Here is a 57,671-nt window from a genome sequence, read left to right on the forward strand (position 1 = left end):
CTGTAGAAAGACCTACCTTGAATTTCTTAGCTGTTGGAGTTGTTGGACTTGGTGTTGTTGGATTAGCTTTACATCCAGCAAACAATGTTGCAACAACAGCAAAAGTTGCAACTAAAGAAATAATTCTTTTTTTGTTCATTTAAAGTTCCCTCCCATAATAAATAAATGAGTGTAGTTTATACTTTAAATTATTCTATAAAATAATTTAAAATCCTTCTAAATATTAACAAAATTTAAAAAAATATTAACATATTCTTTAAAATAAATTAAATTATATTCAATAAAATTATATTGTAAGTCTTTACATATTATACTCTTAAACTTTGTCAATGTATCTAATTTTTTTATAGGGCGTATTTTTAAGTATAATGCAATCATTTACAAAAATCAATAGATAATTAAAATTATTAGACTAGCTCAAAAATTCTGCAGTCCTTAATATCTCTCGTGCTTTTCCCAAATCTTCTGGATTTACAAGTATAATTGGTCCTGTGCATCCCATTCCACTTTCAGAATAAACTCCTGCTTTCCATAGAACCTTGCATGCATTTTCAAGTTCTAAAATGTCAATTCCAGTAATATCTGCTGTTACTACTTTTCTTGGGGGCATTTTTATCTCATCAATTGCTTCATTAGTTTTATCTTTAGTATTTTTTGCTATTATCTCCTTTAAACCGGCTTTATTAGCCTTTTTAAATTCATCTGCTGCTATATCTAAAACTTTATTTTTTGCACATTCTGCACAAAACTTTAAAGCTTCACAAATTAGTGGCGCTCCTGAAGCTCTAGAAACTATATTTATCAATTTGTTATAATTTTCGCCTACTCCTGGTCCATAACCTGCTCCGACAGTTTCGTAATCTCCACCTGTTGTAAAGGAAGAGAAGAGTTTTATAAGTAAGTTTCCCGTTAAAGAATCACAAACCATAACATCTGGTGTACCTGCTAATAGATCATTGCCTCGCATTACAGCGCCACCATCAGCCCTTAAGGAATCAGCAAATTCAATATTATAACCCTTATCTTTTACTTCTTTTAATATCCTTTCTACTTTTCTTGCTCCATCTAAGTTTAATATTCCAACTGTAGGTTTTTCTATGCCCATAGCTTTGGCTACAGCTACTCCTAAAACTGTATTTATAACCATTCCTTCTACCCTATTTACAGAGGATGTTCCAGTAGTGGTTGCAATAAGCATTTCTCTACCTCTACCTGGAGTTGTAACTTTGCCAACAGTTGAAACTCCAACTGGAAAATCAAAATGCTGGGTAACACATCCATGTAAAAGTCCTTTATCAAGCATATCCACCATGAGCTTATGGCCTTCTTCAGCTGTTTGTACCTCAACTGTTTCTAGGTTAGAACTATTTTTTGTACCTATTAGTACTACTTGAAAATCAGGATATTTTTTATTAGCCATTTCGGCTGCCTTTATCATTTCGTTAGTTCCATGCTCTGAACCAAGAATAGTTAATCCTATTCTAATCTTTTTACCAAAGCTGCCGGATTTTATTCCTTCAGATATTTCATTAAATACTTCTGCTATGATTTTATTCGCCTCTATTTTATCCATCACATCACCTCATTATTATAGAAAGCTTATGCTATTTACTCATTAAGAAGGCAGCAAAATCCTTCATTGCATCTGCAACCATAGATTTTATTTCTTCCTTAGAAACCCCACTTGCTTCTTCTTTCACACCTTTATTTTTCTCAACTACTATGGATACACCATCAAATAGGTTTGTCATCCTTCCAAGGAATAAGCTTCCTTTACCAATAATCATGAAATTGTCCATTTCACCCTTAAGCATATGCTCTCTTCCATGACCTATTATTGGAACACCAGATGGAATGTGTCCTTGGGTAGGAGCAAATCCAGGGTATCCATGTTCTATTACAAATCCAGGTAATTCCTTTCTATCCAGCTGTCCTTTCTTAACAGCAAGTGCTCCAATCATTTTATAGTTTTGAGTAGGAACATCTCCTGCTCCAGCAGGTTCTGTAATATCTGGAGTCTGCATTTCCGGTGCATATTTGTTAATGTCAGTAATCCTTAAGCCAGCTTTATCAAGAGGTTCAAGTACTAACGCTTCTAGTACTGATTGAGGTGAAGCTCCATGTCCAATTGTATGCCTTCCAATAATATCAGTTCTTAGAATTGGATTTACACCATCATCTTCAGTTATCAAAATAGCAAATCCTCCCAAGCAATCTTCTAAAACAGGAAGATTTTTCTTTACATGGTCTTTGCCATTCATACCAAGTTTAGCAGTTGCTCCACCTGCTACAATAGCTACATTCTTGTAAATTCCTGATTTAACTAGCGCTGAAGCAGTAATTATAGCATGACTAGGTCCTGCACAGAAACCTCTCATATCAGCTCCAGTAGCTCCTTTTAATCCCGCTATTTCTCCGATGGATTTTGCTATATTTCCTCCACCTCTTTGGTTCATATCTCCAATAGCTTCTTCGGAACACTCTATGACATATTCTATTTCATTTACATCCATATCTAAATCTTTAACAAGGTGCATTAATGCCAGCACTCCTGAAGCCTTAACTGATAAATTTTCAAGCATTATATGTGATGTAAGATTTTTATCAAATTCATGGGCACGTCTTATTGCACCAACTAATTTTCCACCTAAATAAAGTCCATCTGCAATATGTGTGTCAACAAGTTTTTGTATTTCTTCTTTTTCTTCACCAATTCCAAGTGCATCTGCCTTATTACTTAAAACCGGATGCTTAACAAACTTTTCTTTAACTTCAGCTGTGAAGTCTTTTTCTAATTTGACTAAGTCAAAAACATCTGATAATTTTATTAACCCATAAAACTCATCCTCCGGCATGATTTCTCCAAATTTGCCATATCTATCAGCATTATTAAGCTTATCGTTATGCCATGGTCTAGGCATTACAGCTAATTCTTCTGGAGTTAAATTGCCAATATAAGTCTGATTAGGAGCATATGCTACTACCTCTTCAAAACTTCTTAAATGCCCTTTTATTTGCTGTAAATATTCTGAATTAGGATTTGTTTCTCTTTCTAAGGTTTGGGTAGTTCCATTATGAATAACCATGTCTGGAGTATTAACTAATATATAGGATGCTTTTTTAATTACTGGAAAGCTCATTTTTATTCCTCCTTTTAGTCGGAAGCACTGAGCAATTAAGCTCTCTCGCTTCCGCTCAAAAATTGCTCGTAAATGTCCATTTAGGACATTTACCTCATTTTAGTCGGAACACGGGGTAGTTTAACCTCGTTCGCTCCGCTCAAAAATTACCCGTCAAAGTCCATTTAGAACTTTAACCTCCTTGTATTCCTTAATAAAAAAGGAGAAGCTGGAGAATGTTTTTTCATTTCTCCACTTCTCCTTTCTTGAATCTATAAATGTATTTTAGTCTTCAAAAACTTTTTGTCCATCCACTGGAGTTTGTAGAGCTACTAGTGCTTTCTCTACTAATCTCTTTCTTAATTCATACTCATCCTTTTTATCTAGATTTGGATTTCCTAGAGGGTGAGGTATAGCTATAGTAGGAACTATTCTATTAGCTCCAACAGTAATAGATATTGGAACAACTGTACACATATGAACTACAGGAAGACCTGCTCTTTCAATTTCTTTAACAAGCGTTGCACCGCAACGAGTACAGGTTCCTCAGGTGGAGGTTAATATAACAGCCTGAACTCCATCTGCTATTAATTCTTTTGCAATTTGTTCACCAAATTTCTTTGAGGAAGCAACTGCAGTTCCATTACCAACTGTACTATAGAAATATCTATGAAGAGAGCCAATTTTGCCTTCTTTCTCAAATTCTCTTAGTACATCTACAGGAATTACTCTGTCATTATCTGCATTTGCATAAGTAGGATCATATCCGCCATGAGCAGTTTCATAGGTTTCAGCTGTTAAATCATACACACCTTCAATATCATACTTCCCGAATTTAGAAGCACTGGAGGATTCAATATGATCTGGATTTCCCTTTGGTACAGTACCTCCAGAAGTTACTATTGCAATTTTTGCTTTAGTAATATCAGCTACAGGAGGATTAGGTTCTACTCTGTCAAACACAGGCATTTTAAATTCTGTAGTAAAGGCTTCATTGCTTAATTTTTTTATAAGCATATCTACCGCTCTTTTTGAGCCTCTTTCTTTTGCAAAGAAATTTTTTCTAATTCCTCTTTCAATGTATCCTTCTTCTGCTGGAGCTCCTATTTCTTCCTTATTAGCTAGTTTTAAAGCTAAGTTAGCAATCTTAGGAAGTGCTTCTCTCATTCCAACAGCACTATTTTTTGTTTCAACGATATAAATATGTTTTTTATACATATCTGCGCCAGGGTTTTCAATATACATTGCACTTAAAGCAGGGATATTTAAGTTTTCTTCTACAGCTGCAGCTATATTTCCACAAGCAACTCCATATCTGCCAGCATTAAAAGCTGGTCCTGCTATAAATATATCAGGGCTAAATTTCTTAATCATCTCAATGATTTCAGTCTTTGCTGCTTCCACATTTTCATTAAAATATGAATCCCCGCAAATTACTGTAGCAACTATTTCAGCACCCTTTGCTTTTAATAGGCCATTAAGTCCCATACCTGGTCCTATAAAGCCCTCTCTAACCTCAGGTTTTATATCAGCTTTTTCTTCTCCGCCTATACCAGCGTAAAATTGATTAATATAGTGGACAACACGTATCAAGTGTGCTCCCCCCTTTCGGAGTATTTTTATTTATTTGTATTGAGAAAATTGATCTCTAACATTCTTAACTTCACTTACTATAGCGTCTACGTCAAGAACCATTTCCATCATACCGCATTGTTCATCATAAACAGCAGCATCACATTCATCTTTTATTTCTGGTTCTACAACATGATAAACTGCAAGTCCTAAAGCTATACCAGCTAGTGGTCCTGCGTAAGTAGGATCTCCTGCAGCAACAGTTTCAGCTGATAATCCAGATGCTTCAGCTTCTGCACCTCCGATAACAACTACTACATTTTCTGCACCATGCTTTTCAGTTAAATCTTTAACTCTTTGTTGGATCTCCAGATCCATTGCACCTGCGGCTGTTCAAACAAAGCATTCTGTTGATGCAAATATAACCTCTGCTCCTGCAGATTTAACACATTCTTCTATAGCTGGTCCTGGAATTCCGTCTCTATCGCCAATAGCAATAACCTTTTTGCCTTTTAACATAATATCCTTCCTTTCAATCAATAAAATTTTTATCTATAATTAATATCCTTTAGCGGTAAGGTAATTGAATCCTACTTCACTAGTAGCTCCTGTAATAACCTGAATTTCAGCATTAATTGAGCCATCTTCTCTTAAACTTCCTACGTATCCCCCAGCAATAATATTAGCTGCTTCAGGGTGTCCAATAACCTTTTTCATTGGGGGAAGTGTTATTACTTCATTTGCATTACCACCTGTTACAACTGCATCACCTTTAGGAGTAGAATCTGCAAGTGATTGTGAACTTCCATCTCTTCCTGCATATTCATCAGTTACTAGAACTGTCTTAATACCTTTTTCTGTTATCTTGTTGCAGTTCATTACAAGGTCAGCATCTGGATTACCAAAACCCTCTTCAGATATAATAACAGCATCAGCTCCTAAAAATTCAACTAATTTTGCCGTCATATCAGAGGATCTTTGCTTATCAGCTAGATAAACATTTTCGTTGGTAATTATGCAGCCAAGGAAATTATAATCTTTACCATGTCTTTCATATAGATCTTCTATGATAGGATGATTTAAGTGTACATAAGTTGGATTTTTATCGCAGGCAGAAACACAGTTACCACTTACAATAGCTCCATCAAATACTTCTGTTGGATAGATAAATGTAGGAATAATTTTCTTTGCATCAACCCCATATACATAAGTATCATGTAATAAGCCTTGAGTTTGAAGCATGTATACATATACTACCTTTGGAAGTTCAGGATACTTCTTTACTTGTTCAAGAATAGGTAAAGTTTCATATACCTTTACTTCATCAGGTTCAATATTTTTCCCGGCTTTTCCTAGGTATGTTGCAGCTTTAAAGCCAATAATTCTAATTGCTTCTTCATGTTCATGCTGGAGGACTCCCTCTTTAGGCTCGCAAATTACAACCAAGTTATTAGTTTTTGAAAATGGTGTATACTTTGCACCTTCACCACTCATGTCGATTATGCCTTCTTGAAAACCTACTATTTTACCAGTAGTAACAACAGCAGCACCTTTTAGTACATGAGTTCTTCCTGAGCCAACAGTGTCAACCTTATTTATGAAGCCAGGAAATATTCCACCCTTTCCTTCTGTCTTAACTCTAGGTTCTATAACATCTTTTACAGGTATAATTCTGGTTTCCTCACCAGGCTTTGCAATATCAAAGTTAATAGATTTAATTCTATCATCTCCACTAACTTCATTTAATAACTCTTCTTTATTTACATAAAGAACTCCGTTTTCAACCTTAGTTTCAGCTCCAAATTGAAGATCCTTTATATAAATTTTACCAAGTTCTAAACGCAAAGCTGTCACCTCCTTATTAAAATAAATTTATAATTAACAATTAATAATTAAAAATTAGTAATTGTAATTCATTATTGCATAAGTATAGAGATAGTTTGTTAATTGACAAATTATCTTTTATATATTTTGAACAATGAAAGTTAAATAGTTATGTTTTCATTGTTCATTTTTTATTAACTATAGTGTTTCATAAACACTTTTTATAAATTCTTCTACATCATCTAAGCTGCTTATTTTGTCAGGAGTAATTGAGCTGACCTTTTCGCCATTTTTGTAAATTATCATTGTTGGAAGACCTAATACCTTTTGACCAATTGCAAGCCTTCTAGCACTGCTTATATTAAGACTTGAAAATTTTATTTTATCACCATATTTATGTTCCAATTCATGTACTCCAGGCATAAGTTCCTTGCAGATCTCACATTTATCTCCCCAAAAGTCAACAAATACTGGCATCTCAGCGTAATTTAATACCTCAGTCTCAAAATTATCCTTGTTTAATTCTAACATTTTCTTTTCCTCCTTTTAGTCGGAACACTGAGTAGTTTAAGACTACTCGCTTCCGCTCGCAAACTACCCGTAAAAGTCCATTTAGGACTTTTACCTCCTAAATTTCACTAAATTCATTTTCCAAATAATGTTCTGCATTAGTTGCAGCTATTGCTCCATCTGCAGCAGCTGTAATAACCTGTCTTAAGGACTTTCTTCTAACGTCACCGGCAGCAAATACTCCAGGTACATTAGTTTTCATTTCTTCATCAGTAATTATATACCCAGTTTCATCTAAATTTATTTTGTCTGTGAAAAGTTCTGTAATTGGCAGATAGCCTACAAATACAAAACATCCATCAACCTTTAAATCACTAGCTTCTCCTGTCTTTACATTTTTAAGTACAAGCCCTTCTAATATCTCATCTCCGTTAGCTTTTTCAACTACGGAATCATAAATAATATTTATTTTAGGATTGTTAAAAACTTTATCTTGTATGGATTTTGCTCCTCTAAATTGATCTCTTCTATGAATGATTGTTACATTTTCTGCAAACTTGGTTAAATAAATAGATTCTGTAAGTGCAGAATCACCACCACCTACAACTGCAACATCCAAGTCTGTGAAGAAGTCAGCATCACAAGTTGCACAATAGGATACGCCCTTACCCCTAAGTTCTAACTCATTTTCGAAACCGGCAAGTCTAGGATACGCTCCTGTTGCTATTATTATTGTTTTAGCTTCATATGTTTCTTTCTTACCTATAAGCCTTTTGATTTTTCCAGAAAAATCAACTTCAGTTATTTCATCTTTAGCAAATTTAGTACCAAACTCTTCTGCTTGTTTTCTCATTCTTTCAATTAAAGATGGTCCAGTACAATCCTCTACAGAACCTGGATAATTCTCAAGTTCATCAGTTGTTGCTGTCTGTCCTCCAAATTTTGCTCTTTCAATAAGTAATGTGTCCATTTTTGATCTTGCAGCATAAAGACCTGCTGATAAGCCTCCAGGCCCGCCGCCAATTATTATTGTATCGTAAATATGTGCCATGTACTTACCTCCTATAAATATTAATTAATAGCATTATATATAATATCAAAGTCTATTAATTGGAAATCTTTCAATATGCTCTCATTCCAATTAGGAATGCCAAAATCCTTCATGAACTTATTAGTAGTGCTGATACTATTTTCTATTAGCTCTAAGGATTCCATATCTATATTATTTTCCTTTTGTTTAGATATTATAATCGTTCTAAAAGGCATTTCATTTGGTTTAATGCTGCTTATTAAGGGATGTGTTAGAAGTCTATGATTATTATGAACATAGTCTCTAGCCTTAATTAAAACATCAACAGCTTTTCCTTTAATGAAATTAACAGAAAACTTATTTCCTAAATTTTCTTGTACCAAGGTATTATTGGTTATAACAATAATTGATTCAATCATACATTATTCTCCAAGTTATGTATAGGTTTTCAAGAAAAATATAAAACATTTCTTGTATAATCAGAAAACAAAAAAGACAAAGTACAAAGCCTTAAGCCCTTGTACTCTGTCTTTTAACCTGAGAGATTTACTCCTTCGGTGATGAACTTCTAATTTAAATAGTTCAAGCTTTCCAGAGATATGTCCGCTTTCGATACTTTTGCCTGAGAGCTTCACAGGTTTTAGGCTTTCCTGCTTATTCCTTCGGCTATCATAAATGATTATCTCTCGAAAGTTTCATCCATCAATATTATATAGGTATTATTTCCTTAATGCTATTATATTATATATATAATAAAATTGCTATAGTTTTTTGAATTAATTTCTATCAAATTCTATGAATACTGAATATAATATTTCAGAATTAATAATTCTCAATAAAAAAAATACCACTGGCACCACTTCCTGAATGAGTACCAACTACACATCCTACCTCACATTCAACAAAGTCCCTGCTCTTAAATACCAAATTTTCCTTTAAAACCTCATAGACGTCCTTATTCTCAACTTGCAGTAAAAATGATGGTTCATGGTCCTTGATACCTTTTTGTTCAATAAAATCCACTATGGTCTTACTTGCTTTTTTGCTTCCTCTAACCTTGTCCATTACAGCTATTTCCCCATTTTTTATCTCTAGAATAAGTCTTAATCCTAATATGCTGCCAACCATTCCTGCAGTTTTTGAAAGTCTGCCTCCCTTAACTAGGTTTTCTAAGCTTTCAAAGGATAATGCACTTTTTACATGTGGAATAATTTCTATAAGCTTTTTATTTATTTCCTCAAAAGAGTAATTTAATTCCCTTAAAATACAAGCTTTATAAACTAAAAGGCCAAGGCCCGAAGTAACATTCAAACTATCTATAACAAAAATGTCTTCGCTTTGCAGCATATCTTTAGCTATACATGCTGACTGGTATGTCCCACTCATCTTAGATGAAATATGTATTGAAAGAATTTTATAGCCTTCTTCTAAATATTTTTTATAGCAGTCATAAAAGCTTTGAGGATTGATTTGTGATGTAGTGGGAAAAACATCGTAAGTTTTTATTTTATGTAAAAATTCAGGGAGTTTTATATCTACTCCATCTCTATAAGCTTCATTTCCAAAATGTACTGTAAGGGGGAGTACCTCTATATCATATTTATTTATAATATCTAATGGCAAATCAGAGGTACTATCTGTAACTATTTTAATCTTATTCATTTAATTTCTCCTCCTACTTCATGTTTGGAAAGTTCATTTGTCTTAATGCTTCATAAGCTAGTATCGCAGCCGTGTTGGATAGATTTAATGAGCGAGTACTTGTTTCGAGCATTGGAACTCTAATTAATTTATCTAAGTTGTCATTCCGTATGCAATCGGGCAACCCAGCAGTCTCTTTTCCAAATATAATAAAATCGCCCTCTTTATAACTAACTTCGGAATAAAACTTTTTGCCTCTTGTAGTAGAAAAATAGAAATTTCCTTTTGGATACTTTTTTCTAAAATCCTCATAAGATTCATGTACTTCCATATCCAAATATGGCCAGTAATCTAGTCCAGCTCTTTTTAAATGTTTCTCCTCAAGGCTAAAGCCAAGTGGTTTAATAAGATGTAATTTAGAATTAGTTAATACACAGGTTCTAGCAATATTTCCTGTGTTTTGTGGAATTTCAGGCTCAAACAAAACAATATTCAAATTCAAATTTATTTCCAACTCCTCAATAGTTTTTTAAATCTTTAATACTTATATTATCTTATTAATGAATTCTAGTAAAGTAAGCTATTAATTATGTAAAATTAGTTCATCAATAGCTTTTGCTACCCCGTCATCATCATTTGTGGAAGTAACGTAATCTGCAGCATCTTTTACGAATTCTTCAGCATTTCCCATTGCCACACCCGTCCCGGCATATTTAATCATAGATAGGTCATTTTCATTATCACCAATGCACATTATCTCTTCTTGTTTTAGATTATAAAAGCCCGCCAAAACTTCTACGGCTCTTCCCTTAGAAACCCCTTTATTCATTACCTCAAAATTATTCTTATTAGAACTTACAACTTCTAGTTCCCCATTACTTTTCAGCTCTTCTTTTGCCGCCTTAACTTTTTCTATATCTTCGTCAATACAAATACATTTCAATATTTCATCTTCATATTTATCAAATATCAAATGCCAATCATCAATAATTTGTATATCTATTTGCCTGTTCTTTGGCAGTGTTTTATTCATATAAGCATAGCTTTTTGATGAATATATTAATTTTTCTGTAAAAACAGTAGTTGGAGAATTAAAATGCGGATAAATTTTATATTTCCTAAGAATCTTTAAAACTTCTTCACATTTTCTCTTACCAAGTACAGCTTTATATATTATTTCATCTCTGTCCTTTTCACGAATGTAGGATCCATTTGTAGCAATGATTGGAACCTTTATCCCTATTAAATCAGCAAAGTATCTAGCAGAAGTGAATATTCTTCCTGTACAAATAGTAACCTTTACACCTTTGTCATGTGCTTTATTAATTGTATCTAAGTTTCTTTTACTAATCTCACCTTTGGTATTTAGAAGTGTACCATCCATATCCATACATAACAGCTTAATCATATTTAAATATCTGCCTCCTCCGTAAGTTCATATGTATTATATATTATATCAAAAATATTCTTTCAAAACAAAAACACGGGAATAACCCGTGTTAAATTAGTTATTATTTTTCTGAAAATATTTAATAACACCTTTGGCTATATTATCTCCAAAATTTTTAAGAACATTATCTTGAGTTAATTTATTTCTATCTTCAGTATTACTTATAAATCCACATTCTAAAAGTACACTAGGTATATTGCTATATCTTAATACAGCAAAGTTCTGTCTGAGAATCCCTACATTCTTCCAAGAATCACTTTTGACAAGTTCACTTTGCATAGTTCTTGCGAGTCTAATTCTTTCTTCAGTTTGAAACCCGTTAGGATCATAATAATAACTAGAAACACCACAGTATTTACTCTCTTTGTTCTCATTAACATGTACCGATACAAAAATATCAGCTGAAGATGAATTTGTAATATCTCCAATTTCTTTAAGTGCCAATAGTTTGTCTTCATCTCTTGTTAAAAGTACTTTAATGCCGCTGAATTCAAGCTGCTGAGCAGCATAATTTACAATCTTCAGATTAATATCCTTCTCATATATACTGCCGTAATTAGCGCCCTTATCAATGCCGCCGTGGCCTGGATCAATTACAATACTATGAGTGAAAGGCTTGTCCACTTTTGAAATAAGAACAATAATATTTTTCTTATTGTTCCTATCAATACTTACAAAGTTATTATGCTCCAGCATTTTTTTAATCTTTAATATATAACCATCATTTGTAGTGCTATAACCAAGATCCTGGTTTTGTATTTTCTTGTCTCCATTAAGATTTATACCTTTTGCCTCATCCTTTTTTAAATAGATGTTAATATAATCTTTATTGTCTTCTATGTTTAGTTCATCCATTTCTCTAGTGCAGCTAATAATGTACCTTTTAAAATAATTATTTTCTGTTATAGAAATGTTTCCCTGGCTGCCGGCAGCTAATACCATTTTAATAACTTGAGCATTGCTTGTACTATGTATACGGATGCTAATTGCATAAATCAAATTAATACTTATAGCTAAAAAAACAAAACATCTAAAAGCTAATTTTTTTATACTCTCTAGTTTATTACTCATATCCCACCTTCCAATTATGTTTATTTAAATTAATACCACCGATAAATACATATCAGTGGTAAATATATTTTAAATGGTGCAGAAGATGGGATTTGAACCCACACGTGGTTAAACACTGGCTTCTGAGACCAGCCTGTCTGCCAATTCCAGCACTTCTGCGTTATGCGCTAATATTATTAATTCTCTTATATAATATCATAATTTTGTTTCTAATTAAAGAGATTTTACCTATATAATAATATTTTTTTATGAAATAAATAAATTTATTTTGTCTTTTTACTAGGTAGCCTTCAATAAATTTGAAAAAGTCTTTCCTGTTAAATTCCTGCACACCTATGCCACCGAAATATTCGCCATAGGCTAACTTACATATTTCCTTTAACTTTAATGAAAGTACAGAATCTAATGAATTAATAAACTCCATATCTGTAACAGTTTCTGGCTTTTTAATACCTAAAGCTTCAACTCTTTCTAAAGAATATTTATATAGAGGAATTATACTAGGCATAGAAAGTAAAGCATGTTTCTTAATCTTAAAGAGAAAAATAAATAGTAAGTTTACTAATATAATTAGTAAAACCGCATAGATAATATACAATACATTTTGACTTATTCCTTTATATGATGTACTGGCACCAATATCCCCAGCCACTTCTTTTGCTCCTTTACTTGGAGTCTGTGGTTTGTTATTTGTATTACCATTTTGTATAAAAATACTGCCTTTATCTGCCTCTTCTTCCTTGTGAACGTAATCAACAGCATTTGGAACAGCATCAACAGTATACCAGAGCCCTGCAGTTGGTGTCTGCATGTAAAGAACCTCTGTCCATGCATGGGCATCTTCATTTTTAACCTCATAAAGGCCATTGCTGTCTTTATCATCTGCCATTTTAAAGCCTTCCACATATCTTGCTGGAATGCCTGCAATTCTACACATAATTGTTTCTGCTGTAGCGAAGTAAGTGCAGTACCCTTTTTTTTCTGTAAATAAAAAATAATCAAGAAATTCCTGCCCATCTGGTACATTTGAAACTTTTAGAGTATATTTGTAATTTAATTTTAAGTATTTATTTATTGCTTGAATCTTTTCATAATTATACTTTTTATCTTTTGTAAGCGAATAGACTAAATCATATATTCTTGAGCTTAGATTATCTGGCAGCTCTAGATATTTCTTATACCATTCATTATAATAAAGAGTTCCTACTTCAATTTTATCAGTACTAATCCCATAATCATGGATACTTAAACCGTAGTTATTTAATTTATAAAAACTAATTTGATATGGTTTTTTAACAACGCTGCTTGTTACAAAGGTTGGAATATCATCATAGAAGATATTACCTTTATCTACTACTGCATTATAAGAATATTCAGGCGTAAATAAAGTAGAACTGTTTAATCCTTCAGGATATATTGTTAAAGAATTACTTTCACTTGTAAAGTTTCTAGAAAAATTATTTTGAAACATAGAGATATTCTTATTACTCTGCAGATAATATTTAACATCACTATGGGACCAAGTAAATCCATTATAAAAGTCCTTCACATCACCTTTAAGATAATATTTAGCATCACTTTTAACCTTAAAAGCAAGGTTTTTATCAACTGTCACCGGCCCTCCAAGTTTGTTTGCGTTTTTGTTATAACCGGAAAAAGTTAAATCATATTTGAGTTTTACTGCCTTACCTGTATCTGCATCACCATTTTCTACATATTTATTTATGAATTTTCCTTTTATATCTGCACTGTACTTTCCTTTAAAGTCCTGGGGAAGAAAATCAGTAATACCAGCAATTATAACGCATAAAACGATGGTATATAGAAAAATTCTTTGACTTTTAATATTTACTTTTACACCTTTTTTATTTAATTTTCTAACATTTTTCTTAAAGGAATTAATACAATAAGTAATTAATGTAACCAAAATATAATAAAACAAAAATTTTTTAATTTCTTCAGTATATCCAAGATACCATAGTGTAGTTATTATGGCGAAATTAAAGATTAATATTGAGTTTAAGAGTCCTTTTGTAGTAAAAAAGATTATTAAAAAAATAATCGTGGGCAGTATTAAAATAAAAAGAGGTTTATAGGATATAAAGTTTGTAGGCATTGCCTGGCTAACCAAATCGTTAATATATATAATATTATTAATAATCTGTTCCTCAATTAGCTTTATTATATAGCCATTATTTAGAAAATAATATATTCCAGCTCCAAGTATTACAGCTAAAGTAAAAAGGAATTTGAAAATTTTTTTCTTAAGAACACTGTGACAAAACCAATATACTATAAAGCCTATTAGTATCAACATACATACGTATAAATAATTAAAATTTTCTATTTTGTAGCAGATTTTAATAAGAGTGAGTATAACTAACATATTTACATATATTAGAAGTATGAACATTTTATTTTCTTTAATAAAGCTCATATCTTCACCTTACTTTCCTGTTTATTCATTATGTCAAATAAACTAAGGCATTCAATCTGCGACTTTTTTAATATTTCATTATAAGTAATATCCTTTAAAGAAAAAGCAGAATAAAAAACAGTAATATTATAACCTTTATCTTTTAATAATAGTAAATTGTCCTTTAATTCCCTATTAACATTCGTAGTAATTATACCAATCCAGCTTAAAGCAGGTATTTTATTTATATTAGAATTTATAAACATTGAAAAATCATTTTCACCATCACTTTTTTGGGTTAGAAAAAACTCCAATAGCTCATTAAAGTCATTTCTGCTTTTTATTTCAAAAACTCTAGGTAATTTTGTGTTAATAAATAATTTTGTTTTTATACCTCTTAATTGCATATGACTTACTACTGATGCAGAAAGGTCTATTAACTGTTCTTCTTTTATCTCATCTTCTGAAATTAATATGTTTGATTTACTCATATCAAGGAAAATATTGCTTTCCTCTCCAGATACCAAATCTGGATTTTTCACATATAACTCTCCGTGCTTAGCACTTACTTTCCAATTAACCTTTTTTAAATTGTCACCTATGTTATATTTTCTTATTTCTTTTGTACTATATAAATCTTCAATATTGCTTATATTATTTATAGCATTCTTAAAAATATCACTTCCATTTGAGGTAAATTTTGAGATTCCATATACCTTAGGATAGACCTTAATAGGTATGTTTAAGTTAATATTTATCTTTTTCTCAAAAATTGAGAATAAATCACTTACCTTTACACTCATTTCTCCAAAATTATACAATCCTCTTTTGTTAAATTTCACTACGTTTCTAATCCACATACTATCAGCAGGGTTGAGTGAAACTGCATCACCATTGTATTTCACGTTAATTTGCTCAATTGCCTTGTTATTTAATAGAACATAAGGAGCAGGCAAAAAACCATAATTATTTATAATAGTGATAAATTCTTGTTCTTCTCCTGAACTGTATATTTTGTTATTGAACTTGACTTGAATTTTAATATCCTTTTGCTTTATTAAAATATAAATAAAGCCAATTAGAAAGGTTAAGAGAAGCCCATGAAAAATACGATAAGGTAAATTTCCACCTTGAACTAATGCAAAAATATAAGATATTATTAGTAACAAAATAAACTTAATACTTATCTTAAACATTTTACTTCACCTTTGGAAGAGAAACCGTTTTTATAATGTCCCTAATGACTTCCTCACTATCATAGTTATTTGCCCTAGCAAGAGAGGAGACACATACTCTATGGTTTAAAACTAGAAGTGCATTTTCCCTTATATCTTCTGGTATTACATAATCTCTCCCATTAATTAGAGCACTGGCTTGAGAAATTCTTAATAAGGCTATAGATGCTCTTGTGCTGCAGCCTAATGCAAGATATTTATTGTTTCTTGTAGCATCGGCAATATTAGCTATATATTCATTTATTTCATCTTTTACCTTTATATTTCTTGATAAATTCTGAAGTTCTATTATATCCTCAGGCTCTGTTACACTTTGAAGTTCTTCTAGTGGCTCACTATTTCTATAAATTTTTAAAATTTCAGCCTCATCTTTTTTTTCTGGATAACCTATGCTCACCTTAATCATAAACCTGTCTAATTGTGCTTCAGGTAAAACAAAGGTTCCTTCGCTTTCTATTGGATTTTGTGTTGCTAGAACGAAAAATGGCTTATCTAATAGATATGTATAGTTACCTTCTGAAATTTGTTTCTCTTCCATAACCTCTAATAATGCCGACTGAGTTTTAGGTGATGTTCTGTTTATTTCATCTGCTAAAACTATATTAGCAAATATAGGACCGCGTCTAAATTCAAATTCCATATTTCTTTGGTTATATATTGAAATGCCAGTTATATCAGAGGGTAAAAGATCAGGGGTAAATTGAATTCTGCTATAGGATAAATTAACTGATTTTGCTAAGGCCTTAACTAAATTAGTCTTTCCAACCCCTGGAACATCCTCTATTAATATATGGCCGTTTGCTATTATTCCTTTCATTATATTATAAATTTCATATCTTTTACCTATAATAACTTTTTCCATATTATATACAATGTTTTTAATAATTTTTTCACTATCCACTATATACTTTCCTCCTTAGTATAAAATTGTCATAATAATCAAATTATAACATAATAAAACTTGTTTTTACAATAAGTTTCCATTTAATCTACTCTATAAAAAATTATTATGAAAAAGAACTAGATTGTATTAACACTGATTATTAAAAAAAAGACATGTAATGCATGTCTTTTTTTAATAATATCCTTATTATCTCTTTTTTGTTCCTCTTCTAATAACTTCATCAACTTTCTTATAAGTTTCATTAGAAATAAGTTCTTGTCCCACTAATTTATTATTTTCATAAATCTTTTTATATACTCTTACCTTATACCCGATAGATGAAGGTTGATCAAGTACTGTTTCCCCTTCATATAAACTAGGATCATCAATATATTTTGTACTTGGCTGAATTATATCATAAGTTTCACTGACTAAATCATAGGTTCTATTTGTCAAACTTTTGTCTGAGTATATATTAAAAACTAATTTTGTTCCCTCTGCATAGCCTTCGATGTATATTGGGAAATTCAAGGTGTTCTTAAACTTATAGTCTATGTTTCCATAATCAACTGTGGCATCCATACCAAGACCTATATAATGAGATGGCAAAGTATGATGTGACCTTTCTGTGGCATTAATGTTTGCACGTATAACTGCATTATACATTGTGGTTGATACTTGACAAATTCCACCACCTAGTCCGGAATCAAGCTTATTTCCTACTATTACAGGTGCTTCTTTGTAGCCTTTTTGAGCAGTTCTCTCACCTACAACACCATTAAAGCTAAATGTATCTCCTGGCATTAGTACCTTACCATTAATACTTTTAGTAGCTAAAACAATATTTGAAGCTCTATTAGCTGAAGAACCAGAAAAATTAGTACTAAAGCTGGAGATTCTAGTATTTATTTTAGAAAGCTTATCTGCAGTTACTGAGGCTTGTACATCATCTATTTTTGCATTAATTTCAATATCACCAGTAATGTCACCATTTATTTTTTCTAAAATATCTTTTTCTAATTTCTGTGTATCTAATTTTAAACCACCCACATCCTTGGTAACGGAGAACTTCCCTCTGCTTACCATGGATATATTCGAATTGATTGGTGATTTATCAATTTTCTTTTGCATGTCTGCTATAAAGTCCTTAACAGGCTTAGCATCATAATTAAATTTAAGCTTGTACTGCTTAGGCTCATGATCTTTTATTATTTTATACTTTTGAAAAGTTTTTAAATCTTTACCATAGGAAAAAGCTTCATTAACAGCCTCTTCAATTTCATATCTTGCATTTAGCTTTGAATAATCAATAGTATATGTATTATTTTGAGCCTTAATATTAATTTTTTTCTTTAGAACAACATCTCCATATTTTTTCTGTAATATATCTACTGCTGCAGACTTGGTCATGCCGGATAGATCAATATCTTCTATTGACACATCTGGATATATTGAATTTGAATATTTATTTATTGTATTACTTATATTATAAGCTTGTACAGCTGCTGTAGAAGCACCTATTACTACAACTGCAGAAATTATTGTAATAATAATAGATTTTCTTTTCATGTCATCCCTTCTTTCTATGAATTATTATACTATAATTTTCAATTATTTAACAGTATAATTATTTTTTTTGTGTTATTTATAAAATTAAAGTAATGTGATATATTAATTGTGTATTAAAAATTTTATAATTTTAAAAAGATTAAAACAAAGCACTTTATTACTCAATTACCTATCACAAAATTTAAATACAAGGAGGATTTCAGATGTACAACGATGAAAATATTAAAAACTATATGAAAAGTATTTTAACAATTCCAAGCCCTACTGGTAACACAGAAAAAATAATGGACTATATTATAGACGAATTAAACTCGTTAAAAGTTACATATAAACAAACCGTAAAAGGTGCTGTTATCGCTACGATTAAAGGAATGGATGATAGCTATCAAAGAACCTTTTCTGCACATGTTGATACCTTAGGTGCAATGGTTAAATCTATTAAAGCTTCAGGCTCCCTTTCATTAGTTCCAATCGGTGGCTTTATGATGTCTGCTATTGATGGAGAAAATTGTTTAGTCGAAACTCTATCAGGAAATACCTATACTGGTACTATACATACTACAAAACCATCTGTTCATATTAGTGGGCAAGAAGCCTATGATTTAAAAAGAAGTCCTGAAAATATGGAAGTTATACTTGATGAAAAGGTTTTTACAAAAGAAGATGTTGAAAGCTTAGGAATTAATGTAGGTGATTTTATTAGTTTTGATGCTAGGACAACTATAACAGAAAAAGGATTTGTTAAGAGCAGACATTTAGATGACAAGGCAAGTGTAGCTGTACTTCTTTATGCAATAAAATACATAACTGAAAACAAGCTTCAATTACCATATACTACCAATTTTTTTATTAGTAATTATGAAGAAGTAGGTCATGGCGCTTCTGCTGCTATTCCAATAAACACTAAAGAGTTTATTTCAGTTGACATGGGAGCCCCAGGCCTTGATCAAAACTCTTCCGAATATGCTGTATGTATATGTGCCAAGGATTCTTCAGGCCCATACGATTATACAATTAGGAAGAAACTCATTGAAACCTGCAAAAATAATAACATTGATTATAAAATTGACTTATATCCCTATTATGGATCAGATGCCTCAGCAGTACTTAGAGCCGGCTGGGACACAAAAGCAGCTTTAATAGGACCAGGTGTATTCTCCTCTCATGCTTATGAGAGAACACATTTTGATGCTATTTTAAGCACTTTAGATTTGGTTATAAAATATTCATTAGAACAGTAATTAAGAAGCGGTGCAAAAAACTTGCGCCGCTTCTTTAATAAATAAGTAATAACTCATATAGATGCCATTATTAATTATTATTCACTTCTATATTTTCTAATATATCCATTGAAGTCCCAAGCACTTATAAACTTCTTTGCACTTTCATAGCCTGAAACAAAAAGCTTATTGCTCGTATCCTTATTTATACTAAATTGTGTTGCACCTACTCCTAAAGTTGGAATATTTATTATTCTAACTGAATCCTTATCCCTAATATAAACATCCTCGTTTTTATTTACCACAGTTTCTATTAAATCAGTAATATAATTTAAAAATCCAATTTCTATAGCTGAATTTTTCTTCATATCTACTAAATTAAAGCCGAAGGTCGGCCATCTTGGAATCTTGCTGACATCAAAAATCCATACTGGGAAATTACTTAAAAGGCCGCCATCTACTATAAAGCTATATTCTTTTTTATATTTAAGTTTTACAGGCTGAAAAAATAATGGAATACTTATGCTCATTCTAACAGCCTTCCATATTTCAAACTCCATGGGGTCAATATCATATTTTGTTAAGTCATCAGGTAAAATAACAATTTCTTTTTTACTTATATCTGAAGCAATTATTTTTAGTTTAGAATTCCCATTAACCATTACATCTTTGAATCTTGTTTTTTTCTTTGCTTCAAATAGAGAAGCTAGCCACCTACTTATATATTCCCCCTCATATATACCCTTATTTTTAAGTATTGAAATTTCACTTCCAATAAGCGGTATTCTATTATATCCTTTTTTATCCAAGAGCTTGCTGTAATCTAAATCTAGAATAATTCTTTTTAATTCTTCTCCAGTATAGCCTACTGCAAGGAGTGATGCGATAATTGAACCCGCAGAAGTCCCAGCAACTCTAGAAAAATTATATCCCCTCTCCTCTAGGCAGCACACAGCCCCTACGAAGGCAATGCCTTTCACTCCACCACCTTCAAAAACTCCATCAATATTCAATAAATTCCTCCCAAAGTAGTAATATAATAAATAATATTTGAACATAAATTTATTTATACCAAAACATTTTTTAATTATAGTTTATATTTACAACAATGCATTAATAATTATTTGTTATCAATAACAAGTATTATATAATATTATAATATAGCAAATGATTTAATTTTCCTGTTTCGGGAATGATAAATATAGAAAAATTAAAACATGCTGAATTTACTTTACTTGAAAGAAGGTAGTATATATGGATTTATCTTGTATTATGGTTATCTTTGGTGGTACAGGAGACCTAACTCATCGGAAATTATTACCGGCAATATATAACTTAATTCGTAGCAAAAAACTTCCAGATAACTTTGCTATTGTCTCCATTGGTCGTAGAGAAATTGAAAATGAAGTTTATATACAAGAAGCCTTAGCTTCTATTAAAAGATTCTCTAGATTTAAAAAAATTGATGAAAATCTGTGGAATAATATTGCAAAAAGATTGCATTATAAAAAGCTTGAATTCCATGATAGTAATGGATACGATGAATTAAACATTTTTTTAGAAGGCTTGGATAAGGCCTATAATACGAAAGGAAATAGAATTTTTTACTTAGCTGTTTCGCCTGAATACTTCCATGTAATAACAGAAGAGTTATATGTTCATCAATTAGTTACTAATAGTAATTCCTGGCAGAGATTAATAATTGAAAAACCTTTCGGCAGAGATTTAGCTTCAGCTAGACGTCTTAATCAAACTATTTCTAAGGTTTTTGGTGAAGGCAATACCTATAGAATAGATCATTATTTAGGAAAAGAAATGATTCAAAACCTCATGGTATTAAGATTTGCAAATTCAATATTTGAACCACTGTGGAATAACAGATATATTGATAACATACAGATTAATTCCTGCGAAACTGTTGGAGTAGAAAATCGAGGAGGCTATTATGATGAAGCTGGAGCACTAAAGGATATGGTTCAAAATCATATGCTTCAACTGCTAACACTCACAGCTATGGAGCCTCCAATGGATTTAACCTCTAATTCTATTAGGGATGAAAAGGTAAAAGTTTTACGTTCCCTAGAAGAAATGACACCCCATAAAATTAAAACTAATATTATTAGAGCGCAATACGGTGAAGGCTTTAATGGCAAAACTAGACTAAAAGCATATTTAACTGAAGATAAAGTTTCAAAAGTTTCACAAACCGAAACTTATGTTGCCTTAAAACTCCATGTAGAAAATTTTAGATGGGCAGGTGTGCCTTTCTATATAAGAACTGGAAAAAGACTTGCTGCCAAATCCACTGAAATAATAGTTCAGTTTAAATCTGTTCCAAAAATTTTATATTCAAAAGAACATGAAAACCTAAATTCAAATGTTTTAGTTATTAAAGTGCAGCCTACAGAAGGAATATATTTTAAATTCAATACAAAAATGCCAGGAACAGAAAATGCTATAATTCCAGTTCAAATGGATTTTTGTCAGAGCTGTCAATTTGAAAGCAACACTCCTGAAGCATATGAAAAATTGCTATTTGAAGTAATGAATGGCGATAATACACTCTTTACTAGCTGGGATGAGGTTGAATACTCATGGAAGTTTGTGGATACCATAGCTTCTATATGGAATACTGAAAATAATAAATTGCCAAATTATAATGCCGGAAGTTACGGTCCAATCGAGGCAAATGAACTTATAAAAAGGGATAATAAATATTGGATAAACCTTTAAAATTAATGTATTTATTAAAGCTGGGTATCCCCATATCTGGCTTTAATAGTTATAATATATATATAATAACTGCTGCTAAAAGAAGGTTATAAATTGACTAAAGGAAAATTAAAGCTTACAAAAGTAAAAAGAAAAAGATTAATTATTACATATTCAATACTCGTTTTATTATTTTATGGGACTTTTAGGAAGGCTTTTATACTAATATTCTTTCTTCAAAAAAATTAAAAACTATTGCAAATTAATAATGAACAAGTTATCTTAAAATAGACGCTAAACGTGGAAATATTTTAGATAGAAACAATCATGAATTAGAAGTAAGTGCAGATGTGTATAGAGTAGGCCTAAATTTAACCACCCTTCGTCATAAACTACTCAGTGTTGATCACTAAAAGGAGGAACTTTATTGAAAATAACCTTTTGTATCTACAATGAACAGAGAAACGATGTCATTCCATTATTAAAAAGTAAATATGCTAAATTAGAAATATCAACAGCTAAATGCATATATTGCTGTGGAGAATGCGCAGAAAAGCCTATAGCTAGAATCAAAGACCAGTTGTTTGTAGCTGACAATGCTGAGAAATTGATAGATGAAATAAATAAGTTTATTGAAAAGCAATAGAAATGGACACTCTCATAATTTAAATTATTATAAAAACTAACTCGATATAAATTTATTGAAATGAGCATGGTTGAGAACTATAACTTCTTTCAACCATGCTCATAAAGCCTCGTTTGTATATTTCAGAGATTTTTATAGTAAGTTCCTATTTAGCTAAATTTCTTTGTCTTTTTCAGTTAAAACCTCGTTCATGCTTCCTGTTCTATATCCCAGCATGTCCAATGTTACATATTTAAAACCCAATCTTTGAAGCTCTATACCTACCTTATCCATTATATTAAAATCAAAAAACTTTTCTCTTTCTGAAGACGCTACCTCAATTCTGGCAATATCCCCATGATGCCTTACTCGAAGCTGCTTAAAGCCCATATCCATTAACAGTTGTTCTGCTTTTTCAACCATACTTAATTTTTCCACTGTAATTTCATTACCATATGGAAACCTTGAAGATAGGCAAGCAAAGGAAGGCTTATTCCAGGTTGGTATCTCTAATATCTTTGAAAGTTCTCTTATATCATTTTTTGTAAGCTCTGCAGCTTTAAGCGGACTAACAACAGAAAGCTCTTTAGCAGCCTTCATGCCTGGCCTAAAATCTCCTATATCATCAAAATTTGAACCATCAAGTACATGTTTTATTCCATTTTCCTTAGCAACTTCCCATACCTTTGTAAATAATTCTTTCTTACAGAAGTAGCATCTATTTACTGGGTTTTTAGAAAAACCTTCTATTTCAAGTTCTTCTGAAACAATAACTATATGTTTTGCACCAAACTGCTTAACAAATTTTCTAGCTTCATTAAATTCTCTCTCAGGATAGGTAGAAGATTTTGCAGTTACAGCAATTACATTATCAGAAAGAACATCCCTAGCAACCTTTAGTAAAAAAGTACTGTCCACTCCCCCAGAATAAGCGATAGCTGCACTACCCAGCTCTTTTAAAATATCTTTAAGTTTATCAAATTTTTGTTCTAAATTCATATTTTCTCCTTTCAGTGGTCACACTGGGTAGTTTGCTTACGGATTCCATCCGTAGCCTACCCGTACACTGGGTAGGCTAGCATACGGATTCCATCCGTAGCCTACCCGTAGAAGTCCATTTAGGACTTCTACCTCATAATTTACATTTCATATATTTCCATATTGTTTATAGCGGCATCAACGAGCTTTTCAATATCAAGTACTTCTTCAGCTTTCCTCATCTTATCCAGCTCAGGTCTAGTTTTAGGGTGTTTAGGCACAAATATTGTACAGCAATCCTCATAAGGTAATATTGAAGTTTCATAAGTTCCTATCTTCCTTGAAACCTCCATAATGTCTACCTTATCCATAGCAATTAATGGTCTAAAAACAGGTCTATCTGCTAAATCTGTACTCACAACCAGACCTTCCATAGTTTGACTAGCTACCTGCCCTATGCTTTCTCCTGTTGTTACTGAGTTAATATTAAGCTTATCAGCAAGCTTGCAGGCAATTCTCATCATAAATCTTCTCATTATTATTGTAAGTTCATCTTCCCTGCATTTATCTATTATTGACATTTGAATATCTGTAAACGGAACAACATACAGCTTTGTGCTTCCTGTATAATTACTTAAAATTGCAGCTAGCTGTTTAACCTTTTCTTTTGCTCTTTCACTTGTATATGGGTGACTGTGATAGTATACGCAGCTAAGTTCAACGCCTCTTCTAGCCATCATATATCCTGCAACAGGTGAATCTATTCCCCCAGAAAGCATAAGCATAGTGCTTCCATTCATACCATAAGGCAGTCCTCCAACAGCTTTAATCTTCTTTGAATACACATATGCTCTCTGTCTTATTTCTATATTTATAGTGAATTCAGGATCTTTTACCTTTACTTTTAAATCAGGAATACTTTTAAGAATATACGCCCCTACTTCTCTACTTACATCCATGGAATTCATAGGAAAGGTTTTATTTGCTCTATTTGTCTCAACTTTAAAATTCATGGGCTTCAGGTCTTTTATTTCCGCTAAGGCCTGTCTTTTTATTTCATCCATAGAAGCTTCTATTTCTGTAACAATACAAACTTCTGATATACCGAAAACTTTTGTAACCTTATCTACTATTTCTTCTAATTCCTCAGAATAAATAAACCATCTTCCTAAGTCTTCCACAAATTCGTAATCAATGGCCTCTAGAACCTTTTTAATATTGTTCTTTAGTTTTTTTTCAAATTTATTTCTATTTAAACCTTTTAAAAATATTTCAGGTGCAGATTTAACTAAAAGTAATCTTCTCATTTGCCTCTTCTCCTTAAAAAAATTAAAGACTTCTTAAGTATGTCTATAGTATAATCTATCTCTTCTTTTGTATTTAATTCATTAAAACTGAATCTGATGTTTCCTTTTATTTGTTTATCCATTAAGCCAATAGCTTTCAAAACATGACTATCCTTTGTATTCTTAGAATGACAAGCAGATCCCATGGAAACATAGATATTTCCCTCCTCTAATAGATGAAGAAGTACCTCTGCTCTTATTCCTAAAAAGGATACACTAAGGACATATGGTGAAAAATCCTCACTTATTGAACTGTTAATCCTTATATTCTCAATTTCCATAAGTCTATTAATAAAATATTCTTTAAGCATTGAAACATTTTTGAAGTTTTTATGATTTTCTCTATATATAATTTCTGCTGCCTTTGCAAAACCAACCATACCAGCCAAGTTTTCAGTCCCCGACCTGAAGTTTTTTTCTTGACCACCACCAAATATCAAAGGTTTTGGTACTAATCCTTTTCTTACATAAGCTATTCCCACGCCTCTAGGCCCATGTATTTTATGACCGCTAGCTGATAATAAATCTATTTTTGCCTTTTGAACATCTATTTTATACTTTCCATAACTTTGAACTGCATCCACGTGAAATTTTATTCTGCTGCTTTTTTCTTTAATCAGTTTTCCTATTTCTTCAATATTTTGAACAGTTCCAATTTCATTATTTACATGCATTATACTTACAATTTGTGTATCTTTATTAATAGACTTATTGAGCATTTCTAAATCAATTATCCCATTATTATCCACATCAAGATATGTGACTTTAATTCCAGAACTCTCCAGGTCTTTACATATAGTTAAAACACTAGGATGTTCAATTTTAGTAGTTATTATTTCATTTCCTTCTTTTATAAAGCCTCTTATTAAAAAGTTATTACTTTCACTTCCTCCAGAAGTAAATATAATTTCATCCCTAGTGCAATTTAAAGTTTTTGAAACAATATCTTTGCATTCATTCATCTTATTTTCTGCTTTTAGCCCTAATTTATGTGCAGAGGATGGATTACCATAAAAGTTTTCCATTGCATCGACCATAGCCTTTATAACCTCACCATATGGTTTAGTTGTAGCACTATTATCAAAATAAACCTCCATAAAATCACTTCCTATTTTTCAATTTTCTTTTGTTTCTTCTTATAAAAGCTAGCATAACAAAGAAATCCTATCCAAAGTATAACTCCAGATAAGCTTACCAATTGTGCTACTCTTAATGGCCCAAGCATTAAGCTATCAGTTCTTAAGCCTTCTATAAAAAATCTTCCTATAGAGTAGAGCCCAACATAAGCAAAAAACAATAAGCCATCAGTTTTAACTTTTCTTATAAAATATATTAATATGATAAATACTATCACATTCCATATAGATTCATATAAAAATGTTGGGTGATAGTAAGCCCCGTCAATAAACATTCCCTTTTGAATAAATAGAGGAAAATGTTTTATAAAGCTTGCGCTTACTTCTCCTCCATGTGCCTCTTGATTGAAAAAGTTTCCCCAGCGTCCTAAAGCCTGAGCAATTATAATTGAAGGCGCAGCTGCATCAGCATATTTTAAAAAAGGTATTTTCTTTCTCCTTGTATATATGTAGGCTGCAATTACTGCAAAAATCACTCCTCCATGTATGGCTAGGCCCCCCTGTCTGATATCAATAATCTCAGATGGGTTTTTACTGTAGTAACCCAAATTAAATAAGACATAGTAAAGCCTTGCACCCACAATTGCTGATGGCAAAGCAATAAGTACAATATCCATCATATTATCATAACTTATTTTCTTAACTTTACAAGTATATGATGTAAGCAAAATACCAATAATCATTCCTAAAGCTATTAATATTCCATACCACCTAATTGGAAAACCAAACAAATTAAATGCAATTGGATTCATTATTTTCCTCCTTTTAGTCGGAACACTGAGTAGTTAAAGACTACTCGCTCCCGCTCGTAAAACTACTCGTTAAAGCCCATTTAGGGCTTTAACCTCCTTTTAGTCGGAACACCGGGTAGTTTAGGATTACTCACTCTCGTTCGCAAACTACCCGTTAAAGTCCATTTAGGACTTTGGCTGCGCCCACTGGGTAGTTTAAAATTGCTCGTTGCCACTCGCAAACTACCCGTTAAAGTCCATTTAGGACTTTAACCTCCTCAACTAAATTTTTAAATAAACAAAATTGCTGCCAATATATTTTCTCACATTTAAGCTAAAAAATAAATAACCACAGAAAATTTCTGTGGAAATTAAGAACTAATCTACTTCTAATTTCTTTCTTGTTTCCAATGTAATAAAAAGTTTGGTTGTATTATTCCAAAACAACACACCATAAGACTGTACTAATCTATATAATACGTCTGCATAAATTACTCCTGAGAAAACATCTAAAATCACGTGCTGTTTTATAAAAAGAGTTGAAATTATAATTAAAACAGAACTTGACCCAATAATAACTAAATTTATTTTGTTTCTTGCGGAACTTGTCATCATTGCCTTTATCATTAAATAGCTAGTTAATACATGAATACTCGGAAAACAGTTATATGGTTTATCTGCCCTGTAAATACTTTGTATTATTTTAGATAAAATGTCACTTCCTATTACTTCTGGTCTAGGCACGGTAGTTTGAAAAAAATAAAAGGTTATATAGGAAGCAATCAGCCCTAATAAATAGGCAGTTATGGTTATATAATAAGTTTTCCTATCCTTATAGCATAAATATGCCATAATAATAAATATAAAAGCATACCATGCAACATAAGGCAGAATAAATACTTTTAGAAAAGGAATGCTGTTATCAATATTTGTAACCAAGATGTGTGCACCCCTCTTAGAAGTGTTTAATAGAAGATAACATAAATTTAATGGAATTATTAATATCATGAGACTAAAGGATAATGCAAAATTTTTAATTTTTTTACCATTTATGCTCTGGTTTAAAATTATATTTACCATAACAATATTTTCTCCCACTGAAGGTTTATTAATATTTTCATAATCAATTAAAATTATTATAAGGCTTTTTATACCATATAACAACTCATACTTATATTATTAATGATTTCTTAATAAAATATGTTACAATTTTTAGATTTTTCTTAAAACAATTCTCAAAGCTAATACTATCTGCTTTAATAAAAAATTTAGACTTTTCAAAATTGTTGTTTAAGTGTTAAAATTATATTGTTATAGTAAAATCAAGGGTGATGTAAAATGGGTGTGCCAATTCAGATATTTACACTTAAAAATAAACCTAATAAAAAGAAAAGACTATTATGGAGAGTTATTGTGTCCATTGTACTTATTTTACTTATTTGCATTAATTCATATGGCCTCTATGTCGGTAATAAATTTTATAAATGTTTTTTTGAAGCTGATACTCATAAAGGTGCAGACCTTTATAGTCAATATAAATCCTTCATTGATGAACGAAGATATTCATCAATTCATAAGGAAGATGTTTCTGTAGGCTCAAGAAATAATTACAGGCTTTATGGGACCTACTTAGTAAATCCTACTCCCACAAAAAACACAATAATTCTCCTTCATGATTTTTCAGATAGTAGATATTCCTCACTAAAATATATAGATATGTATTTGGATAAAGGCTTTAATATACTAATTTATGATAGCAGAAATCATGGTAAAACAGGTGGTTCAAATATAACATTTGGATTTTTGGAAAAATATGATTTAGACAGGTGGATTACTTGGGTAGCTGCTAAAAATAAAGGTGGAATTATTGGTGTTCATGGAGAAGGTTTAGGGGCCGCTACAGCTCTTTTACAGGCTACCCTTAATGAAGCTAGTAGGAAGGTAAGTTTTTATATTGCTGATTCCTCAGATTCAAATTTAGAACAGCTTTTTAAACTAAAATTACAGGAGAACTATAATATTAGGAATCCTTTTCTTGTTAAATTTATATTATTCTATACTGATAAAGTAAATAAATATAATAACCAATTTACCTTAAAGGAAGCCTCACCCATAAACTATATTAAAATGATTTCAACACCTATATTATTTATACATGGTGAAAATGATACTAATATTCCAAAGGATATGAGTGAAGCCTTGTATAATATAAAGCCTGATATTAAATCAATATATATTGCTCCGAAGGCAGGTCACTTAGAGGAATATATAAGTAATAAGCATGAGTATAAAGAAGTAATTACTAAATTTATAGATTCTTTATCCATACAAAAATAAAGTGGAGTCTTAACTTTTAAGATCTCCACATTTTTTATGGTTATTTTAATATTTATAATGTTTAAAAATTCTCAGCCTTCCTATGACTTTTATTTGGAAATAAAACTGAGCATAAGATGCTTAAAGCAAGCACCATAAATATAATGCCAAGTGAAATAGGTAGTGATATCTCTAAATTAAACATAAGCAGCAATAACTTAATACCTGTAAATGAAAGTATTAATGCTACACCATATTTAACATAGCAAAATGAATTGTTAAGTTTCTGAAGTACAAAATAAAAGCTCCTAAGACCTAAAATAGCAAATATGTTGGAGGTATACACAATAAAAGGATTAGTTGTTATAGAAAATATTGCTGGTATTGAATCAATAGCAAATAAAATATCAGAAAACTCAATTAGTACAAGTATTGCAAATAATGGAGTTGCATAAAGTACCTTATCAATTTTCACAAAGAATTTTTCTCCATGTAAATTATTTGTAATTGGTATGATTTTACTCAAAAACTTCATTATTTTACTATCTTTATAATTTTTAGCTTCTTCATTTCCAAACATCATTTTATAACCACTTATAAGCAGAACTATTCCAAATATATAAAGTACAAAGTGGAATCTATTTACTATAGTAACTCCTAGCATAGTAAAGATAAATCTTAACAATATTGCACCAAATATACCAAAGCTTAATACTCTTTTTTGATAAATTGATGGTATTTTAAAGGCTTCGAAAATTAGCAAAAATAAAAATAGGTTGTCCATACTTAAGCTGAGCTCGATAACATATCCCCCTAAGAATTGTAGAGCCTTTTCACTACCTTGAAACACATAAATGCCGAAATTAAACAATAGTGCCATACACATCCAAAATAAAACCATAAATAGTGCATTTTTAACTTTCAAATTATCTCCTCCTCTTACATATTTTATGATGTTAAAATAAAAAATAAAACTCTGCAGCAATACATATTTGTATCACTGCAGAGTCTCGCTACTTACTTTACAAAACCGGGCATTGCTGCCGTACTGACGATTTTGTACCTGTTTACAGGAAGCTACTCCCTCTGTATACATATATTATACTATAGATTTTATTATATGGCAATACATTTTATTATTTTAATTAACTTTTATTATAGTAAAACTTACTATATACAGTTCATAGAGGCCTTTGTCTACGACCCGGGCCACCCTAGCGTACCAGGCGACCTGGAAGGGTGGCCGTAAAAGGCCATTTAGGCCTTTTACCCATTAATAATTTCTCCGCCGTTTACGTGAATTGTTTCTCCCGTAATAAATGTAGAAGCATCGGACGCTAAAAAGACATAGGCTGGAGCTACCTCAACTGGCTGTCCTGGTCTGCCCATATTTGTGTTGCTTCCGAATTTTCCTACTTCCTCAGCATTGAATGAGGATGGTATTAATGGTGTCCATATAGGACCTGGTGCTACAGCATTAACTCTTATTTTTCTAGCTGCTAATGAAATGGCTAAGGATCGTGTGAAGGTTGCAACTGCGCCTTTTGTAGAGGAATAATCTATTAAGTTTTTATCACCCTTATAGGCTGTAACAGATGAGGTATTTATTATGACACTTCCTTCTTTCATATGTGGCAAGCAAGCCTTTACCATATTAAACATTGAAAAAATATTAGTTTTAAAAGTCTTTTCAAGTTGTTCCTTGGTAATATCTTCGATACTGTTTTGAGCATGTTGTTCTGCTGCATTATTGACGAGTACATCAATTTTCCCAAAGGTATCAATAATTTTTTTTATAACTGTAAAACAGCTTTTTTCTTCACCAATATCACAAGGTATTGTAATGCATTTCCTTCCTTTGCCCTCAATTATTTTCTTAGTTTCAGCTGCATCATTATGTTCCTCTAAATAGATAATAGCAATGTCCGCACCTTCTAATGCATAATTTACTGCCACTGCTTTGCCTATTCCGCTGTCTCCACCAGTAATTACAGCTACTTTATTTAATAATTTATTAGAACCTTTATAATCTGTATCTTCAAAAATAGGTCTAGGATTCATAACTGCTTCTATGCCTGGCTGCTTATCTTGGGTTTGAGGACTGATTTTCATTGGAAAACTATTTGCATCCATTTTTATGCTCCTCTCAAATATTAATTTTATAAATTATCAAATATAGTATTTATTTATTTTTATAATTTATTCTGCAAAATTTCCTTAATAGTTTTATTTTCTTTGTAAATACTAAAGGTAATAATTAATATTTATTGAAATCAGAATTAAAAATAGAAGGAGGAATAGTATGTCAAATTATTACAAAGAAAAATTCAAGGAAGTGCCAATTGAAAATCATGAAACTGCAGCATGGGCTAATATCGAAAAGACTAAGGAATTATCTAATGTGGCAATTCCAGACGAAATTGGAGTTTTAAATGCCAAAGAATATGTTGATGAAAATGAAAAATAGGCTGTTAATTAAAAAATCCCCATAAAGGGGATTTTTTAATACTGCATATCTGCAAGTCTCTTGTAATTGTCATATCTCTCTTTGGCATTTTTCTCTGCCTCTGTAAACAGCTTATCTGCTTTTTCAGGGAAGGTAGTTTTTAAGGATGCATATCTAATTTCTCCTTCTATAAAATCTTTGTATGGAGCTGATGGTTCCTTTGAATCTAGAGTAAATGGATTTTTACCTTCTTCTTTTAGCATTGGATTGTATTTATATAAATGCCAATATCCTGAATCCACCGCTTTCTTTTCTTCCTTCATACTGCTTCCCATACCAACCTTGATACCGTGACTTATACAAGGAGCGTAGGCAATTATTATGGATGGCCCATCATATTTCTCAGCTTCTACTATGGTTCTAATTGCATGATTCATATTAGCCCCCATGGCTATTTGAGCTACATATACATAGCCATAACTCATAGCCATCATACCAAGATCTTTCTTTCTTGTATTCTTCCCAGAAGCAGCAAATTTGGCCACTGCCCCAGTTGGAGAAGACTTAGAAGATTGCCCTCCTGTATTAGAATATATTTCTGTATCCATTACAAATAGATTTACATTTTCGCCAGAAGCTAGCACATGATCTAAACCGCCATAGCCTATATCATAAGCCCAGCCATCTCCTCCAATCATCCAGAAGGACTTTTTAACCAAATAGTCTTTTCTATCTAGTATTTCTTTAGCAATTCTATGGGATGAATAGTTTGGGTTACTCAGAATTTCGGTTACTTTATGAGAGGTTTCTTTAGAAGTTTCAGCATTGTTCATACCGTCAATCCATTCTCTAAAGACCGCTCTTACCTCTTCTTTTAAATCAGATTCAATACCTTCAAGCATTAAATCCTTTATTTTATTTCTTATGTGATTAGCACCGAGATACATACCAAAACCGAACTCTGCATTATCTTCAAATAGTGAATTTGCCCAAGCTGGACCTTTTCCCTCTAAATTCGTGGTGTATGGAATTGACGGAGCACTTGCACCCCAAATAGATGAACACCCTGTTGCATTAGCAATCATCATTCTTTCCCCAAATAATTGAGTAAGTAATCTTATATATGGAGTTTCACCACAACCAGGGCAAGCACCGTTAAATTCCAACAAAGGTGTATAAAGCTGACTTCCTTTTAAGGTGTTTCTATCAAGTAAGCCTTCCTTTGGCTTTACAGTTATTGCATATTCCCAATTTTTAACTTGAATTGCAGCTTGCTCCTCCATTGGTTTCATAATAAGAGCTTTTCCGGGCGCCGGGCAAATATCTGCACAATTTCCACAGCCTGTGCAATCAAGAGTAGAAACTTGAATTCTATAACCATAGCTTTCAAGCCCCTTACCGGCTGCTTTTTTAGTTTTAAAAGCTTCTGGTGCCTTATTAATTTCTTCTTCATCTAATACAAACTGCCTAATTGTTGCATGAGGACATATATAAGCACACTGACCGCATTGTATACATTTATCTATCTGCCATTCAGGAACATTTACTGCTATACCGCGTTTCTCATAAGCAGCGGTTCCTAGTGGAAATGTTCCATCTTCCATACCAGTAAAAGCACTGACTGGGAGCTCATCCCCTTCATGTCTTGCCATTGGCCAAAGGATATTATGTATAAACCCTGGAGCATCCTCTACCTCCTTAGGTTCATCCACTGCGTCAGCCCACTCCTTTGGTACATTTACCTTTCTAATTGCTTCCAATCCCCTATCAACTGCTGCATAATTCATTTGAACTATCTTTTCACCTTTTTTTCCATAGCTTTTTACAATTGATTCTTTAAGGTATTTAACTGCATCGTCTATTGGTATAACATTGGAAAGTTTAAAAAATGCAATTTGCATAATCATATTAATTCTATTTCCAAGTCCTATTTCCTGTGCCATGGAAACCGCATCTACAATATAAAAGTTAATATTGTTCTTAGCTAATTGTCTTTTAACCAACGATGGAAGATGCTTTTCTAGTTCTTCAGGGTTCCATGGACAATTTAATACAAAGGTTCCATTGTTTTTTATACCTTTTAAAACATCTATATTGTATAAGAAGGATTTATTGTGACATGCGATATAATCTGCATGTGAAACTAAATATGGTGATCTTATTGGATTTTTACCAAATCTTAAATGTGAAACAGTACTTCCACCAGATTTTTTACTATCATAGGAGAAATAAGCCTGGGCATATAAATTTGTATTATCTCCTATTATTTTTATAGCACTCTTATTAGCTCCAACTGTACCATCAGAGCCTAGTCCCCAGAACTTACAGCTAATAGTACCTGGTGCAGTAGTTTCTATTGCTTCAGCTTCCTCAAGAGAGGTATGTGTGACATCGTCAACTATTCCTATAGTAAATCTATCTTTAGGCGCTTTGCTGCTTAAATTATTAAATACTGAAACAATTTGCGAAGGTATTGTGTCTTTCGAACCTAAGCCATATCTTCCACCAATAATTAATGGAGAATTTGTCTTATTATAAAAAAGTCTGGTTATATCCAAGTATAAAGGTTCACCTAAGGAACCTGGTTCCTTGGTTCTATCTAAAACTGCAATTCTTTTAACTGTCTTTGGCAGCACATCAAAGAAGTATTTTTCAGAAAATGGTCTGTAGAGATGAACCTTAATCATTCCAAGTTTATTACCTTTTGCATTTAGGTAGTCAATTACTTCACTTATTGTGTCACATACCGATCCCATAGCAACTATTATATTCTCTGCATCCTTGTCTCCGTAATAGTCAAAGGGGTGGTATTCTCTTCCAGTCAATTTTTTAATTTCCTTCATATAATTTTCCACAATATCAGGGATAGCTAAATAAAATGGATTTGAAGCTTCTCTGCCTTGGAAGTAAATATCAGGATTTTGAGCAGTTCCTCTTACTACTGGATGTTCAGGATTTAAGGCCCTATTTCTGAAGGCTTTGATGGCTTCGTGATCGGTTAACTTATAAAGATCATCATAATCTATTAATTCAACCTTTTGTATTTCATGGGAAGTTCTAAAACCATCAAAAAAATGTAAAAACGGCACTCTTCCCTTAATTGCGCTTAAATGTGCAATAGATCCAAGGTCTATTACTTCTTGAACGTTTGATGATGCTAAAAGTGCAAAGCCTGTTTGTCTTGCAGCCATAACATCTTGATGGTCTCCAAAAATCGAAAGCGCATGTGCGGCAACAGCACGCGCACTAACATGAAAAACTCCAGGAAGAAGTTCTCCCGCCATTTTATACATATTAGGAATCATTAGAAGTAAACCTTGTGAAGCAGTATATGTAGTTGTTAAAGCTCCTGCTTGCAGAGAACCATGAACTGCTCCGGCAGCTCCTCCTTCTGATTGTAGTTCAGCCACCTTTACAGGCTGACCAAACATATTCTTCTTTCCATGAGCAGCCCATTCATCTGCAGTTTCTGCCATTGGCGTTGATGGAGTGATAGGAAATATTGCAGCTACATCAGTAAAAGCATATGAAACCTGAGCAGCAGCTTGATTTCCATCCATAGTTTTCATAACCTTTTGCATTAAACTAAGCCTCCTCTTATTTTAAATAGATATATCAAAATTTAATATCTCATATATTATTTGAAATTTGAGGAATAGTATACATATTTACACTAAATTATTAAGGTCTGTTGCAAATAATGCAACAGACCCTATTACTCATTTAAAAGCTTATCTTTTATTTTAATTGGATTTAAAACATTTGGAATTTCTATTCCTCTAAGTTTTGAATCATTTTTACTAAGTACCAAATATTCTAAATATAATGTTCCCGAATTTACAGCTCTGTCTATTGACTTTTGAAGGATATCTACTCCCACAATACGATTAAATCTTTTTTCTTCAATCTGTTTTTCAAAGGGGAAATCGTAACTTTGAACAACAATTTTTTCACGTGCAAAATCTATTACAGTTACTCTTTTGAGTTCATAAAACAAGACTATAAGCTTATATAGAGCAAAAATAAGCAATATTATTAAAATTCCAAGTACAAAGTATACTAAAAGCATAGACAATGTTCCTATGGGTTCTGATTCATCAAAAATTGAATCAACCATATTATATTTAAGAGCTATACTGCCTTTTGTTTTTATAGCCGCAATGCATAGTACTATGATTAGTATTACTATTGTCGATTTTTTTATTAAGTCACCTAGTAAAGCCTTAATTTCCGTTTTTATTGTAATAGACCCTTTCTCCACAACCATTTCCTCCCCCATATCTATTAGGTTATTAATTTACACCTAAATATTCATTAATTTACTTTTTATACCTACAATAAAATTCTAACTTGTTACCTAAAAAATATCAATATATTACTGTTTCATTTCGAACTACAAATTATTACTTTTTTCGTGCTAAAAAATTATTAAAAGCTATTATATACCCTTTAATCATAATTTATGTTATGTTTATAAATGTAACAAAAGCCTTGTAAAATTTCAAAATCTTACAAGGCTTTCTCTTATTTATTAAATTAATTAATTTATTTACTACTTATTTTTTATTATTAATAATAACGATTTGATTTTCTTCTTCTTAAATTCTTTAACTTTAATATTGTCATTAATACTGCAAATAAGATCAAAACTAAAACTATTAAGGCTCCTAAATATAATAGTAGGTTGGCTTTAATAATACTGCTTGTTGATACTGTAGTATATAGCTTGTATTCCTTAGCTACTTCTCTTTCTTTTAGTGTCATAGTACCAACTGGCTTATCACTGCTCAAACTCCAAAGATTTAATTTACTTAAATTAAAATCTTCCTTCATTTCTTTCTTGTTTACAGCATTATCATAATAATTAAGGTCTTCTTTAATTACTAAAGGAACATCTATAGTCTTTTGAGGTCCAAAAAATCTAAATGGTTTATAGGACAAAGTTTCTGTTTTAACAGTATCCCCTGCTTTATTAAGTGTTACAGTCTTTTGTTTATAGCTCCAATCAATTATCTTCTCCATATCATTAAAAACGGCATTGTCTTGACTATCATAAACTGATTTCATTACTACTCCAACAAGTCTTCTTCCGCCTCTATTATAAAATTCTACTAAACATCTTCCAGCCTGAGAAGTATATCCGGTCTTTCCACCAACTGCACCATTAACGCCAAGATTTTTATTTCTATTATTTAATATTAAGACTGTTCCATCAGAGATTGAAACCTTACTTGTTTTCTTCTGCATGCTTTCTTGTACCCAATCATTTTTAAAAGCTGCTCTTGCAATTACGCTTAAATCATAGGGTGTAGTATAATGCTGATCATCATGTAGTCCGTTAGCTGTTACAAAGTGTGTATTTTTTAAACCTAGTTTACTAACTTTATCGTTCATTAATTGCACGAATTTCTCTTCATTTCCACTAACACTATCAGCCATCATATTTGCAGCATCATTTGCAGAAAATAGCATTAAAGCATCCATGGTATCCTCTGCAGACATGGTATCGCCAATTTGCATCTGATGAAGATTCTTGTCTATAGAATCTTGAGGCTGTTTTTTTGCGCTTTCAGTATATTTAATTTCATCTGTCTTATTTTTATTTTCTGCAAAAATTAAAGCAGTCATAAGTTTAGTAGTACTTGCAGGATAATACCTACTATCAATATTATTCTGATAAATAATTTCTCCTGTATCTATATCCATTGTTATTCCTGCTTTTCCATCTATCTTAGGCATAGGAACTTCAGCAGCCTTAACACCTATAAAATTCGAAAATATAATTACTGAGGCTAATAGCAAACTTATTGAAGTACGTTTCATTATACATCTCTCCATCTTAATAATTTTACTTACTTTTTTAGTATAACATCTAAAACACAGATGGACAAGCAATTGAGGCTTGAAAAACTTGGAATACAAAAAAATAAAGACCGCTGCCCGCGGCCTTCATTTTTTATTGAGCTGGAGTTTGAAAAATTCTTACGAATTTTATAGAATATATATCACATAATAGTTCTGTTCCTTCAGGCTCTTTTAATATTATATAGCTGATTCCTACTTTTTCAAGAACTCCCGTTCTGTCTTGATATGTGCTTGTTCCGATTAGAAAGCTGACTAACATTCTCCTCCCAATTTGTGTTCTTAAATAACCTTGTGTATAATTAATATCCTGCTGAATAGGTGAACCGGGAGCCATTTCGAAATTTTGTCCGGGAATATTTGTTCCTGGGGTTTGTGCAGGACCTGGAAATGGTGGCATAGCAGTACTGCCTCCTGGTCCTTGAGGTGTATTAGGATTTTGCGGTATAGGTGTATGAGGATTTTGTGGCATGGTTGTATTACCTCCTTGTGTCATATGCGGCATACCTGCTGTAAGAATAGGCATACCTGTTGGTCCAGTTTCAAACATTGGTCTATATTGGCTAGGTACAGGTATGTACCCCGGTGTCATTTGTGAATTTTGTGCAAATCTGAATGGACAGTCTTCATAAAAATCAGGTATCATTAAAGTCCTCCTTATATATAATTAATGACATCAAAAATTAAGTTTCAAAATATAATGCTGTAGGATTATAAAAACAGTGCTTCACAACTCTTACTTGAAAACTTCCCGTACCATTATAAGGGAAGGTATATGGACACTCAGGGTTAAAGGGATTAAAATACCATAGCGACGCTCCTATAGTAAAAAGTCTATTACCAGCTAATGCCCAATCTGCTATAGCATAATGTACATCATCAGGTGGATTTGACCAAATAGTTTGAGGATTTGTTTGACCTCCTAAGACTCCTCTCATGCAATCAAACTGTCCCTGTTGATAAATAACCTTTCTTATATCTCCTTGACCAATTGTATGATATTCTCCTGCAGGCACCCTAACTCTATTCATAACAACCGTGGCTACAGCCCTCATGCCATTATCACCTTCACCACCAGCTTCACATTTTATAATTCTTGCTAAAAGCTCGCGATCATCATATGCCAACTCTCGCCACCCCACTAAAATTTAATCATAGTATCATTTTATTCATAATCGCATAAATTGTTCTTTATTTTTATCTATTAAAATTATATTGTTTGAATAGATTTTTTATGTTCAATTTTATTAGAATGCTTTAAAGCATTAAATGTCTAGCACACTAAAATGTTAATAGCTAAAAAAGCTGTGTGATTTTAAAATTCAAATCACACAGCTTTTTTTATTGAAGCTGATCTAATTGTTCTTTTCTATTTTCCTGTTTTTTCTTTAGGTTATTATATGCTTTATCAGACATATGATCTCCATTATGGTTTATATATCCTTCAGCAAAAGTATAATTATCTTTTAAATTACTAATTTGATCTTCTGTATCGTTTTTACTATTATCCCCATATACAATTGCATTCTTAAGATTTTCAATTTGTGTTTCTCTTGCATCCTGTACTTCTTTTGCATGATCTAATCTATCTGGATCACCTATATCTGAATGCTGCTCTAAATGCCTATCGGTCCTTGTTTTATTTTCTACGATATCTATTAGGTTTTCTACTCTTCTTTCATTTTCAAGCTGCTCAGCCTTTTTTTGCTTTTCTAAACCTTTATCTCCCATACAAAAATTCCTCCTTTTATTTTATTCAGAACACTGGGCAGTTTACACTGTGTAGTCTAACTTGCCGATTTCACATGGTTAGATCACCCATAGAAGTCCATTTATGACTTAAACTACCCCTTTAAAGTCCATTTTAGACTTTAACCTCATTATTATTGTTGCAAATTTTGTATTGAAAATACTATAGAAAGCTTTCCATTTTAGAGAAGAAAATAGGTACCTCATCTTTAATTATCTAAAAGTCTAATTTATATTTAATTTTTATATATTTATAACCATTAAATCAATATAATCTTCTAACATATTCTCATTGTAACAATGTTTTCCCATAAGTCTAAATATTATTTCGCTTTTTTTGTAGCCTTCCTTATAAAGTCGAAGGTCTTTAAAAAGCTTCCTTACTTTGCTTTTATTTAAGCCTAGAAATAAATTAAGCTCTTCCATAGAATAAAATTCCTTAAATAATAATTCATTAAGATTTTCTTGAAGCTCTAATTTATAAGTTATATCAATTTTATTATCTCTATGCGGACCATATTTACCTCTGTGATGTTTTGAACATAAATACTTATAATTAGCTGAAAAATCAAGTCCTCCCTCACTTTTATGAATTATATGATGAATATCAGCTTCCTTACCACATATTTCACACTTATACAAAAACAACCCTCCTAATGATTGTACAAAAAGTTATGTTACATTTAAATTATAACATAGTTCTATGAAATATTCTAATAATCCCCTCGCGCTAATTGATAAGTATATTCATGTAAGGTATAATAATATGATTATTTTAATAAAATATTATGGATAATGATTATAGAGGTGTTTTGCTTGAATAAGAATAACCCAAGAAACATTTTCAAGAGTCTATTTTATAGATATATTGATGATGATATTTCTGCAATGAGTTCACAGCTAGCTTATAACTTTCTTTTATCTCTTTTTCCTTTTTTAATTTTACTTTTAACAATTCTAGGGTATAGTTCTATTAAAAGTCAAGATATTTTAGGCATACTAAAAAATATATTACCGAATGAAGTATTTGGATTAATAAAAAAAACTGTGATTGAAATAGTTGATATTAGAAGAGGAGGACTTTTATCTTTTAGTATGATAATAACAATCTGGACATCTACCAATGGGTTTAATGCCGTTATTCGCTGTTTAAATAAGGCTTATGATGAAAAAGAGAGCAGATCTTTCTTTAAGGTCCAATTAACATCTTTAATGTGTACATTAGGTCTTGCATTAATTATAATTATTTCATTAGCACTTTTAGTTTTCGGTGAAATTGGCGGAAAACTTTTATTATCACATTTTAAATATCCAAATCTAGCTGAGTATTTATTAGACTTCTCAAGATACTTTATTGTGCTAGTAGTTATGCTTATAGTGTTTAATGCTGTGTATAAATATACTCCAAGTAAAAGACTAACCTTTAAAGAAACCTTTCCAGGCGCCGTTTTTACTACAGTTGGCTGGACTTTAACCTCCTTTGTTTTTTCTTATTACGTTAATCACTTTGGAAGTTATTCTAAAATCTATGGCAGTATTGGAGCAATTATAGCATTAATGTCCTGGCTATACTTAAGCTCAGTTATAATATTAATCGGCGGGGAAATAAATGCCACAGTTTCCTACAGAAGGCTAAGCTTAAATAGGTCAAAATAATATTAATAATAAAAGGGCTGTGGACAGCCCCTTTACATGCTACATATGAGATCCGTTATCGCTTTGCCTCATTGCATAAGCTTTTGCATGAACTTGTGCATCATTACCAGTATTTTGATATCCATTTTTAGAATTTAAACTATTTAAGCTCTTCTGCATCATCGATTTATTTTTAGCTTCTTCAGTTAAATTTCTTTTTTTATTTTGTACCATTTCATCATCTCCTTTGAGCTAATCTAAAAAAATCTTATATCTTTTATTGTATTGCCCAAAAAAAGAATGATTTATGCCATGGAACTTATGTAATAAGCTGAAATAACTTGTAAATTATATATACTTGTACTATTAAAATTGCAGGTATTCCAATTACGAACTTTAGGTGCTTTGTTTTATGATGGAATAGTTTCATTCCAATTAAAATCCCTAGACTTCCAAAAATAGCTGCTACCATAAATAATGTTGCTTCTGGCACTCTCCAATAACCTTTTTTTGCTTTTCTTTTATCAAGATACATAATATATATTCCAAAAATATTAATAGCAGTTAAATACACTAAAATAAATTTCATTATCTACTTTTCCTCCAATTCAATAGCGATTATTTTCTAATTATATATACAGCACAAAAGATTAAAATAGCACCTAATACTTGTACAAAACTAATAGGCTCTCTTAATACAAAAAAGGAAAGCAGCATTGCTGTTGGAGTTTCTAAGTTTCCTATAATAGATACCTTTAAAGAGCCAATATGCTTTATTGCGGCATACATAAGAGTTAAAGGAATTATCTCACAGAAAACTGCTAATATAACAGTGCAAATAAAAGTTGTTTTAGTAACTTCTCCATTAAAAATAAAAATCGGAAATTTATAAAGAATTAGAGATATTAAAGAAAATAAAGTAGAATAGGCATTTATACTGAAAGAATCAATATTCGTAAGTTTTTTTTCAGAATATATATTCATAAAAGCATAGAAGGCAGCAGATAATAAACCAAAAATAATACCTTTAGAAGAATAATTTATATTTCCATTTAGTAAATTTAATGCAAGTATACATCCTATAAATGCAAATATTAATGCTATTATTTTAGCTAACTTAATCTTTATTTTCTCAAAAATTAAGGAATACAAAAACACCATAACTGGATATGTGTATAATAGTATTGTTACCATTGACATAGTTAGATATTGATAAGCAGTGTAATAAAAAATAGTCATAAAAGTATTTCCTAAAACGCCAAGAATACAAAGATGAAGCAAGTCACTTTTGCTAAGTTTAGGAAACCCTTTGTTTTTAATATACAGTATAATAAACATAACACAAACCGCTATTATATATTGAAAAGTAAGGAGTTCCACAGGTCCTATTTTTTCTACATAAGCAAATTTTAACACTAAACCAGCACAGCCAAATAATATTGCCGAAATTATTGAATATATATAACCAATTTTCAATTAATCACCTGATTTCTTATAATAAGAAGTTTTCCTTTGCCCATTTAATTATTTTCTCTGTACACATTTCTAAATCCCAAATATTTAACTGAAGTTCATAATTGTACTTTTCAATGCTGCTTTGATACATTGGGTCATAGTACTTTAACATTAATTCTTTTGCTACTTCATAATACCTGTCATTAAGTATAAAATCCTTATATTTACTAATATTTTTATTACTGATATATTTACTAAGTAAATCTAATGACTTAAGTATATCTTCCTTGGAATTTTCTTTTTTTGTGTATTCCTCTAAAATCAACTCGCACCTATATTCAATATCAGCATCAACTAGCAGGTGTATGCCTGCTTCCATATTACTATATATAAACTCTGGTATAATTATATTTCCTATTCTTTTACTTTCACCTTCAACAAAAATAAAGTTACTTTTCCTTTGAATTAAGGAATTGAATACTAAAGATTCAAAGTGTTTTTGGCTTCTTTCACCTTTTAATCCTACGCTGCCTAATAAAGACCCTCTATGGTTTGCAGCCTCTTCTAAATCTAGAACATCCATACCATTTCTCTTTAAGTTATATAAGAGCCTTGTCTTTCCAACTCCAGTTTTTCCATGAAGAACAATATATTTAACCTTTTCATTTTCTTTAGGCAGCATTTCATTAATGTATCCTCTGTAGGCTTTATATCCTCCACTTAACTTATAGGTATTGAGTCCTAAGGTTGTTAAAAGGCCGCAGAGGCTTGAGCTTCTCATTCCACCTCTTGCGCAAAAAAGTATAAGTTTATCATATTCTTTATCTAGCTTACTTACTTCATTGTAAATCTTAGGCAATTTCTTGGATACAGCCTGTACTCCTAAATATTTTGCTCTCTCAACATTTTCATTTACATAAACATAACCTATTTCCTTTCTCTCTTCATTATCAAAAATAGGAATATTTATAGCACCTGGAATTGTAGCTTCTTTATATTCCATAGGACTTCTTACATCAATTAATGCAAAATTTCCTTTTAAATCACAATAATTTATCGACTTAAACATCTTATCTCCTTGCATGTGAACATTCTGCAAACTAGTATAACCCTAAAAAATAATTATGTCAAAAATGAAAAGCAGCTGTCACAAAACTTGCGACAGCTAGCTTAAGAGGGCATTGTTTTTTATAAAAGTAATACTAAAACTCTGATGTTCCAGTAGTTCTAGGGAATGGTATTACATCTCTAATATTTGACATTCCAGTTAGGTACATAAGTATTCTTTCAAATCCTAGTCCAAAACCTGAATGTACAGTTTCTCCATACTTTCTTAGTTCTAAGTACCACCAGTAATCTTCTTTATTAAGTCCTAGTTCTTCCATTCTAGCTTCAAGAACCTTAAGCCTTTCTTCTCTTTGACTTCCGCCAATGATTTCTCCAATTCCTGGTACTAAAAGATCAGCTGCGGCTACAGTTTTTCCATCTTCGTTAGCTCTCATATAAAATGCTTTAATATCTTTAGGATAATTGTATACAAAAATAGGCTTTTTGAAGTATTTCTCAGTTAAATATCTTTCGTGTTCAGTTTGAAGATCTATGCCCCATTTAACTGGATATTCAAATTCTTCTCCGCATTTTTCTAGAATCTCAACTGCTTCAGTATAGCTTACTCTACCAAAATCAGAATTAACAACATGTGTTAATCTTTCCATTAAACCTGTGTCTATAAATTTATTGAAAAATTCCATTTCTTCTGGAGCATTTTCCATAACATAGGTAATAATGTATTTCACCATAGCTTCTGCAACTTCCATGTCATAAGCTAAGTCAGCAAAGGCCATTTCTGGTTCAATCATCCAAAATTCAGCTGCATGTCTTGCAGTGTTTGAATTTTCAGCTCTAAAGGTAGGTCCAAAGGTGTATATGTCCCTAAAGGCAAGGGCAAAGGTTTCTCCATTTAGCTGTCCACTAACAGTTAAATTTGTCGGTTTTCCAAAGAAATCCTTTGAGGCATCTACTGCACCCTTCTCATCCTTAGGTATATTGCTTAAATCTAAGGTTGTAACCCTAAACATTTCTCCAGCACCTTCAGCATCACTCCCAGTTATTATTGGGGTGTGTACATACACAAAACCTCTTTCCTGAAAGAATTTGTGTATTGCATATGCTGCAATTGAGCGAACCCTAAAAACTGCCGAAAATGTGTTGCTTCTGGGTCTTAAATGTGCAATTGTCCTTAAATATTCAAGCGAATGTCTCTTCTTTTGCAGTGGATAATCTGATTGAGATAGTCCTTCAATTATTATGTTCTTTGCCTTTATTTCAAAGGGCTGCTTAGAATCTGGAGTTAGTTCTAATATACCCTCTACTGAAATAGATGAGCTTATTGGGAGTTTAGATATTTCTTTATAATTTTCTAAATTACTTTCAAATACTACTTGAACATTTTTAAAAAAGCTTCCATCATTAAGCTCTATAAAGCCAAAAGCATTAGATGCTCTTATTGTTCTAACCCAACCGGATAATCTTACCAATTGTCCCTCAAACTTTCCAGTTTCTCTGTAAAGCTGCTTTATTACTGTACCTTCCATTTTAATTCCCTCCTAAAGTTTTATACTGTACATAGTAATTATTAGCTACTATGTACATTAAGTTACTTATATAGACATATTATAAACAAATACATCTAAAGAAAATATGAAATAAAAAAACCCTCATCCATTAAATAATTAATGGGACGAAGGTAAATTCCGCGGTGCCACCCAGATTGCTTAAAAAAGCCAGCTTAAAAAGTACGTATCATACTTTCCAATAATAACGCATTGGTTACGTCTAAGCCTACTATCCATGGATTTCAGTTAGAAACTCAGAGCTGTTCTTCGCTAAAAGCTTCATACTGTGTTTCCACCAGTCACAGCTCTCTTTAAATCTGCATAATAGCTACTCTTCTCATCAAAGTTTTACTTATATAATTTTAATTCATTATACACATTTAAATATGTTATGTCAAATTTTAATGGTAGCCATATGACTTATTACTTATTTTTGTTATCATATAATATTTGATCTATTACAATTACAAGTGACAGCATAAATTCTTGATTTTCTGTATCTTCAATCTCCACACCATAGGTATCTGAAAAGGAAAACCATTTTTTACTTACATGCGCAACTTCTCTTCCATCCTTAAAAACTTGAAACTCATGTGAAAAGATTTCTCCTTCAATGGTATAATTCCCCATTGTACTTTCAATATAAAAACTAGGCTTAAAAAAACTCATTTCTTTTTTTACAGTAGCAGCATAAGTTTCATTTAAGAAAATATTATACCTTGGTAGAAAATGAAACATTTCCTGCTCAATGTAGGAAACCTCTCTATCATTTAAATCATATATTCTTAGTTTGTTACCAAAGGAAAAAAATTTTCCTCTTACTATGAATCTATCATTTTCAAATTCATCCTTAATAGTAAAACTGTCCGCCATACTTAATACTCTTTGTCTAATTTGATACCTCATACATCCCACTCCTTCGTTATTCCTTAAATTCTATCCCAGCAAGCTTCATAAGAAATTTAGCATTTCTTGTAGTTGAAATACCCTTTCTTAATTTATAATCAAAATGTATTTCGTTATTCTTGTAATATTCTTGAAAATTGTAGTTTTCCACCTTTTGATTTTTGTTTTCCAGATCCCCTAGTTCAAGATCATGTGTAGAAATAATGCCAAGTGTATTTTCTTTACTTAACATATTAATAAGTGCTTCAGCTCCAATGTGCCTATCTAAAGAATTTGTTCCTTTAAATATTTCATCTAATAGAAAGAATACTGTTTCTCCACCTTTCGCTGCAGCTACAATCTTTTTAATTCGAATTATTTCCGCATAAAAAGAAGAAATACTTTTTTCAAGATTATCGCTTATTCTCATACAGGTATATATATTCATAAGACCACAGGAAAATTCCTCTGCACGAACGCTTGCTCCTGCATAGGCTAGGACGAGATTAATTCCTATAGTCCGTAAGTATGTGCTTTTACCTGACATGTTAGAGCCAGTTATTAAAAATATACTAGAATTTTTATTAAGATCTACGCCGTTACTTACGGCATCTTTAGGCAATAAGGGATGAGCTGTATTTATAGCTCTTACTTTCAGGTTGTTATCTATAACGGGTAAGGTCCATTCAGGGTTATCAAATCCAATTATACTCAAGCTTGATAAGGCTTCCATGTCCCCAATAGCATTAAGCCAAGGCATTACTAACCTTCCATACTGTTTTTTCCAATTATCCAGTTGTACAATTAAATGAAAATCCCATAGAAAAATTACATTAAGCAGAATGCTAAAAAGATTACGCCTATCAGAAACTTTATCTGAAATTTTACTCAGCTTATTTATTGCCTTAGAAGCCTTAAATTTATCGCCTATAAATTCATGTTTAATTTCATTTAATAGCTTTGAATGAAAATTTTTCTCTTCAATTAATTTTATCATTTTATAAAAGAGTTTTAGATTTTTCTTATATTTATAGATAGTGTCCAGAATCTCAGTTCTCTGTTTTTCTTGTAATTTTAGAATACCCAGATTAACTGCCATAAAGATTAAGGGGACTACATAGCCTACAACATTGAAAACTAAAAATAGCAATATTGATATAACTGTAATTAGCGGCATTAATAAAATTATAAATTTAAAAAAATCTTTGTTAGCAGTAGAGTTTGCCTTTTCAGCCCAATTAAACATTTCATCATTTTCTGATTTATTAGTTAATATGAAACTGCCTTCTGCAGCCAGCTCTTGTCTAAACCCTACCTTCTTAGAAAGTTCCTTAATTGCATCTTGACTTTCGTATATCGCTTTTTTATCAAGCTTCGGAAAGCATAAGCGATTTTTTAATTGGATTCTACCCAGAGGGGTATAAGCATTATTTATCCATTGAAATAAGGAATTTCCACCAAGTATATCTAAATCCTCTGCATAATTATGCTCATTATTTATAAATTCTTCTCCTTTATCTAAGAAGCTTTTCCATTCACCTCTTAATCTTAATAGGGATAAATCATTTATATGCAAAATTGCCTCTGTTAATTTTCTATTTTTAATAACCTTATTATGCTTAAGCATCAATATTATAAATATTATTAAGCCAATAAAAAAAATAATTATTGCTATGTAATATTCCTTATGTAAAAAGCTATAAACAGTGAAAATTAAAGTGGCTGCAAAAATAATAAACCTTAAGGCACTAATGAAATTACTTGTATTTTTTAAGCCAATCAAAAGATTTTCATAACGTTTATTTCTTTTTTCATATATTTTCATTGAATTTAGCAAACCTGTGTCCTCCCCATAGATATTTTCTCTCTGGTATTATACCATATTTAATGACCAATTGGAATTTTTAGTATAAAAGCCTGTACCTTACAGTTAAAGGCACAGGCTATCTTGGCTATTTTAAACTATTATATATCATGTCTAAATTATCTTTCATACTTTGAATATAATCTTTTCCGTCTTCTTTACTTTCTATAGTATAAATTTTCTCTACCTTCGCTCCAACTTCCTTTGCTAAGGTTTCAGAAACCTTAGGACTTGCTAATTCTTCCATAAATATAACTTTTATATTATTTCCCTTACAATAATCGACTAAATCCTTTAACTTCTTTGGAGTTGGCTCTCCTTCAGCAAAAACATCCTCTACACTGTTTTGCGTCAGCTTATAATCCCTGCAAAGATATGCAAAAGCAGCATGACCAGTTACAAAATCCTTATTTGATACTGCTTCAAACTTACTGTTATAATTTTCATCTAGACTTTTAAGCTTATTAGAAAAATCAGTGTAATTTCTCTCATAATATGCTTTATTCTTACCATCAACTTTAACAAGTGCATCTAAAATGTTTTTTGCTTCTATTTGTGCATTTCTTAAGCTAAGCCATATATGTGGATCGGTTTGGCCTGCAGTATTAATAACATCAATATTTTTTGAAGCATCAACTGATAAAAGTTTCTTATTGTCAACAGCACTTAAAGTTTTATCCACCCAAGTTTCCATATTAAGACCATTATAGATAAATACCTGTGCATTATTAATGTTTTCCATATCTCTAGGTTTAGGTTCAAAATCATGAGGTTCTGTTCCTTCCGGAACTATAACCTTGACATCTATTTTATCTTTCCCTACAGCCTGTGCAAATTCTTTTAATGCATTAAATGATACTACAACATTTACTTTTCCATTGCTATTTTGGCTGTTTTCATTATTAACACTATCTGCAGCTACTTTATTGCTGCAACCAGCAAAAACAACTGACACAGCTAAAATGAGAATTGCTGTAATTAACCTCTTTGTCATTGATATTCTCCTAAATAATATTTCAATGCAAATCATTTGCATCTACATAATATTATCTTAAAATTTTCTTCATGTCAATACGAGCATATATAAAAAAGTGGGTATTCACCCACTTAATTTCTCATTCCCATTCCTCTATATTTTCTAGTCCGTCAAATTGAAGAATTACCCATTCTATAGCTTCTCTGCTGTCGTCAAATTGTTTATTTGTACTGCTAATATAGGAATAGCCATCCTTATCATCAATTGATTGAATACTTAGTTCCTGTTCTTCATTACTAAGTCTTATTTCACCATTAATTTCAAGAGCTTCTATCATTTCTTCCATAATAAGCTCATCATCCATTTAATCCACCTCTCAACTATTTTCTTATATATATTACATAAACTTTTATAAAATTATGCATATATAATCATAAAAATTAATATTTGTGAGACAATATACTGTACTGAAAATTTATTTTAGGCACCTATTGGTTAATAATCTTAATATGTCTAAAGTAAATATTAAAACAATTGCTACAGATTAAAATACTAGGAGGTCTTTTAATGAAAGAGCATTATAGTGTAATATTAATGAATGACCCTTATAACTGTGCTGTAAAACAAATAAGCAAAAATACTTATGACCAAATTCAGGATATGCGTAAAAGAGGCCAGACTGATGAAACTATTGTAAAAAGCCTTACCGAAATCAATACAATGGAGGATAATATTGTAATTAATGGTGCAACAAAAGATGAAGCAATTGAACGTGCTAAAGATGAAGGTCAAGATTACATAATACTGCAAGCTTTCACTAGTTAATTTATAAAGTATTTAAAGAATTAAGTTGTCTTATATAAAATTAAGGACAGATAATTATGATTATCTGTCCTTAATTTTATAGATTTGTGTTCATCTTCATACTTTAAAACTACTCTTTTATTTGTACCCTTAATTTAATGCAAATCTTCATCTATGTCTTCTTCTAAGCCAAACAATAATACCTATAATCATAACAACAACTGGGATTAAAATTACAACAACACCTGAAAGTGCAATCTTTTGAAGATCATTCATCGTTAGATTTGGTACAGTTAAATCTTTAGGTCTTATTGAAATACTATCTTTATTATCTTGAAGCCAATTTAATGAATTAACTGCAAAATCTATATTATTTCCGTTAGTTGCAGAAACTGCATCTGAGTTCATAAAATAGGCATTTCCCACTACTACGATTTTAGTAGTTGTTCCTGCAGTTTTATTTTCATCGGTAATTGCTACTGCAAGATTAAAAGGCCCATTAAAATCCCCTTTCTCCTTTGTAAAAGTAGTTGCATTTAAATTTACTTTACCCCAGGAATTACTTGAAGTGGTAAGTAAAGGCTCTATTGTAGTAGTATCTTTTTTTGATTTTAACTCCTCTATTCCTTGTGATAAAGGGAGAAGTACATCAAGCTTATTAGACTTCAATTCATTAACAATTACATGATCCTGAAAATTAGGTAATAAATAAACTGGAGTACTAGCCGTATTCTGAGCATTTCCTTCAACAACAACTGCATTTTGGAGTGTAACGCCGTATATGGAAAGAACATCTTGAAAATTGGGGAGTTTTTCCTTCTGAATATCCATAAAAAAGGCAGCTCTTCCTCCACTTTGTAAAAAGTTTTTAATTTTTTGTGCTTCCTCCTTTGATAAATCTTTTTTAGGTGAGACAACAACCAAAATACTATCTTTAGGTAGAGTAGAGCCTCCTTCCAGTAAATTTATGTCCTTTATATTGTAATTTTCAGCTTGTAGCTGATTTAAGACATCTGAAGTAAGTGCTTCCTCTTCATGTCCAGTAAGGGTATATAAGGCCTGTTCATTACCAGAATTAACGTAGATAATAGCATTTGTTATCTGCTTCTCTGCATTAAAGGAACTAATCTGACTATTTCCATAACTATCTACAGTTTGATTAAAAAAGTCATCTGAAGATATTACCTTATATTTGCTGCCACTTTCAACCACAACACTTCCTGTTGAAGGTTTCGTACCACCTTTATTATATTTTTCAACAATTGCTGGATACTTAACTGGATCTTTATATTCTATTGTAATTTTATTAGAGGCCATTTTATATTGATTAAGCACAGCTTTAATTCCAGGATCCTCTTTCCCCGTTTCATAGAAGGCTATTATATCTGTATTAGACTTTAAATTTTTAAGCATATTTTTAGATTGATCTGTAATTGAATATATTTTTTCTTGTGTTAAATCTTTTTTAATATCTAACTTGCCTACAGCTAGATTTATAACTATAAGCACGGTTAATAATACAAGTGCAGTTATTGCTGAAAAAGCACCATATTTAAATTTTTTAGTTTTAAAAGACCTTTTGATATCAATTTTTTTCATGGCTTTCCTCCTTTTGTGGTCACCACTGAGTAGTTTAAGATTACTCGCTTCCGCTCGCAACACTGTGTAGTCTAACTTGCCGATTACTCATCGGCAGACTACCCGTAGAAGCCCATTTAGGACTTTTACCTCTCCTTAGCTCCATCTTCTTTTCTCTATCATTTGAATGCTAAAAAAAACAAAGAGAATAGAGAAAGAGAGATAATAAAGAACTGAACCCAGATCCAATATACCCATTCCAAAGTATTCAAACCTTTTTAAAAGAGAAAACCATCCAAAAAAATTTGGTAAAAATCCTTCATAAAGTGCAGAATTTTTTAAGAATATTATAAGCATTATACCTGCCCCTATTACTGTAGTCAGACCAGATATAATAATATTCCGTAATACGAAAAATAATAAAACTGACAATCCAATTGCTAGTACTGCAGCAAATACAATTCCCGATGTCTTTCCGCTGGGAAGCCCCTGCTGAACCCAATCCATTATCCAAATTAAAAGTAATATTCCAAAAGATACTACAGCTGCAACAGCCTGATTGTCTGTAAAAGAGGAAGCAAAGATCCCTACTGATATAAAAGCTGCTCCCATAAAAGCAAAACCTATATAAGTCGCTATAATTTCTCCAACTGGAAGTGTACCAAACTTGCTTAATATAAGTGGATACAGAACTGTTACTAATAATGTAATAAAAAATAATGTTACAGATGCTAAATATTTTCCAATTACAATTTCACTAACTCTTAAAGGGGAAGTCATCAGAAGCTGGTCTGTTTTCTGATGCTTTTCTTCAGCTAAAAGCTTCATAGTGAGTATCGGTACAAGTATGAGGAATAAAAAGGTCATACTTGATAGAACATCACTGTATAGAGGACTTGCAGGCAAAAGATTATAATTTGCAAAAAATATTCCGCATACAAGCAGGAAAACCCCAATAAACACATAGCCCACTGCTGAGCAAAAGTATGACTTTATTTCTTTTTCAAATATAGCTAGCATTTAAATTCCCCCTTCATTTGTAACTTGCAGAAATACCTCTTCTAAAGATAAATCCAAAGGCTTCATCATAAGAATTGGAATTTCAGCTTTACTTAGTTTAAAAAATATTTCTTCTCTAATATCCTCATTTTGTTTTGCTTCAATTAATATATCTATTGTTCCATTTTCAACAACACCTTGAATTTTAATATTTTGGATACCTCTTATTTCCTGGAGTACTTTTTCTGCAACTTTGCCCTTTTCCTTTATCCTTAATAAAAGCTTATTATTATAAATTAGTGTTCTTGACAGTTCATATGGGGTTCCGCTAGCTACTATTTCACCTTTATTAATAATGACAACGCGATCACATATTGCACTTACTTCAGAGAGTATATGTGAACTCAATATAACTGTATGAGTTTTTCCTAGTTCTTTAACTAAACTTCTTATTTCTATTATTTCCTTAGGATCCAATCCTACTGTTGGTTCATCTAATATAAGTATTTCCGGGTTACCTATTATAGCCTCCGCAAGTCCTACTCTTTGTTTATAACCCTTAGAAAGGTTTTTAATAAGCCTATTTCTATAATTATTTATTTTTACAAGTTCAGTTACTTTATCAATAGAGTTTTTTATATCTTTTCTATTTATGCCCTTAATTTTACTTACAAATAAAAGATATTCTTCTACAGTCATGTCCATATATAAAGGAGGAATCTCAGGCAAATATCCTATCTTCTTTTTTACCTTCTTTGGATCTTTTAAAATATTAAGTCCATCGACTTCGATATTTCCGTCAGTGGCTGAGATGTAGCCAGTTATAATATTCATTGTAGTAGATTTACCTGCCCCGTTGGGGCCTAAAAGCCCTAAAATTTCACCTTCATTAACTGTTAAATTTATACCGTTCAAAACAGTTTGCTGTCCATATTTCTTTACAAGATTTTCAACCTGAATCAATTTACTGCCTCCTTCATAATTCAATTTATTTCCAGTTTTTCTTTTATAAGTAATTGCTTGTCTAACAAAAATTATTTTATCACAGTTTTGTGGCATAAAAGTAAATATTATTTTTACATTTCATTACCAATTTGTGAATATTATAATATCCTCATTACTTATTCAAAAAATACCCTTAATATGGATTAATTCTATGCTATTTTCATACATATTATAGTATACTAGAATATATAGTCGTAAATATGAACATGAAGTTATTAATTCAGATAAATAAGGAATAAGAAATGATTGCTAATAATTTAGTGCAGAATAGGAATACGAGGAGGTTAAATTACCCCGTGTTCCAACTAAAAGGAGGAATAAAGTGGAAAAATCAGCTGAATTAAAAATACAAATTAATGATTATCTTATGGAGAACTTAAAAAATGAGAGTTTTAAACAAGCTTTAAGTCAACATATGAGCATGGAGTTTAAAAAAATAATTATAGAAAATAAAAAAGAATTAATTCAAAGTACAGCTTATAAAAATATTAAATCTAAATTTAAGGAGGAACTTTCAAATACCATTAAATCCCAAAGCTTTAAAAATCAAATATCTATTTTAATAGATAATAATTTAAGTGCCTTAGAAAAATCTAAAAAAACATTAGAAAAAACAATTCCCCCTGCAGTAATTAATAGTTTTAAAGTATATATATATAATCATAAAGATGATCTTATTTCTGGATTTAAAAAAATATTATCAAACAAAGAAATAGAAAAAAGGATTTATAAAGAAATAAATAATGTGATAAATAGTATGGGTTCTATGGTATCAAGATTTATAAATGTCAATAATATATATAGCAGGTTTAAAAGCTCCATTGAAGATTATTTAAATGATCCACAGAATGTTTTAGAAATAATTAACTTTATTAATAATGAAATAGATAAAATAATGAAGAAGAAAATATCTGAATTTAGCACATACTTCCCTGTTGAAGGAAGAAATGCTATTATAAACTCATTAACTAATGCACTTTCAGAAAATATTGTAAATCCAAGCTTTTTTGATATAATATTTAATGTAATTGAAGAGAAATTAGGAACAGAGATTTATAATATGAGTTTAAGCGATTTAAATTTAATAGATGAGCTTACCACAAATTTCTTTAATAATAATTATGACATGTTACTTATTAATAGTGATATGAAGATAATAATTAACGATATTTCAGAAGCTATAGTAGATAATTTCCTATCAAAACCTATTATCGACTTAATTTAAAAAAGGCACGATCTGTGCCTTTTTAATTCATTATTGAGGATTTTGTTGATTTTGTGGATTTTGTAGATTTTTCGCTTCCTGAATGTCCTGCTGAATTTGAGAACTTGGAGCTGCATAGGCATTATAATAGCCTTTTTGATTAGCTAAATCTGATAGTTTAAAGTAATCATTTATTGAGGTGTTTAATTGATTAGAAAATATTTTTCTAAGTTCGGCGTTTGAAGCTTCAGTAATAGATTTGCTAAGCATTTTAATATCTTCCTTTGATGTATTTAAAAATTCTAGTGCATAATCTTTATCACTTAAGGTGCCTTTATTTTCATTCCCTAATATGTTACTTATCCATGTCATACTATACCATCCTTTATGTTTTACTTAAATATTGTTTTCTTAAATTGTTCTGATTATTAACTCTGATTATTGTTTTGATTATTATTAGGGTTGTTATTTTGATTGTTTTGATTGTTTTGATTGTTATTTTGATTATTCATTTGGGTATTAATAAAATCCTCCAATTCTTTAAGTCTTGTTTTTTTGCCTTGAAGCTGTTCCTGCATTATTTGCTTTAAATTCTCATCTTGAACCATAGTTAAATTATTTGTAAGCATTTTTGCCTCTAGTAAATTTTTATTAAATAATTCCTGTATATTTAATATTTCATGTGGAGCTAAATTACTACTCATTTTATTCCTCCTTTTAAAGTCCATTTAGGACTTTGTCTTCGCTCACTGGGCAGTTTAAAATCACTCGCTCCGCTCGCAAACTGCCCGTTAAATTCCATTTAGGACTTTAACCTCTAAAAAAAAGGCTAAAACCTTAGGTTTCAGCCTTTTTATATAAAATGTATATTGCCTTACTATAGGTTTTGTTCATAGGATTCAACCATCTTTTTAACCATTTGTCCGCCAATTGATCCTGCTTCTCTTGAAGTTAAATCTCCATTATAACCATCTTTTAAATTAACGCCAACTTCTTTAGCAGATTCCATTTTAAACCTATCTAATCCTGCCTTTGCTTGAGGTACTAGAGCCTTATTTCTTGCCATTATTAATTCCTCCTTTAGTCAGTTAATTTTATAGTTATTTTGGTGTTGTAATATAAGTTTGCTCTTTTTTTGTAATAATACACTATTAAATTTAAACCAATAAATTTAAATTTTATCAGGAAGAATTAAAATAAACACTTTTGTATTTTTTTACTAATAATTTTAATTTCTTTTAACATCACTATCATAGAGTGTTATATCAGCACCTAGACAGGAAAAATCCTTAACTAAGTTTTCATATCCTCTTTCAATATGATCAATGCCTGTTATATAGGTTGTTCCTTCAGCGCTTAAGCCAGCTAAAATGAGGCATATGCCTGCTCTTACGTCGGTGGCCTTAACCCAATCACCAGTTAAAAAGCTTTTCCCCGGAATAATTGCCTTATTATCCTGTATTTCAATTTTTGCTCCAAGTTTATTTAGTTCCCTGCAGTGATTGAATCTTCCAGGATAAACTTTATCTACTATTACACTCATACCAAAAGCCCCAGTTAACATTGCAGTTAAAGGCTGCTGGAAGTCTGTACCAAACTCCGGGTACATTCCTGCTTCTACAGAAATTCCATTAAGTTTATTTTTAGCATAAGTAGTTATAGAATTCTCACCAATTTCTATAAATAATCCAGCTTCCCTTAGTTTTTGTAAACAGGATTCCAGATGAGAAGGTATTACGTTTTCAACAGTAATTATTCCCTTAGTTGATCCAGCCGCCATTAATAAAGCACCTGCAATTAATCTATCCGGAATTACTGAATGAATACAGCTTTTCAATGTTGTAACACCTTCAATTATAACAGTATCTGTACCAGCACCTTTAATGTTAGCACCCATTTTATTTAACAAACTGGCTAAGTCTTCAACTTCTGGGTCCCTTGCCGCATTTTTTAGTACGGTGGTACCTTTAGCCTTTACTGCTGCTAGTATTATATTAATAGTTCCACCAAAGGTAAGCTTGTCAAAGGTTATTTCGGTACCTACGAGTTCATCAGCCTCAACCACATAATAATTGTTATAGAAACTGAACCTTGCGCCTAAAGCCTTAAGTCCGCTTATATGCTGATCTATTGGTCTATAGCCGAAATTATCTCCTCCTGGATATCCTATTGAAACTTTTTTAAATTTATGAAGAAGAGCTCCAATAAAATAGTAAGAAGCTCTATAGGCAGAAGCCTTTTGGGGTTCGATTATAGAATTCTTAATTCTAGTAGGATCTAAAATTAAATTGTCTTCTTTACTTGCAATTGAAAAACCAATATCCTTACTAATTTCGAAAACTCTTTTAATATCTAAAATATGGGGAATATTTTTTAAAATAATGGGTTCATCTGCTAAACAACATGCTGGAATTAATGCTAAGGAACTATTCTTTGAACCCGGTATCTTTACCTTACCAGTAAGCATTTCAGAATGTTTTACCTGTAAATACCTCATATATATTGCTCCTGTTTATATAGTGATTATCTTTCATAATATGTATAAACAAGCTTTATGGTAACAACAAATAAAAAAAAGAATAGCTTTTTAAACTATTCCTTAATTTTGTTTTTTTATTATGCCTACTGCCACACCTAATATAGAAACCTGTTTGTCATGTAAAAATATGGGGCTGTACTTTTCATTTTCTGGCATAAGCATTGGAACATCTTTACCTAGGCTAAGGGTTTTTAAGGTTGCGCTGCCCTCTATGTCAGCAGCAACAATGTCTCCATTTTGTGCCATACTTTGCTTTTTAATTACAACATAGTCTCCATCAAATATATTTGCTCCAATCATACTATCTCCCTTAACTTTCAGAATAAAATTTTGTTTACCGCCTTTTATCCAATATTCCGGAAGATAAAATTGATCCGATACTTCAGAGCTCATCATTATTGGTTCACCTGCTGCAATATCGCTATAAACAGGCAGTTCTAGTAAATCCTTCTCTGAATAAACTATTTCTTCGTTAGTTTCTAAAGCTATAATTTCCTTATCATAATTTGCATCTCTTTTATATACATGTTTTACATGATGCTTAATGTCTACATATTGAAAGCATTCCATTGAACCAAAATTGTCTCCTCTTATGTCCATTGCAGTAGCTGCTTCATTTAAAATATTTTCTTTAAGGTTACTATAGGTTTTAACTAAATTATAATTTTTTA

At 31.3% G+C, this 57,671-nt stretch carries 56 protein-coding genes, 1 tRNA gene, 1 riboswitch and 1 other annotated feature (1 of these 59 running past the window's edge); of the genes, 8 read left to right on the forward strand and 49 right to left on the reverse strand.

Annotation, left to right across the window (positions count from 1 at the left end):
* Window positions 1–412: 412 nt before the first annotated feature.
* The 17 genes from grdD to ACJDUG_RS14790 all read right to left on the reverse strand — a co-directional run bounded on the left by grdD (window position 413) and on the right by ACJDUG_RS14790 (window position 18,320).
* Window positions 413–1,573, reverse strand: coding sequence for a glycine/sarcosine/betaine reductase complex component C subunit alpha (grdD, locus tag ACJDUG_RS14710; RefSeq protein WP_406770632.1), 1,161 nt, complete (start codon window positions 1,571–1,573; stop codon window positions 413–415).
* Window positions 1,574–1,604: 31 nt separating this feature from the next.
* Window positions 1,605–3,140 (reverse strand): glycine/sarcosine/betaine reductase complex component C subunit beta, encoded by a 1,536-nt coding sequence (gene grdC, locus ACJDUG_RS14715; protein WP_406770633.1) that lies wholly within the window; start codon window positions 3,138–3,140, stop codon window positions 1,605–1,607.
* A 264-nt stretch (window positions 3,141–3,404) separates the two neighbouring features.
* Window positions 3,405–4,712, reverse strand: a complete 1,308-nt coding sequence (gene grdB, locus ACJDUG_RS14720; protein ID WP_406770634.1) for a glycine reductase complex selenoprotein B — start codon at window positions 4,710–4,712, stop codon at window positions 3,405–3,407.
* A gap of 30 nt (window positions 4,713–4,742) precedes the next feature.
* Window positions 4,743–5,210, reverse strand: coding sequence for a glycine/sarcosine/betaine reductase complex selenoprotein A (grdA, locus tag ACJDUG_RS14725; RefSeq protein ID WP_406770635.1), 468 nt, complete (start codon window positions 5,208–5,210; stop codon window positions 4,743–4,745).
* 39 nt (window positions 5,211–5,249) lie between these two features.
* The gene (locus tag ACJDUG_RS14730; protein ID WP_406770636.1) at window positions 5,250–6,536 is read right to left on the reverse strand and encodes a glycine/sarcosine/betaine reductase component B subunit; all 1,287 of its coding nucleotides are present in this window, start codon (window positions 6,534–6,536) and stop codon (window positions 5,250–5,252) included.
* A 177-nt stretch (window positions 6,537–6,713) separates the two neighbouring features.
* A complete protein-coding gene (trxA, locus tag ACJDUG_RS14735; protein ID WP_406770637.1) occupies window positions 6,714–7,046 on the reverse strand; it encodes a thioredoxin TrxA in 333 nt (110 codons plus the stop codon).
* A gap of 97 nt (window positions 7,047–7,143) precedes the next feature.
* Complete coding sequence (trxB, locus tag ACJDUG_RS14740) at window positions 7,144–8,076, reverse strand: thioredoxin-disulfide reductase (RefSeq protein WP_406770638.1); 933 nt, start codon at window positions 8,074–8,076, stop codon at window positions 7,144–7,146.
* Between the two features lie 20 nt (window positions 8,077–8,096).
* A complete protein-coding gene (locus ACJDUG_RS14745) occupies window positions 8,097–8,474 on the reverse strand; it encodes a GrdX family protein (protein ID WP_406770639.1) in 378 nt (125 codons plus the stop codon).
* A gap of 181 nt (window positions 8,475–8,655) precedes the next feature.
* A riboswitch (glycine riboswitch) is annotated at window positions 8,656–8,754 on the reverse strand.
* 123 nt (window positions 8,755–8,877) lie between these two features.
* A complete protein-coding gene (locus ACJDUG_RS14750) occupies window positions 8,878–9,717 on the reverse strand; it encodes a DegV family protein (protein ID WP_406770640.1) in 840 nt (279 codons plus the stop codon).
* A 13-nt stretch (window positions 9,718–9,730) separates the two neighbouring features.
* Window positions 9,731–10,198 carry a tRNA (uridine(34)/cytosine(34)/5-carboxymethylaminomethyluridine(34)-2'-O)-methyltransferase TrmL gene (gene trmL, locus ACJDUG_RS14755; protein ID WP_406770641.1) on the reverse strand — a complete coding sequence of 156 codons (468 nt, stop codon included), beginning with the start codon at window positions 10,196–10,198 and terminating at the stop codon, window positions 9,731–9,733.
* Window positions 10,199–10,279: 81 nt separating this feature from the next.
* The gene (locus ACJDUG_RS14760; RefSeq protein WP_406770642.1) at window positions 10,280–11,104 is read right to left on the reverse strand and encodes a Cof-type HAD-IIB family hydrolase; all 825 of its coding nucleotides are present in this window, start codon (window positions 11,102–11,104) and stop codon (window positions 10,280–10,282) included.
* A gap of 96 nt (window positions 11,105–11,200) precedes the next feature.
* Window positions 11,201–12,217, reverse strand: coding sequence for an N-acetylmuramoyl-L-alanine amidase family protein (locus tag ACJDUG_RS14765; RefSeq protein ID WP_406770643.1), 1,017 nt, complete (start codon window positions 12,215–12,217; stop codon window positions 11,201–11,203).
* A 74-nt stretch (window positions 12,218–12,291) separates the two neighbouring features.
* Window positions 12,292–12,376: transfer RNA gene (locus tag ACJDUG_RS14770), tRNA-Leu, on the reverse strand.
* A 1-nt stretch (window position 12,377) separates the two neighbouring features.
* A complete protein-coding gene (locus ACJDUG_RS14775) occupies window positions 12,378–14,534 on the reverse strand; it encodes a transglutaminase-like domain-containing protein (RefSeq protein ID WP_406770644.1) in 2,157 nt (718 codons plus the stop codon).
* 116 nt (window positions 14,535–14,650) lie between these two features.
* Complete coding sequence (locus tag ACJDUG_RS14780; RefSeq protein ID WP_406770645.1) at window positions 14,651–15,829, reverse strand: DUF58 domain-containing protein; 1,179 nt, start codon at window positions 15,827–15,829, stop codon at window positions 14,651–14,653.
* A 1-nt stretch (window position 15,830) separates the two neighbouring features.
* Window positions 15,831–16,772 (reverse strand): AAA family ATPase, encoded by a 942-nt coding sequence (locus ACJDUG_RS14785; RefSeq protein WP_406770696.1) that lies wholly within the window; start codon window positions 16,770–16,772, stop codon window positions 15,831–15,833.
* A gap of 186 nt (window positions 16,773–16,958) precedes the next feature.
* Window positions 16,959–18,320 (reverse strand): VanW family protein, encoded by a 1,362-nt coding sequence (locus tag ACJDUG_RS14790; RefSeq protein ID WP_406770646.1) that lies wholly within the window; start codon window positions 18,318–18,320, stop codon window positions 16,959–16,961.
* Window positions 18,321–18,523: 203 nt separating this feature from the next.
* On the opposite strand from ACJDUG_RS14790, the gene ACJDUG_RS14795 reads away from it, so the two are divergent.
* Window positions 18,524–19,561, forward strand: a complete 1,038-nt coding sequence (locus ACJDUG_RS14795; RefSeq protein WP_406770647.1) for a M42 family metallopeptidase — start codon at window positions 18,524–18,526, stop codon at window positions 19,559–19,561.
* A 77-nt stretch (window positions 19,562–19,638) separates the two neighbouring features.
* Here ACJDUG_RS14795 and ACJDUG_RS14800 read toward each other — a convergent pair whose 3' ends face one another.
* A complete protein-coding gene (locus ACJDUG_RS14800) occupies window positions 19,639–20,553 on the reverse strand; it encodes a patatin-like phospholipase family protein (RefSeq protein ID WP_406770648.1) in 915 nt (304 codons plus the stop codon).
* Between the two features lie 241 nt (window positions 20,554–20,794).
* Between ACJDUG_RS14800 and zwf the strand changes: the two genes are divergently transcribed.
* Window positions 20,795–22,273: a glucose-6-phosphate dehydrogenase gene (zwf, locus tag ACJDUG_RS14805; RefSeq protein WP_406770649.1), complete on the forward strand. Its 1,479-nt coding sequence runs from the start codon at window positions 20,795–20,797 to the stop codon at window positions 22,271–22,273.
* Window positions 22,274–22,679: 406 nt separating this feature from the next.
* Window positions 22,680–22,898: a DUF1450 domain-containing protein gene (locus ACJDUG_RS14810; protein WP_406770650.1), complete on the forward strand. Its 219-nt coding sequence runs from the start codon at window positions 22,680–22,682 to the stop codon at window positions 22,896–22,898.
* Window positions 22,899–23,051: 153 nt separating this feature from the next.
* Here ACJDUG_RS14810 and larE read toward each other — a convergent pair whose 3' ends face one another.
* The 5 genes from larE to ACJDUG_RS14835 all read right to left on the reverse strand — a co-directional run bounded on the left by larE (window position 23,052) and on the right by ACJDUG_RS14835 (window position 28,007).
* A complete protein-coding gene (gene larE / locus ACJDUG_RS14815) occupies window positions 23,052–23,876 on the reverse strand; it encodes an ATP-dependent sacrificial sulfur transferase LarE (RefSeq protein WP_406770651.1) in 825 nt (274 codons plus the stop codon).
* Window positions 23,877–24,016: 140 nt separating this feature from the next.
* Window positions 24,017–25,162: a tRNA uracil 4-sulfurtransferase ThiI gene (thiI, locus tag ACJDUG_RS14820; RefSeq protein ID WP_406770652.1), complete on the reverse strand. Its 1,146-nt coding sequence runs from the start codon at window positions 25,160–25,162 to the stop codon at window positions 24,017–24,019.
* On the reverse strand, window positions 25,159–26,298 hold the full coding sequence (locus ACJDUG_RS14825) for a cysteine desulfurase family protein (RefSeq protein ID WP_406770653.1): 1,140 nt from the start codon (window positions 26,296–26,298) through the stop codon (window positions 25,159–25,161). The genes thiI and ACJDUG_RS14825 overlap by 4 nt, the downstream gene beginning before the upstream one ends.
* Before the next feature lie 11 nt (window positions 26,299–26,309).
* Window positions 26,310–27,089: a prolipoprotein diacylglyceryl transferase gene (gene lgt, locus ACJDUG_RS14830; protein ID WP_406770654.1), complete on the reverse strand. Its 780-nt coding sequence runs from the start codon at window positions 27,087–27,089 to the stop codon at window positions 26,310–26,312.
* A gap of 357 nt (window positions 27,090–27,446) precedes the next feature.
* On the reverse strand, window positions 27,447–28,007 hold the full coding sequence (locus tag ACJDUG_RS14835; RefSeq protein WP_406770655.1) for a phosphatase PAP2 family protein: 561 nt from the start codon (window positions 28,005–28,007) through the stop codon (window positions 27,447–27,449).
* A 399-nt stretch (window positions 28,008–28,406) separates the two neighbouring features.
* Between ACJDUG_RS14835 and ACJDUG_RS14840 the strand changes: the two genes are divergently transcribed.
* A complete protein-coding gene (locus tag ACJDUG_RS14840) occupies window positions 28,407–29,405 on the forward strand; it encodes an alpha/beta hydrolase (protein ID WP_406770656.1) in 999 nt (332 codons plus the stop codon).
* 61 nt (window positions 29,406–29,466) lie between these two features.
* Here ACJDUG_RS14840 and ACJDUG_RS14845 read toward each other — a convergent pair whose 3' ends face one another.
* On the reverse strand, window positions 29,467–30,354 hold the full coding sequence (locus ACJDUG_RS14845; RefSeq protein WP_406770697.1) for a TerC/Alx family metal homeostasis membrane protein: 888 nt from the start codon (window positions 30,352–30,354) through the stop codon (window positions 29,467–29,469).
* A gap of 296 nt (window positions 30,355–30,650) precedes the next feature.
* Entirely contained in the window at window positions 30,651–31,517 is an 867-nt protein-coding gene (locus ACJDUG_RS14850) for an SDR family oxidoreductase (RefSeq protein WP_406770657.1), read from the reverse strand.
* A gap of 169 nt (window positions 31,518–31,686) precedes the next feature.
* Between ACJDUG_RS14850 and ACJDUG_RS14855 the strand changes: the two genes are divergently transcribed.
* Entirely contained in the window at window positions 31,687–31,851 is a 165-nt protein-coding gene (locus ACJDUG_RS14855) for a CDIF630_02480 family spore surface protein (protein WP_406764212.1), read from the forward strand.
* 35 nt (window positions 31,852–31,886) lie between these two features.
* On the opposite strand, the gene nifJ is transcribed toward ACJDUG_RS14855, so the two are convergent.
* The 7 genes from nifJ to ACJDUG_RS14890 form a co-directional block, all read right to left on the reverse strand.
* Window positions 31,887–35,411 carry a pyruvate:ferredoxin (flavodoxin) oxidoreductase gene (nifJ, locus tag ACJDUG_RS14860; protein WP_406770658.1) on the reverse strand — a complete coding sequence of 1,175 codons (3,525 nt, stop codon included), beginning with the start codon at window positions 35,409–35,411 and terminating at the stop codon, window positions 31,887–31,889.
* 134 nt (window positions 35,412–35,545) lie between these two features.
* Entirely contained in the window at window positions 35,546–36,097 is a 552-nt protein-coding gene (locus ACJDUG_RS14865; protein ID WP_406770659.1) for a hypothetical protein, read from the reverse strand.
* A gap of 302 nt (window positions 36,098–36,399) precedes the next feature.
* Window positions 36,400–37,653 (reverse strand): D-alanyl-D-alanine carboxypeptidase family protein, encoded by a 1,254-nt coding sequence (locus ACJDUG_RS14870; RefSeq protein WP_406770660.1) that lies wholly within the window; start codon window positions 37,651–37,653, stop codon window positions 36,400–36,402.
* A gap of 133 nt (window positions 37,654–37,786) precedes the next feature.
* Window positions 37,787–38,338, reverse strand: a complete 552-nt coding sequence (locus ACJDUG_RS14875) for a hypothetical protein (RefSeq protein WP_406770661.1) — start codon at window positions 38,336–38,338, stop codon at window positions 37,787–37,789.
* 37 nt (window positions 38,339–38,375) lie between these two features.
* Window positions 38,376–38,819: a cell wall hydrolase gene (locus ACJDUG_RS14880; RefSeq protein ID WP_406770662.1), complete on the reverse strand. Its 444-nt coding sequence runs from the start codon at window positions 38,817–38,819 to the stop codon at window positions 38,376–38,378.
* Window positions 38,820–39,033: 214 nt separating this feature from the next.
* Window positions 39,034–39,423 carry a hypothetical protein gene (locus ACJDUG_RS14885; protein ID WP_406770663.1) on the reverse strand — a complete coding sequence of 130 codons (390 nt, stop codon included), beginning with the start codon at window positions 39,421–39,423 and terminating at the stop codon, window positions 39,034–39,036.
* A 261-nt stretch (window positions 39,424–39,684) separates the two neighbouring features.
* On the reverse strand, window positions 39,685–40,083 hold the full coding sequence (locus ACJDUG_RS14890; protein ID WP_406770664.1) for an HNH endonuclease: 399 nt from the start codon (window positions 40,081–40,083) through the stop codon (window positions 39,685–39,687).
* Between the two features lie 174 nt (window positions 40,084–40,257).
* On the opposite strand from ACJDUG_RS14890, the gene ACJDUG_RS14895 reads away from it, so the two are divergent.
* Window positions 40,258–41,097, forward strand: coding sequence for a YihY/virulence factor BrkB family protein (locus tag ACJDUG_RS14895; protein WP_406770665.1), 840 nt, complete (start codon window positions 40,258–40,260; stop codon window positions 41,095–41,097).
* Between the two features lie 39 nt (window positions 41,098–41,136).
* On the opposite strand, the gene ACJDUG_RS14900 is transcribed toward ACJDUG_RS14895, so the two are convergent.
* From ACJDUG_RS14900 to ACJDUG_RS14940, 9 genes are all read right to left on the reverse strand, one after another.
* Window positions 41,137–41,310, reverse strand: coding sequence for a hypothetical protein (locus ACJDUG_RS14900; RefSeq protein ID WP_406770666.1), 174 nt, complete (start codon window positions 41,308–41,310; stop codon window positions 41,137–41,139).
* Between the two features lie 85 nt (window positions 41,311–41,395).
* The gene (locus tag ACJDUG_RS14905; protein ID WP_406770667.1) at window positions 41,396–41,665 is read right to left on the reverse strand and encodes a DUF1294 domain-containing protein; all 270 of its coding nucleotides are present in this window, start codon (window positions 41,663–41,665) and stop codon (window positions 41,396–41,398) included.
* A 29-nt stretch (window positions 41,666–41,694) separates the two neighbouring features.
* Window positions 41,695–42,552 (reverse strand): DMT family transporter, encoded by an 858-nt coding sequence (locus tag ACJDUG_RS14910; RefSeq protein ID WP_406770668.1) that lies wholly within the window; start codon window positions 42,550–42,552, stop codon window positions 41,695–41,697.
* A 16-nt stretch (window positions 42,553–42,568) separates the two neighbouring features.
* The gene (gene mnmH, locus ACJDUG_RS14915; RefSeq protein ID WP_406770669.1) at window positions 42,569–43,600 is read right to left on the reverse strand and encodes a tRNA 2-selenouridine(34) synthase MnmH; all 1,032 of its coding nucleotides are present in this window, start codon (window positions 43,598–43,600) and stop codon (window positions 42,569–42,571) included.
* 133 nt (window positions 43,601–43,733) lie between these two features.
* The gene (gene asnS, locus ACJDUG_RS14920; protein ID WP_406770670.1) at window positions 43,734–45,125 is read right to left on the reverse strand and encodes an asparagine--tRNA ligase; all 1,392 of its coding nucleotides are present in this window, start codon (window positions 45,123–45,125) and stop codon (window positions 43,734–43,736) included.
* A gap of 139 nt (window positions 45,126–45,264) precedes the next feature.
* Window positions 45,265–45,499, reverse strand: a binding site (T-box leader).
* Between the two features lie 70 nt (window positions 45,500–45,569).
* Entirely contained in the window at window positions 45,570–46,052 is a 483-nt protein-coding gene (locus ACJDUG_RS14925) for an LURP-one-related/scramblase family protein (RefSeq protein WP_406770671.1), read from the reverse strand.
* Window positions 46,053–46,068: 16 nt separating this feature from the next.
* Window positions 46,069–47,868 carry a MutS family DNA mismatch repair protein gene (locus tag ACJDUG_RS14930; RefSeq protein WP_406770672.1) on the reverse strand — a complete coding sequence of 600 codons (1,800 nt, stop codon included), beginning with the start codon at window positions 47,866–47,868 and terminating at the stop codon, window positions 46,069–46,071.
* Between the two features lie 115 nt (window positions 47,869–47,983).
* Window positions 47,984–48,889, reverse strand: a complete 906-nt coding sequence (locus tag ACJDUG_RS14935) for a metal ABC transporter substrate-binding protein (protein WP_406770673.1) — start codon at window positions 48,887–48,889, stop codon at window positions 47,984–47,986.
* Window positions 48,890–49,010: 121 nt separating this feature from the next.
* Entirely contained in the window at window positions 49,011–49,235 is a 225-nt protein-coding gene (locus ACJDUG_RS14940) for a hypothetical protein (protein ID WP_406770674.1), read from the reverse strand.
* Between the two features lie 203 nt (window positions 49,236–49,438).
* Between ACJDUG_RS14940 and ACJDUG_RS14945 the strand changes: the two genes are divergently transcribed.
* On the forward strand, window positions 49,439–49,696 hold the full coding sequence (locus ACJDUG_RS14945; protein ID WP_406770675.1) for a hypothetical protein: 258 nt from the start codon (window positions 49,439–49,441) through the stop codon (window positions 49,694–49,696).
* A gap of 147 nt (window positions 49,697–49,843) precedes the next feature.
* On the opposite strand, the gene ACJDUG_RS14950 is transcribed toward ACJDUG_RS14945, so the two are convergent.
* The 3 genes from ACJDUG_RS14950 to ACJDUG_RS14960 all read right to left on the reverse strand — a co-directional run bounded on the left by ACJDUG_RS14950 (window position 49,844) and on the right by ACJDUG_RS14960 (window position 53,311).
* Window positions 49,844–51,274 carry a GldG family protein gene (locus ACJDUG_RS14950; protein WP_406770676.1) on the reverse strand — a complete coding sequence of 477 codons (1,431 nt, stop codon included), beginning with the start codon at window positions 51,272–51,274 and terminating at the stop codon, window positions 49,844–49,846.
* Between the two features lie 135 nt (window positions 51,275–51,409).
* Window positions 51,410–52,273, reverse strand: a complete 864-nt coding sequence (locus ACJDUG_RS14955; RefSeq protein WP_406770677.1) for an ABC transporter permease — start codon at window positions 52,271–52,273, stop codon at window positions 51,410–51,412.
* On the reverse strand, window positions 52,274–53,311 hold the full coding sequence (locus ACJDUG_RS14960) for an ABC transporter ATP-binding protein (RefSeq protein ID WP_406770678.1): 1,038 nt from the start codon (window positions 53,309–53,311) through the stop codon (window positions 52,274–52,276). It lies immediately after the preceding gene.
* A gap of 268 nt (window positions 53,312–53,579) precedes the next feature.
* Between ACJDUG_RS14960 and ACJDUG_RS14965 the strand changes: the two genes are divergently transcribed.
* Complete coding sequence (locus ACJDUG_RS14965) at window positions 53,580–54,482, forward strand: hypothetical protein (protein ID WP_406770679.1); 903 nt, start codon at window positions 53,580–53,582, stop codon at window positions 54,480–54,482.
* Window positions 54,483–54,512: 30 nt separating this feature from the next.
* Here the strand turns inward: ACJDUG_RS14965 and ACJDUG_RS14970 are convergent, their stop codons facing one another.
* From ACJDUG_RS14970 to lexA, 5 genes are all read right to left on the reverse strand, one after another.
* Window positions 54,513–54,833, reverse strand: coding sequence for a spore coat protein (locus tag ACJDUG_RS14970; protein WP_406770680.1), 321 nt, complete (start codon window positions 54,831–54,833; stop codon window positions 54,513–54,515).
* 56 nt (window positions 54,834–54,889) lie between these two features.
* Window positions 54,890–55,165 carry a hypothetical protein gene (locus ACJDUG_RS14975; protein WP_406770681.1) on the reverse strand — a complete coding sequence of 92 codons (276 nt, stop codon included), beginning with the start codon at window positions 55,163–55,165 and terminating at the stop codon, window positions 54,890–54,892.
* Between the two features lie 173 nt (window positions 55,166–55,338).
* On the reverse strand, window positions 55,339–55,527 hold the full coding sequence (locus ACJDUG_RS14980; protein ID WP_406770682.1) for an alpha/beta-type small acid-soluble spore protein: 189 nt from the start codon (window positions 55,525–55,527) through the stop codon (window positions 55,339–55,341).
* A gap of 162 nt (window positions 55,528–55,689) precedes the next feature.
* The gene (gene murA / locus ACJDUG_RS14985; RefSeq protein ID WP_406770683.1) at window positions 55,690–56,958 is read right to left on the reverse strand and encodes a UDP-N-acetylglucosamine 1-carboxyvinyltransferase; all 1,269 of its coding nucleotides are present in this window, start codon (window positions 56,956–56,958) and stop codon (window positions 55,690–55,692) included.
* Window positions 56,959–57,060: 102 nt separating this feature from the next.
* On the reverse strand, window positions 57,061–57,671 hold the 3' end of the coding sequence (gene lexA / locus ACJDUG_RS14990) for a transcriptional repressor LexA (RefSeq protein ID WP_406770684.1). It continues 931 nt past the right edge of the window; 611 of the gene's 1,542 nt are visible here — the last part of the coding sequence; its start codon lies beyond the right edge, outside the window; it ends in the stop codon at window positions 57,061–57,063.

The organism is Candidatus Clostridium stratigraminis, assembly GCF_045310675.1.
In the GTDB taxonomy this organism is placed as follows: domain Bacteria; phylum Bacillota; class Clostridia; order Clostridiales; family Clostridiaceae; genus Clostridium_AT; species Clostridium_AT stratigraminis.

Excerpts from the sequence above, each read along its gene's own strand:
- ACJDUG_RS14885 (WP_406770663.1), bottom strand. The coding sequence starts at position 39,423 with ATGGGAGATAAAGGTTTAGAAAAGCAAAAAAAGGCTGAGCAGCTTGAA.
- ACJDUG_RS14875 (WP_406770661.1), bottom strand. The coding sequence starts at position 38,338 with ATGATACCTGATTTTTATGAAGACTGTCCATTCAGATTTGCACAAAAT.
- trxA (WP_406770637.1), bottom strand. The coding sequence starts at position 7,046 with ATGTTAGAATTAAACAAGGATAATTTTGAGACTGAGGTATTAAATTAC.
- ACJDUG_RS14975 (WP_406770681.1), bottom strand. The coding sequence starts at position 55,165 with ATGAGTAGTAATTTAGCTCCACATGAAATATTAAATATACAGGAATTA.
- ACJDUG_RS14865 (WP_406770659.1), bottom strand. The coding sequence starts at position 36,097 with ATGGTTGTGGAGAAAGGGTCTATTACAATAAAAACGGAAATTAAGGCT.
- ACJDUG_RS14945 (WP_406770675.1), top strand. The coding sequence starts at position 49,439 with ATGAAAGAGCATTATAGTGTAATATTAATGAATGACCCTTATAACTGT.
- ACJDUG_RS14980 (WP_406770682.1), bottom strand. The coding sequence starts at position 55,527 with ATGGCAAGAAATAAGGCTCTAGTACCTCAAGCAAAGGCAGGATTAGAT.
- zwf (WP_406770649.1), top strand. The coding sequence starts at position 20,795 with ATGGATTTATCTTGTATTATGGTTATCTTTGGTGGTACAGGAGACCTA.
- ACJDUG_RS14960 (WP_406770678.1), bottom strand. The coding sequence starts at position 53,311 with ATGCCACAAAACTGTGATAAAATAATTTTTGTTAGACAAGCAATTACT.
- thiI (WP_406770652.1), bottom strand. The coding sequence starts at position 25,162 with ATGAGAAGATTACTTTTAGTTAAATCTGCACCTGAAATATTTTTAAAA.
- grdC (WP_406770633.1), bottom strand. The coding sequence starts at position 3,140 with ATGAGCTTTCCAGTAATTAAAAAAGCATCCTATATATTAGTTAATACT.
- ACJDUG_RS14840 (WP_406770656.1), top strand. The coding sequence starts at position 28,407 with ATGGGTGTGCCAATTCAGATATTTACACTTAAAAATAAACCTAATAAA.
- ACJDUG_RS14870 (WP_406770660.1), bottom strand. The coding sequence starts at position 37,653 with ATGAAACGTACTTCAATAAGTTTGCTATTAGCCTCAGTAATTATATTT.
- nifJ (WP_406770658.1), bottom strand. The coding sequence starts at position 35,411 with ATGCAAAAGGTTATGAAAACTATGGATGGAAATCAAGCTGCTGCTCAG.
- ACJDUG_RS14765 (WP_406770643.1), bottom strand. The coding sequence starts at position 12,217 with ATGAGTAATAAACTAGAGAGTATAAAAAAATTAGCTTTTAGATGTTTT.
- ACJDUG_RS14825 (WP_406770653.1), bottom strand. The coding sequence starts at position 26,298 with ATGGAGGTTTATTTTGATAATAGTGCTACAACTAAACCATATGGTGAG.
- grdD (WP_406770632.1), bottom strand. The coding sequence starts at position 1,573 with ATGGATAAAATAGAGGCGAATAAAATCATAGCAGAAGTATTTAATGAA.
- mnmH (WP_406770669.1), bottom strand. The coding sequence starts at position 43,600 with ATGTTTAAGTCGATAAATTATTGTGATTTAAAAGGAAATTTTGCATTA.
- ACJDUG_RS14850 (WP_406770657.1), bottom strand. The coding sequence starts at position 31,517 with ATGGATGCAAATAGTTTTCCAATGAAAATCAGTCCTCAAACCCAAGAT.
- ACJDUG_RS14775 (WP_406770644.1), bottom strand. The coding sequence starts at position 14,534 with ATGTTGATACTAATAGGCTTTATAGTATATTGGTTTTGTCACAGTGTT.
- ACJDUG_RS14745 (WP_406770639.1), bottom strand. The coding sequence starts at position 8,474 with ATGATTGAATCAATTATTGTTATAACCAATAATACCTTGGTACAAGAA.
- murA (WP_406770683.1), bottom strand. The coding sequence starts at position 56,958 with ATGAGGTATTTACAGGTAAAACATTCTGAAATGCTTACTGGTAAGGTA.
- trxB (WP_406770638.1), bottom strand. The coding sequence starts at position 8,076 with ATGGCACATATTTACGATACAATAATAATTGGCGGCGGGCCTGGAGGC.
- ACJDUG_RS14900 (WP_406770666.1), bottom strand. The coding sequence starts at position 41,310 with ATGGTACAAAATAAAAAAAGAAATTTAACTGAAGAAGCTAAAAATAAA.
- lgt (WP_406770654.1), bottom strand. The coding sequence starts at position 27,089 with ATGAATCCAATTGCATTTAATTTGTTTGGTTTTCCAATTAGGTGGTAT.
- ACJDUG_RS14940 (WP_406770674.1), bottom strand. The coding sequence starts at position 49,235 with ATGGATGATGAGCTTATTATGGAAGAAATGATAGAAGCTCTTGAAATT.
- ACJDUG_RS14925 (WP_406770671.1), bottom strand. The coding sequence starts at position 46,052 with ATGAGGTATCAAATTAGACAAAGAGTATTAAGTATGGCGGACAGTTTT.
- ACJDUG_RS14760 (WP_406770642.1), bottom strand. The coding sequence starts at position 11,104 with ATGATTAAGCTGTTATGTATGGATATGGATGGTACACTTCTAAATACC.
- ACJDUG_RS14750 (WP_406770640.1), bottom strand. The coding sequence starts at position 9,717 with ATGAATAAGATTAAAATAGTTACAGATAGTACCTCTGATTTGCCATTA.
- ACJDUG_RS14955 (WP_406770677.1), bottom strand. The coding sequence starts at position 52,273 with ATGCTAGCTATATTTGAAAAAGAAATAAAGTCATACTTTTGCTCAGCA.
- ACJDUG_RS14905 (WP_406770667.1), bottom strand. The coding sequence starts at position 41,665 with ATGAAATTTATTTTAGTGTATTTAACTGCTATTAATATTTTTGGAATA.
- asnS (WP_406770670.1), bottom strand. The coding sequence starts at position 45,125 with ATGGAAGGTACAGTAATAAAGCAGCTTTACAGAGAAACTGGAAAGTTT.
- ACJDUG_RS14855 (WP_406764212.1), top strand. The coding sequence starts at position 31,687 with ATGTCAAATTATTACAAAGAAAAATTCAAGGAAGTGCCAATTGAAAAT.
- ACJDUG_RS14950 (WP_406770676.1), bottom strand. The coding sequence starts at position 51,274 with ATGAAAAAAATTGATATCAAAAGGTCTTTTAAAACTAAAAAATTTAAA.
- ACJDUG_RS14795 (WP_406770647.1), top strand. The coding sequence starts at position 18,524 with ATGTACAACGATGAAAATATTAAAAACTATATGAAAAGTATTTTAACA.
- ACJDUG_RS14780 (WP_406770645.1), bottom strand. The coding sequence starts at position 15,829 with ATGTTTAAGATAAGTATTAAGTTTATTTTGTTACTAATAATATCTTAT.
- ACJDUG_RS14970 (WP_406770680.1), bottom strand. The coding sequence starts at position 54,833 with ATGACATGGATAAGTAACATATTAGGGAATGAAAATAAAGGCACCTTA.
- larE (WP_406770651.1), bottom strand. The coding sequence starts at position 23,876 with ATGAATTTAGAACAAAAATTTGATAAACTTAAAGATATTTTAAAAGAG.
- ACJDUG_RS14790 (WP_406770646.1), bottom strand. The coding sequence starts at position 18,320 with ATGAAAAGAAAATCTATTATTATTACAATAATTTCTGCAGTTGTAGTA.
- ACJDUG_RS14935 (WP_406770673.1), bottom strand. The coding sequence starts at position 48,889 with ATGACAAAGAGGTTAATTACAGCAATTCTCATTTTAGCTGTGTCAGTT.